The following is a 57,671-nucleotide window of genomic DNA, read 5'->3' on the forward strand; positions in this document are numbered from 1 at the left end:
GGTAACAAGCCATGCATGTCTTGCCAATCGTGTAGTTCTATTGGAGCATTCAGGATTGCCAGCCGATGTTTTGGATGGTGTGATATCCGGCGTCATTTTTGACGCGCCTTCGGGTCTCATTCACGGACAGAATAGTGACAAGGCAGCAATTGCCAGCAAAAATGCATTTATCGCTTGGGATTCAAGTAAACATTGTGCCGCAGCAATTAAAAGCGCCTTGCCGTTGTTTGGCAGCGATGCTGAAATCACTATCGGTGTATTTGACCCTGTAAAACGTGAGGCAGAAGATGGAGAAGAACCTGGCGCTGATTTAGCCAGCTGGCTGTCACGTCACGGTCTTAAAGTAACCGTTGAGCAATATCCATCTGGTGGAGAAGAAATTGCTGATTGCATTTTAAAGCGTGCAAAAGAAAAAGGTGCGGATTTGATTGTTATGGGTGGCTACGGTCATATGAAAATTCGCCAACAATTGTTTGGAGGCACAACAGAAACAATGCTCGAACAGAAAGAACTGCCGATTTTAATTGCGCATAAATAGCCAAATGGTGGGTGCAATTTTTGCGCCCACTTACCTATTCATAACAGATATTTCTGGCAATTCACGATCCGCTGTTTTTCGGATTAAGTTTGCAATCTCGTTAAACAGCTTTCCGTGGACGGAGCGTTTGCGCCAGGTCAGACCAATTTGCCGATAAAGATTAATAGCGTTGAGGTTTAACACTGCGATCTCATTGCGGCTTCCGATTTCAGATTTGACATAAAGGGCGGGTAAAAACGCCAAGCCAACATCCATTCCAACCATCAATCGTAAAGTATCTAAACTCGTGCCCTCATAGTCGCGCAATGGATTAGCGCCAAGGTCCTCGCATAGCTGGCTAATCTGGTCATGCATATGGTGCCCCCGTTCAATCACCAATACATTTTGGTCTTTAAGGTCAATTTTCTCAATTGAAGATCTGCTTGCAAGTTCATGATCAGGTGAAGACACGACTAAAAATGGTTCCCGGAATAATTGCTCGACAACAAGGTCGGAGTGTTTAATGGGTAGAGGAGAAATCACAACATCATGGATGCCTTCTTTGAGTTCCAGTTGAAGGTCCTGAGGTTTACCCTCTTTGACATATAATTTCAGATTTGGATAGTTTTGGTGCATCTCCGGAACAATGTATGGCAGTAAGTAGGGTCCCAAAGTAGGGGGAACACCGATGCGAATTGTTCCCTCAAAACCATGTTGAGACGCTGCCGCAAGATTTTTAATTTCTTCAACTTCTGACAAAATACTGCGTGCTCGGTCAGATATTTCTCTACCCAAAGGCGTGAGCATCACTTTACCTGTGTCGCGTTCGACCAAACGCGCTTTTAACTGCTTTTCTAATTCCTGGATCTGGGTGCTGAGCGTTGGTTGTGTCACATTCATGCGTTCCGCAGCTCTGCGGAAGTGAAGTTCTTGTGAAAGTGCTACGAGATAATTGAGCTGTCTGAGGGTTGTCATTGCGGTTTTACCAGAGAGTTGGATAAATGAGTTATAGATAAAAATAAACGATATTGCTGGTTTTGATAGTTTCAATCTATCACACTTAACTTAAATATCAATTGGAAAAAATCGGGCGTAACCAATACATCAGTGAAGTAGAAACACGAAAACGGATGCATATTATGAATAGTTTCGATTTGATATTTATGGCGCTGGCCAGTCCATTGATTGGCATCTTGCTCTATGGATTTTATGTCTTCCATTTTGATCCTTCGGGGAAAACCACAAAACAATTGACCCGATTGATCAAATTCCAATAATACCCCGCAGAGCATCAGCACTAACTCCCCTTCCAAATCCAAGTGCTGGTGCTCGACTTTTATAAATCCCTAGTTTAGTAAGTCTCACATGGAAAATCTGCTGTCACCCGTTATTCTATTCTTCATCTTAGGAGGGTTAGCGGCGTTTGCACGTTCTGACCTAACGATTCCCGAAACTCTTTCAAAAACGCTCTCATTGTATTTGATGGCTGCCATCGGTCTCAAAGGTGGTGTTCTTATCGCGAGCAACGGCTTTACCATAGACTTGCTGTTCGCCGGAACGGCAGGTCTATTGTTAAGTTTCCTCCTTCCGATATTGGCATTTGCGATACTTCGAAGTTTTGGAAAGCTCGACACCACCAATGCAGCGGCAGTGTCAGCGCATTATGGTTCAGTGAGTGTTGTCACATTCATTACCGCAAACCAGGTCTTAACCGATAAAGGCATGGCGCCCGCGGGTTACATGATTGCGGTTCTTGCATTGATGGAAACACCGGCGATTATTTCCGGTTTGTTTTTAGCAAAACGCGGATCAACGTTAAGCTTTCAACCCAATAGCGATCTCATGCGCGAGACATTGCTCAATGGATCCATTGTTCTACTAACGGGTAGTTTCATCATCGGTATTATCATCGGCAAGGATGGTTTTGAGCCCATCGCACCGGTGTTTGAAACAGGATTTACGGGTCTGTTATGTCTATTCCTGCTTGATATGGGATTGCTTGCAGTACGTCGTTTGCGAAATGCGAGAAGCTTAACATTACGCTTGGTAATTTTAGGTATTGCGTTCCCAATCATCAATGGTCTCATTGGTACAATTATTGGCGCTGCTGTTGGGCTTGACGAAGGTACAACAACCGCACTTGCTATCCTTGCTGCCAGTGCGTCCTACATCGCGGTTCCTGCCGCCATGAGATTGGCTCTTCCAAAGGCCGATGCCGGCCTTTATCTTGCAATGTCGCTGGCAATCACATTCCCGTTTAATGTGATCATCGGTATTCCACTCTTTAATCAAATCTCAATTTACATGGTGCAGCTATGGTCGTAACAACCCAAAGAAAAAAGATCGAGATATTAATCGACAGGCCGTTGATGAAACGCCTGCGCCAAATAACCAAAGATATCGAGCTGTCCGGCTATACAGTTTTCGACGCGATCGGGGGTGAAGGCGGGCAGGGGCGCTGGCGTGATGACCAAGTCACGGGCGGAGCCGGAAGCAAAGTGCTTTTTGTGTCGATCTTAAACGAAGAAAAAGCCACAGAATTCTTAACGGCCATTGAGCCATTGTTGGATGATTATGGATTACTTGTAACAGTCTCATTGGTTGAAGTAATCCGTGCAGATCGGTTCTAGCGTTCTTACATCAACCATACGTCAAAATTAAAAAATTGTAATTTTGAGATGATTGAAACTTGGCAATTCATTTCCCACATCTGGACTAACGAATTAGGAGACGGAGATAAAAATGAGCTTGAACCAATTGTTTGACCAGTTTTTGGGTAGTCAGCAGAATAATGCAAATGCAGCGCAAAACAACAATGCGCAAGGTGGCGGCGGCATTGCCGATTTGGCCAATAATATTCCAGGTGGCTTGGTTGGTGGCCTTGCTGCTGGCGGGTTGCTTGGTGTTTTAATGGGCAATAAGAAAGCCCGAAAAACGGTTGGCAAAGTCGCAGGTGGTGCAGTGGGTCTTGGCGGCGCTGCCGTGCTTGGTGCAGTTGCATTCAATGCCTATAAAAATTGGCAATCTGGTAAAGCGGCACCACAGGGAGCTGCACCGACTGCATCTGCAAGCTCTGCGCCATCCTCTGTACCTCAAGTTCCGCACACTCCGGCTGCATCTGTGCCGAGCGCACCAGCAAATGCCGCTGATTTCGATCCGGTTAAAACAATTGCAGCAGATGGTAGCCCGTTTCAGCTGGCGCTTGTTAAAGCTATGATTGCTGCAGCTAATGCAGACGGTCATATTGATGCTAAAGAGCAGGCGGCGATCTTTGATTCTGTTAACAAGCTGGAATTGGAAGCAGAAGATAAAGCTGTGATTTTTGACACGCTTCAAAACCCACCCGAGATTGGTGAAATCGCAGCGCTTGCCAACGGTTTAGAGCAGGCAAGTGAGATATATCTTGTGTCCAGAATGGCGATTGATCCTGACCGTCCAAGCGAGAAAGCTTATCTATATGATTTGGCGGTTATGATGAATTTACCACAGGATTTGGTCGCGCATCTGGAACATCAAATTAGTCAACAACAAGGTTGAGAAATTTAATCAGTTTTCAGGGATTTATTGATTGTCGCAATGGGCTCAAACTGCTAGAGAAAATAGCATAAATTTTATCTTCCAGATTGAGCCCAAAGATGACCAAAGCACCCTATAAAATTGGCGTGGTTGGTGTTGGTGAGATTGCCAAAAACCAGCATATCCCTTCCATCAATAGGAACCCGGATTTTGAATTTTCAGCGGCTGTTAGCCGTCATCAAAAAACCGAAGGCGTTGATAATTTTACTGCCGTTGAGCATATGATCTCAGCACGCCCTGATATTGATGTGGTTTCACTTTGTGTGCCGCCGCAGGTGCGCTACGGGATTGCATGGGCAGCGCTTGAAGCTGGCAAGCATGTGATGCTCGAAAAACCGCCCGGAATTTCCGTTGTCGAAGTGGAAAGCTTGGCGCGTTTTGCTGAGCAGCAGGGCGTTACTTTATTTGCCACTTGGCATTCGCGCTATGCAGCTGCAGTTGAGACTGCAAAAAACTGGTTAGCTGATAAAAAAATCACCGCTGTCAAAATCATCTGGAAAGAAGATGTGAAGCATTGGCACCCTGGTCAGACTTGGATCTGGCAAGCCGGTGGTATGGGCGTGTTTGATCCCGGTATCAACGCATTATCAATTTTAACGCATATTATGAATGTGCCGTTTCATTTGCAGGAAGCGGATCTATCTTTCCCAAGCAATTGCGAAACACCAATTGCAGCGCAGCTCAAATTTATGGGCAATGATGAGCTTTCGCTAACTGCAGATTTTGATTGGCGTCAAACAGGGCCGCAGCATTGGGATATCTACGTTGAAACCACAGAAGGTCAGGTTCATCTCGCCAATGGCGGTAATGATATGCTGATCGATGACAAGGCACATTTTAGTGCGGATAATGCTGAGTACGATAATATCTACGCAAGATTTGCCGAGCTATTGAAATCAAATCAATCTGACATTGATCTTATGCCGCTTAAACATGTGGCTGACGCCTTTATGTTAGGCAAAAGATCTGTTGTTGAAGCGTTTGAAGAATAGCTTTAGGTCAAAAATTTTAGCGCAATCCAGAGACCAATTGTGCCCCAAAAGCACATATTTATGAAGGAGCGCATCACACCACCATCTTCTTCGATGCTTACGCCTAAGCGGTTCAACACAAGTGTTCCTGGCATTAAAAATAGTTTGAGCAATAGATTGAGTATCAACATTGTTCGTTCCTTAGTTTATCAGCCATTTCGGGGGAGCGCGAAATGGGTCCTTGTTTCTGGCAAGCCATAAGCTTGAAGCGATCCGCTTTGCCGTCTCATTGACATGCATTGCCGTTGTCTCATCAAAAATTTTCTTGGTGGTTTTGCTGAAGAGCTCAAGCCATTGAAGAAAATCTTCGGTTTCCAAGCCATCGATTTGATTATGTTTGGGAACAGGCTGCCCTTTATACTCGCCGGTTTTGAGCAATACCGAGCGCCAAAATGCTTTCATCTTTTCAAGATGGGGCTCCCAATTGCCATCAATCACCCGTTCAAAAATTGGAGCCAATTGCGCATCATTTCGAATGCTTAGATAAAATTCATCTACCAAAAGTGAGATTTGGTCATGGGTGATTTCCAAGTTGCTTTCTGAGCGAATGGGGGTTGGTTTATCTAACATTTCAAGCGATCAATAATACATTCATTTAATTTGCATCTTTTATATCTCACATCATTATGATAAATGCAACATATAAAATGAATGTATTAGAGAATTGATATGCGCCTTAACCAAGCCAGTGATTTTGCCCTGCGAATTTTGATGCTTCTAGCCGATCAAAAAGATCCGCTTACGGTGGATGAGATTGCAACGCGATTAGATATCGCAAAATCTCATACGATGAAAATCGTGGCAAAATTGGTGAAGGCCCAGATCTTGTTATCCCTACGAGGGCGCACAGGCGGTGTACGTCTTGGTAAAAAAGCAGATGAAATAATCATCGGGGATGTCGTGCGCATTGTCGAAGCAGACTTTGCAATTGTCGAATGCATGCAACCAGGCAATCAGACATGTCTATTTTTGCCCAGCTGTAAACTCAAAGGCCTAATGCATCAGGCGCGATCTGCGTTTCTGAAAGTATTGGATGAGCAAAATCTGGAGATGATTACCTCCAGATCATAAGCTTATTCGCCGTATGGCACCCAGACGTTTTTAATCTGTGTTGCTTGGCGTAAAAACTCTTCACTCGCACCTTGGTCTTCATCAAACCAATCAATGGCTAATCCATTATTACACCAAGTCCGCTTCATATTGTGTGCGGATGCTTCTTCAACCATCTTGCAACCAGCTTTATCGCCTTGATACCAAATCGCTTCAACACCTGCATGTTCAGCAAGTGTTTTAGACAATGAATTGCGATCACCCGTTACAATGTTGATGACACCAGCTGGCAGGTCCGAAGTTTCTAAAACTTGATAAAAGTCTGTCGCTGATAATGGGTTTTGCATCGATGGAACTGCAACAACTGTATTGCCCATAGCAATTGCCGGGGCGACCATTGACGTTAATGCTAAAAGCGGAGCCGCGTCTGGGCAGATCACACCCATCACACCATTGGCTTCCTTCATGGCCAAAGCGACACCACGGATTGGCACTGAATGCACATTGCCATCATATTTATCAGCCCATGCGGCATAGGTGAACCATCTGTTTATCGCGATATCAACTTCATTGGCCGCAACTTTTGCGCTGACGCCACCAACTTGCTGAAGCCGATCGGCAAATTCATCTGCGCGAGCAGATAGATTTTCGCCAATATAATAAAGGATCTGCGCGCGTAGATGCCCGGTTGAATTTACCCAAGATTTCGCAGCGGTTGCGGCTTCAACAGCGTTGCGAATATCCTTGCGGTTTCCATCGCCCACATGGCCAATTAGCTTGCCCTTTTGATTGTACATAGCGCGCGCGTAGCCACTATCAGGACGTGCTTGTTTGCCGCCAATATAAAGCTTGGCTGTGCGATCAACTGGAGATGTAATGACATCTCCATTTGCCAATGGTGCAGAAGCTTCGGCAATTGGTTTTAGGTCTTTAAGATAGGTTGGTTTTACATATTCATATAAACCTTCACGGCCGCCTTCACGACCAAATCCACTTTCACGCATACCACCAAATCCAGCGGCGGCATCTAATTGATTTGTACAATTTACCCAGACAACGCCGGCTTTAACTTTCGGTGCAATATCCATTGCGAGATTGATGTTTTCTGTCCAAACGCTCGCGGCTAAGCCATAGCGCGTATTATTGGCTAGTTGCACAGCTTCCGACGGAGTACGGAAGGTCATGGAGACAAGTACAGGACCAAAAATTTCCTCCTGGGCCACATGCGATGCCGTATCAACATTGGCAAGTAGCGTCGGTGGATAGAAATAGCCTTCCGATGGTAATTCGCCATCTGGCTGAATAAGTTCAGCACCTTCATCCAAACCACGTTGGACGAGGGATTTAATTGTGTTGAGTTGGTTTTCGTCAATGATCGCGCCAATGTCAGTTGACTTATCAAGCGGATCACCAACGCGAAGATTTTTAATACGAAGGCGAAGCTTATCGATAAATTTCTGCGCAATCGGCTCCTGCACAAGAAGACGAGATCCAGCGCAACATACTTGGCCTTGGTTAAACCAAATCGCGTCGACTATGCCTTCAACGGCGCTATCTAAATCCGCATCATCAAAAACGATAAAGGGTGATTTGCCACCAAGTTCAAGAGTTAGCTTTTTGCCAGATCCAGCAGTGCGTGCACGAATAAGGCGACCAACTTCTGTTGATCCGGTGAAGGCAACTTTATCAATGTCTTTATGTTCGGTCAGTGCCGCGCCAATTGAACCATCGCCGGTTACGATATTTACAACACCCTTTGGCAAGCCCGCTTCTTTACAGATTTCAGCAAATAAATTCGCTGATACAGATGTGAGCTCCGCAGGTTTTAAGACCACAGTGTTCCCCATTGCGAGTGCCGGTGCAATTTTCCATGCGAGCATTAAAAGCGGGAAGTTCCAGGGGATGACTTGCCCCACGACACCGACAGGCTCCATATCCGGTAATTCGCGTTCCATAAGTTGCGCCCAACCTGCATGGTGATAAAAATGACGAGCAACCAACGGGATATCAATATCGCGAGATTCGCGAATAGGCTTCCCGTTATCAAGGCTTTCAAGTACAGCGAAAAGTCGTGAATGTTTTTGTATCAATCGCGCGATCGCATATAAATATTTTGCGCGCTCATGACCTTTGAGCTTTGACCAAGGGCCTTGCGCTTTGCGCGCAGTTTTTACCGCATTATCAACATCGCTTTCGGTTGCTGTTTGAATTTGCGCTAAGCGTTCACCGGTCGCTGGATTTATCGTGTCAAAATAAACAGGTGCATCATGATCGACAAACTCGCCATTGATAAAAGGTTTGATTGTCCATTCGCGCGCGTCCAACCATTTAAGGGCAGGGGATCTATCTTCCGGTGCAGTGCCATAGTCCATGGTGTTTAAAATCTCTTCAATGTTCATGTGTCGTCCTGCTAACCAATTGGATGGCGATTTGCGGCGGAATAACGCCCGGTTATATGATGTTCGAGTTGGCGTTCGATATCGCCCAATAGCGAAGATGCACCAAATCTGAATAGTTCTGGCTCGAGCCAGTTGCGGCCAAGTTCTTCTTTCATCAATGTTAGATAAGTCAAAGAATCTTTTGCTTTTGAGATCCCGCCTGCAGGCTTATAGCCAACAGCAAATCCAGTGCGCGCACCATATTCGCGGATCGCCCGAGCCATGGTGAGGCTCACGGGCAGTGTTGCATTGACGCTCTCTTTGCCGGTTGACGTTTTAATGAAATCCGCCCCTGCCATCATGCAAATAAGAGAGGCGCGCGCCACATTGCGCAAAGTTCCAAGCTCGCCTGTTGCCAAAATCGCTTTCACATGCGCGTCTCCGCAGGCCTGACGAAATTCCTGCATTTCTGTGTAAAGCGCCTGCCAATTGCCTTCGAGCACATGGCGGCGGGAAATCACAATATCGATCTCTTTAGCACCAGCTGCGACAGACATTTCAATTTCTTTGAGCTTTAGAATGTGCGGCGTTAATCCCGCAGGGAAACCTGTCGAAACCGCTGCAACGGGAATGTTAGTGCCTTCTAACGCATTGACGGCGGTTTCAATCATTTCATGATAAACACAAACCGCACCTGTCGTAATATTGCGCTTTTCTAAACCCAGTGCTTCGATAATTTCAGCGCGGATGGGTTGGCGCGCTTTTGCGCATAATCTGCGAACACGATTGGCTGTATCGTCACCCGACAAAGTAGTTAGATCCATACATTCAACGGCTTTGATAAGCCATGCGGCTTGGAAATTTTTCTTTATGCTCCGGCGCGCAGGAAAACTTGCAGCGCGTCGTTCGATTGCGGATTTGTTCGCTTGAACAGCTTCGACCCAATCTAAATCAAGCGGCATGCCCTCGTTTCGTTTCAGCGTCGCTGAATCTTCTTCCAGCAGATGAACGGTACTTTGATACGTCATAAAAAGGCTCTCATTTTTGGCGGTAATATCAAGGAAAATTGATTTGATGTCCCGCCGAATAACTTTACGTTCCGCGTTGGTATTTTCCAAGTTTTATATTTAAACTTAGAAAAGCGAGCTTCATACTCGGCAACGAAGGGGAATTCTTAGATCAAATGGTAAAAAATGTCGACAGTCTTTTAACGCAAATACGCTCCTGCCAGATTTGTGATGGATTACCGCTTGGTCCCAGGCCGATTTTGCAGATAGGTGCATCGGCTAAAATTTTGATTGCTGGACAAGCGCCCGGACGAATTACCCATCACAAAGGTATTCCATTTGATGATCCATCGGGCAATCGCTTGCGTGATTGGTTGGGAATATCACGTGACGAATTTTATGATGCGTCCAAAATTGCATTGGCACCGATGGGGTTTTGTTTCCCCGGCGCCGGTAAAGGTGGAGATTTACCGCCTCGCAAAGAATGCGCCGAAGCCTGGCGAAAACCTGTGTTAGAACAACTTGAAAATATCGAACTCACATTGGTGATCGGTCAATATGCGCTTGATTGGCACATCGCTGATGGCAAAAAAATGACGCTTACAGATCGCGTCGCAAGTTGGCAAAGCTATATGCCAGACGTGCTGCCACTGCCACATCCAAGCCCGCGGAATAACCGCTGGCTCAAACGCAATCCGTGGTTTGAAGAAGAGGTTTTACCAGCTCTGAAAACCCGTGTCTCAGAGCTGATTTAGTATTTATTTCTTGATCCAGATGACATCTGTTGAAGCGATCGTTTGTCCGCGATACTCTCGAGGCTGCGCTGAATAGTTCCACACAAATGTATGCTCTTTCGTCTCGCGTTTTCTCAAACCGCGCGGCATCTCTTCAAATGAGACATCAACGCTTTTTAAAAGTGACGATAGAATTCGCTTATATGCAGTTTCATCAAGCCAAGAACCCAAATAGTACCAATTATCTTTTTGTATAATCACGGGGTTACTATCGATAGTTTTTTCAACGATCGTTTCGCTTGTCTCAAGTTCTTCAATCCATGAATGCGCGTAACCACCATTTTCAAGATCACGGTGAATACCTTCGCGCAAAGTCTCCAAACGAGATACTTTTAAATCTAAATGATCAATATCTGGAGCTAGATTAGTTGGGATCTGAAAGTCTGCAGTTTTGGAATTAAAACGCGGGCCCGCAAGAACCAAACCATCAAATTTATCTAAACGCGCTTTAAATTCGCTATCAAGCGTAAAGAGGCTTGGAACGATTGCGATTTTATAGCCATCTAAACTTTGGTTTTTAGAAATGACATCAACATCGACACCCAAGCTGCGGAGAACTTGATAGGCCTGATACACCACATTGAAGTAATAAAAATTGGCGCCTTGTGGCTGCGTATCCGTTGCCCATTGAGATGGGTAATCAAAGATAAGCGCGACGGGTGCCTGAACTTGAGTAACCTCGCCAATCTCTGCTAAATCAGCTTTGACCTGACGAGCTTCAATCATCCCACGTGCTTCTGCGCTATCTGGCCGCAATAGGCCAGCATGCATTTGCTCTTGTGCAAATGGTGCTTGACGCCAGCGGAAATAATTCACGCTTTCAGCCCCATGCGCGATAGCCTCTAAGCTCCACAAGCGCACCATCCCATCCAACGGAGATGGGTTATAAGATGCCCAGTTCACCGGACCTGGTTGTTGCTCCATAACCCATAAACGCCCATTGCCAACCGAGCGATAAAGATCATGATGGAAGGCTTGGAAATCAGGATCACCCTGTTGCAAATATTCCGCTTTAAACGCATCATCTTCAGATGAGATCATTTCCAAAAAGCCAATTGGATAACTATCCCAGCTGGCGATATCGAGATCAGCACCGACATCAAAATGATCAAACTCCGTGGTTTTACCCATATAATTATGAACCAACGGCGCATCGGTATATTTGCGAATGACATCGCTTTGCAGCTTGTTAAAGCTGGCCACTTGATCTGATAAAAAACGTCTAAAATCCATTACGTGAGATGGATTTGGCTCGGTTACAGTCAGATTTGGCAAATTCACATCGGAAAAGTCGGAATATTCCATCGACCAAAACACATTACCCCAAGCTTTGTTGAGCGCATCAGGGGATTGGTACTTTTGTGAAAGCCAATTGCGAAATTCTTCGCGCGCTGATTGGCTGTAAGAAACCGTCGTATCATGGCAGCCATATTCGTTATCCGTCTGCCAAGATTGAACGGCTGGATGGGCGCCATATCGCTCTGCCATTTTTTCAACAATGCGAACGCATTCTTTGCGATAGCCCTGATGAGAAAAACAATAATGACGGCGTGAACCAAACCCACGCGGGTTGCCATTTTCATCCAAAGCTATCATGTCTGGATGCTTGTTCAAAATCCACTTTGGCGGCGTCGCTGTTGGCGTGCCCATGATGATTTTAAGTCCGGCAGCTGCGAGCACTTCCACCGCACGATCAAGCCATTCCCAATCAAATTTACCTTCGCTTGGTTCAATCCGGCTCCAAGCAAATTCACCAATACGCACCCAAGTGAGACCCAACTCCGCCATGCGGCGTGCATCATCAACCCAAATCGCTTCGGGCCAATGTTCGGGATAATAACATGTTCCTAAAACGGGCTTCATGATAAATGCTGTCCTTCAATCACCCACATTGTTGCAGGGAATGCTGATGGTAGACGGAAACCTTGTTGCATCAAGCTTTTTCCACTCATCTCGAGTGAGCGATGGCTTAATGCGGTTTTGCCCCGGCTTGTCGTCGCTGCGTCTTCTGGATTGCGCAAAGTAATTTTGTATCTGGCGTCTGGATTAAGACCTGTTAGTCGCGTCGGCTTTGCCAAAATAGCTTCCGCAGGGGTCATTTGTGCAACAAAGGCAACAAAACGATCCTTATCCTGGGCGACACAAATTTCACCCAATTGAGAAGGGTCAGCAATATCCAATCTATGCGTAAATCCAGCATGCATCCATTCACGGTTATCTTTATACCACTGCGTGATGTCTTTGAGCGTTGTAAACTCTTCTTCGGTCAGCTCACGCGGGTCCATTTCAAAACCCATATGACGGCTGGCGGCAACATAGCCGCGGAACGACATGGAAAGCACACGACCCGATGTATGACATTTGCGCGGACCAACATGTGAACCTACAACATCAGATGGCAACCAAAGCGCAGCATTATGTTGTATCAAAAAGCGCTCGATCGCATCGTTGCTGTCAGACAACCAAACACGTTGGCAATGCTCAAGCACACCAAAATCAATACGCCCGCCACCGGATGCGCAGGATTCAAATTCGACTTCCGGATTTGCGTCCCGCAAGCGTTTGATCAATTCATAAAAACCAAATGTCTGCGCGGTTAGCTGGAACGGCAACACCCGGTTATGGTCCCACTTCACATACGTGATCGGATGGTTTGATAAGATGTCATTGACGGCGTTAAACAAGTAATCGCGTACTTCGGGAAGTGTGAGATTGAGCAGCATTTGATGACGCCCAAGCAATTGATCAGGTGCTCCCAATGCCCAATCGGGATGCGCGCGATATAAATCACTATCCGGATTGACCATTTCGGGTTCAAACCAAATGCCAAATTCCAAGCCTAGATCGTTGACATGTTCAATCAGCGGCGAAAGACCATCGGGGAACTTGCGTTCATCGATTGTCCAGTCACCTAAGCTTGAATGGTCATCATCTCTTTGTCCAAACCAGCCGTCATCAAGCACAAAACGTTCGGCACCTAATGCGGCTGCGCGGTCGGCAATTTCTTTAAGTTCACCAAGCTCGTGATTGAAATAAACCGCTTCCCAGCAATTATAATGCACCGGGCGTGGGCGCTCAGATGCTTTAAATGGCAGGACATGCGCACGCGCATGATGCTGGAAGTTTTTTGCTAACCCGTTAAAGCCCTGATCGGAATAGGTGACAAACAAAGATGCCGTTTCTTTTTCTGACACCAATTCGCTATGCGCATCATTGGCATGACCAAATTGAACCTGACGGCGACCATCAGGCAATTGCTCGGTGATCATTTTGCGACCGCCAGACCAGCCATAATGGAAGCCAAAACAAGCGCCCATACTATTTGTTGTACCCACTTCTGGAATGATAAGACCGGGGAAAGATTCATGCCCTGTGCGGCCAGATGCGGTATCGCGCAACCTTGAACCTGCACTCCATGGATGATGATTGTGCTGAAACTCACCGCACCAACGACCTGTTATTTCAATGGTTTCAACTGAGTTTTGCGTTGCTGGCAAAACAGGTGTCGAGAGCCATTCGATAAACATCGGTGTTGCGCATTTGGCCGTTGTTTTCAGCTCAAACATATCGCTTTCAATATGCGCAATGAGATCAAAAATTAGCGTAATGCCGGTTTTTGGATCCTTGCATGTGAACTTGATCGCATTGGTTTGCACATCCGCTTTGCGTTCGGTGAAACGTGGAAAGACGTTCTTTCCATCGGTTCCACGGAAGATACTTCCCAATTGCCCTTGATAAGTGGCGCTAATTTGCGGGCTTAAAGATGTCAGCGGCAGATCATCAAGCATGCCACCCAATATATCGCCCTCATTGCTCAGAGCGATTTGTTCTAGATCTTCATAAATAGGTAAGGCCGAGTCCCAATAGCAAACAAAGGGGAGACTATCTCCCCTTTGAACCAACACTATTGTCTGACTAGGCGTATCCAAACGCCATGTCTTCATTTTACTTAACTGCTCCAAGAGTAAGGCCGGCAATAAAGTGCTTCTGCATTAGGAAGAACATTAGCACAGGAGGTGCCGCTGCGAGAAGCGATGCCGCCGAAATTAATTGCCATTGTTGTACAAATTCACCGTTTAAAGAGCGAACACCCACGGTGATGGGAAGGCTGGATTCATCCTGGATCATAACAGTGGCCCAGAAGAAGTCGTTCCAGATAAATGTGAAAATCAGCACCGCAAGCGCAGCAATCGCCGGCTTAACAAGTGGAAGAACAACGTGCCAGAAGATACGGAATTCGCCAACGCCTTCAATGCGCGCAGATTCAATCAGATCATATGGCAGTGCTTTCATAAAGTTACGCATGAACAAGGTACAAAAACCTGTTTGGAAAGCTGCATGGAAGAGCACAAGGCCTGGAACTGTATTATAGATCTCAAGCGTATTTGAAAGATCGATAACCGGCAGCATTAGGATCTGGAATGGTACGAAGTTACCCGCAACAAACACAAAGAATAAAGGCAGTGCCCAGCGGAACTTATAGATCGCCAAAGCGTAACCAGTAAGGCACGCAAGACCAACCGACACAATCACAGTCGGGATCGTGATCACAAATGTGTTGAGCAAGAAGGTCAAAGCATCTGGATGGGTTAGAACCTGCGTATAGTTTTCAATAAAATTGAACTCTGTTGGAATACCAAACACATTACCCGTGTTGATGTCTTTAGACGATCTGATCGATGTCATAAAGATGGCAAGCAGCGGAAGTAGCCAAATGAACAGAGATAAAGGTAGCGCTGTCTTATAAGCAATTTGAAGCTTTGGAGACGATTTTTCAATAGGAGATGGAAACATCTATCTGCCCTCCTTTTCATCTTGATACATTCGGAATAGGAAATAGCTGATATAGATCAGCATGATTGCAAACAATACGGTCGCAATCGCTGAGCCGTAGCCATATCGACCCACACCCTCACCAACAGCTTGGTCGAACATGTAGTAGGCCAATACGTTCGTGGAACCGAACGGACCACCTTGCGTCATGGTCGCAACCATATCAAATGAGCGAAGCGCGCCGATGACCGTCACAACAACTGCAATAAATGTCGCTGGCTTTAGTTGCGGCAAGATCACAAAGCGAAGCATGTTCCAACCCTTGGCATTATCCAAGCGAGCAGCTTCAATTTGGTCATGTGCAACATTGTTAAGCCCGGTTAGATACAAGATCATGCAATAGGCAATTTGTGGCCACAGACCCGCAGCGATAATACCGTAAGTCGCATAATCCTCATCACCTAAGATCGATGGTGGATCAATCGAACATTTTGTCGTCAGGTTACCAACGATATTGACCGATTGCTCACAGAAGAAGAAACCCCATGCTTCAGCAACCAATCCAAAATCAGGATTGTAAGCCCAAGCAAAGATAAGGCCCACAACAACTTGTGAAATCACAAATGGAAAGAAGAACAAAGACTTGTAAATCCGGATCCCGCGAACCGTTTGGTTAAGGAAGAGCGCAAGACCCAGCCCGATCGGAACAGCCAACATAAACAGGATCAACCATAAAATGTTGTTCCACAAAGATGTCCAGAATTTTGGGTCGTCCCAAAGCACAATGTAGTTGTGAAAACCAATCCATTCACCGGTCCAGACGCCGTTAACATCGTAAAGCCCATCCCAACGTGTGAAGGAATAGGAGATTGATTGAAAGATTGGAATGATGACGTAAATTGCAAAGAATACGAGACCAATGGATAAGAATATCCAAGGCGAAAACGCGATCTTATTCTTCTTGTAAAGACCAGTATTGATGATTGCGATAAATCCGGCAATCAATGCAATAATTAGAAGACTAATTCTGATCATGAAGGCAGGTACGCGCGCTTCAGTTCTCTTCTCAAACTCAAATGTCGACATCACACTATCGACATTGATGTTGACCATTATACCAATCGCGACCAGTGCTACGAGTAAGCATACCGCGACCAATGGTACATTTGAGCTTGTTCTGTTTAGTTGCAACGAAGCGTTTGACGCCATGGTTCCCTCCCAAAAGACCTAAAGAACGGTCCTAAACTTAATCCGTTGATCAAATTTTATATCGCTAGGTGCATTGCGCTAACGATATAAAATGTGACCTGAGGTGAGGAAGGGCCGGCTAATGCCGACCCTCTTTATTGGAATATAAAGCTTACTTGTAAACTTCAGCCTGAACTTTATCCAAGTCAGCCAAGATTTCATCAACCTTGCTTGGATCAAGCATGAACTTCTGGAAGCCTTCCATGCCTGCTTTAGCCATTGCAGCTGGCGCGTCACGGTCAAAGAACTGAGCTAGACCTGAAGCAGTTGACACAGTCTCAAAACCTTCAACGATGAATTTGTCATCTTTGTTGATTGCTGCGTCAGAGTTTGGCGGCAATTGACCAAGTGTTTTGTTCCATTCGCCTTGGATGTCTGGCTGCGCGATGAATGCCAAGAATTTTTTAGCATCTTCTTTGTTCTTCGCATTCGCTGGAATAAAGAACGCATCAGCAGGAGCTTCTTCAGCACGTGCTAGACCAGGTGTGATTTCTGGGAATTGGAAGAAATCGATTTGGTCGTCTGTTAGGCCAGCATCTTTGTAAGCTGATACTGAGAAATTACCCATGACGTACATTGCAGCATCGCCGTTAGCAAATGGAGCAATCGCATCCTGCCAAGACATTGTTGCGTGGTTTTTCACAGGTGTACATTTATCGATTTTCTCAGCCCAGTTCGCAAATGTCGCTTTAATGCGATCATCTGTGTACTTGATTTCACCAGCTGTTAGCGCGTTGTGCACTTCGTAGCCGTTTGTACGTAGGTTGATGTAGTCAAACACACCAGCAGCAGTCCAAAGGAACTTTGTACCGATAGTAAACGGTGTCACACCAGCGTCTTTCAAAGTACCACAAGCTGCTAGTAGCTCATCCCAAGTTTTTGGTTCAGCAATATTTAGTTTATCGAAGATGTCTTTACGGTAGTAAACACCCCACTGGTAATATGAGTACGGAACACCCCATTGCTTACCATCGCGTGACATTGTTGGCTTAATTGCGTTGAACTTGCTTGAAAGATTAGCATCAGACGCCCAAAGGTCTGAGATGTCTTCAAACAGACCAGCATCAACAAATGGAGCCATGCGGTTGCCCGGGTACCAAGATGTGATGTCAGGTGCATCATTTGTCAAAAAGTTGCGGATTGCAGATTTGTGAGCTTCGCGGTCTGTGTTGTTCACAGTCACATTGATGTCTGGGTTTGCAGCTTTAAATGCTTCGACAGCAGCTTCAAACGCAGCTTTTGGAGCTGGATTCAAGTCATCATAATTGATGACAAGATCACCAGCCATTGCCGCTGAAGACAACAATGATGTTGCGAACAAACCAGCAAAACCTGATTTTAAAATTGAATTCATTTCTCTCTCCCTTTGTTCCAAATAATGAAACTTAATTTTGAATATTGAAAACTTAAATCGTTTGCGCTACAGTTGTCAACATCATTTGTTAAATGCGGGTGAAAAAGGGGAGGGTAATTCGCATGACTCAAGCGACCGTAGGAGACGGTACAGTAGGCAAAGCATTAGATGCACTTGATCAGGTTGCATCTATGGGTCGGCCTGTGCGCTTTGCGGAGTTGCTTGAAGAGAGCGCTTATCCAAAAGCCACGCTCTATCGTTTTCTGCAAACACTCACTAATCAAGGCATGTTGTCTTACGATGATCGCACGCAAACCTATAGTTTGGGGGTGCGTTTGGTTAGACTTGCCCACGCGGCTTGGCGTCAGAGTTCACTTGCACCAATAGCGCGCCCATATGTGGAAGAGTTGGCGCGAGAAGCGCAGGCAACCGTTCATCTGGCCCAGCTTGATGGCGGGCAGGTTCTTTATGTCGACAAACAAAATCCATCTAATCCCATCAATATGTATTCTGAATCAGGCAAAGTTGGACCGGGTTATTGCACGGGTGTTGGTAAGGCAATGCTTGCGTTTGTTGATGAGACCACGCTTGAGCGTGCTCTAACGCAACAAACCTATCACAGGCATACGGAAAACACGTTGTGCAGTCCTGATGAATTGATGGCGGAGTTGCAAGAGATCCGAAAGACAGGAATTTCTTACGATCGAGAAGAGCACGAGTTGAGCATCATCTGCATTGCAGTACCCATATTGAGCGCTCAAGACCGGGTGCTTGGCGCAGTCTCCGTTACAAATTCAACCCACAGAACATCAATAGATGAGATGACAAAGTTCGCACCACTTTTAAAAAAATGCGCAAAAAATATCGCGGATACCGCAGAATCGTGGCGTTTTCCCGAACATGATAAACTAGCAAAGTAAGGGTAGGACAATGGCAGGTTTACAGCTCTCTGATATCAAGAAAGCATACGGAAAAGTGGAGGTTATTCATGGGGTCAACCTCGATATAGCCGATGGGGAGTTCGTTGTTTTCGTAGGCCCGTCTGGCTGTGGTAAATCAACTTTATTGCGTATGATCGCAGGTTTGGAAGAAACAACGTCAGGTCAAATCGATATCGGTGAAAGGGACGTAACACATGTCGATCCTGCAGAGCGTGGCATTGCGATGGTGTTCCAAACTTACGCGCTTTATCCTCATATGACGGTGCGTGAAAATATTAGTTTTGGCTTGCGGATGAACAAAGTTCCGCAAGATGAAATTGATCAAAAAGTTGCAAAAGCATCTGAAATCCTAAAGCTTGACCAATATTTAGATCGCAAACCAAAAGCATTGTCCGGCGGTCAGCGTCAGCGTGTGGCGATTGGTCGTTCTATTGTTCGCGGACCAGAAGTGTTCTTGTTTGATGAGCCATTATCAAACCTTGATGCTGAGTTGCGTTTGGAAATGCGTGTGGAAATCGCGCGCTTACATAAAGAACTTGGAACCACAATGATCTATGTGACGCACGATCAGGTAGAAGCCATGACACTGGCTGATAAGATCGTAGTTTTGCGCGATGGTTTGATCGAACAGGTCGGTGCACCACTTGAGCTTTACGAAAATCCTGGCAATAAATTTGTTGCTGGATTTATCGGTTCACCCGCAATGAATTTCTTATCAGGACAATATAAGGGCGGTGACATCACAGTTAGTGGTCTTCCAAATCGCACTTTTAATTTTGATTTTAAAGACTTGCCAAATGACGGTGCGATCGAGCTTGGTTTGCGTCCAGAACATATTGAAACACTTGCAGAACCGGGGAATTTCTCAGTAGATCTTGTTGAGGAATTGGGTGGTGTTTCTTACATTTATTTATCAACAGATTCAGGTGAGAAGATCATTTCTGAGAAGAGTGGTCGTGCCAATGTGAAGACAGGCGACCGGGTTAGTATTCAATTTGACGCTTCAGATGTTCTTTATTTTAATGCCGAATCAGGTCAACGTTTATATGGGAAGTAAAATTTAGCGTAGCTTAATCTTGATTTAAGGGGCGATCTTCGTGTCGAACAACAACAACAAAATTTGGATCGCTGTTGATTGGGGAACCAGTAATCTAAGAGTATGGCTCATGTCGGATGTAAACATCCTTGCAATGAAGTCATCTCCACAAGGTATGTCTGGTTTAGCACAGGTTGAATATGAACCTGTGCTTATGGAATTGATATCTGAGTGGCTTGATAAATATTCCAAAGGGAATGTTTTGCAAATCATCGCTTGCGGTATGGTTGGCTCTCAGCAAGGATGGCGAGAAGCGGGATATACCGCCATTCCATCGTCACCGTCAGATGTCGCCATCACCAAGCCGCGTGTCGGCGACCCTCGAATAGATGTTTCGATATTAGCTGGTTTAAGCCAAGCTGAACCCGCTGATGTGATGCGTGGTGAAGAAACACAAATTGCAGGGTTTTTTGCAAAAAATGCTGAATTTTCTGGTCTGATCTGTATGCCTGGAACCCATTCAAAATGGGCTTTTTTAGAAAATTGTGAAGTTGTTAAGTTTAAAACAGTTATGACCGGTGAGATGTATTCAATCATCTGTGATCATTCTGTACTACGTCAGTTGGTCAATAAAAACGCCAGCGATAACGAAGCTTTCCAAAAAGGTGTTTTAGAAGGTGCTGGAAATCCAGAATTGCTATTGAGTAAACTATTTTCAATCAGAGCCCGCTCAGTTTTGGAAAATGTGAACTCTAATGCATCGGCTGCCCATCTGTCCGGCCTTTTGATCGGAACAGAAATTGCAACGATGAGAAAATTAATGCCATCCGATACGATTAAGCTTTTGGGCTCCGGCATTTTAGCCGAGCTGTATGCAGAAGCCTTTGCTGTATTGGGGCAATCCGTCACCCCGATGGATGTGACTGAGCTAACTGTGCTGGGATTGCATAAGGCTTGGCAAAATTTGACGAAAGAAAAATACTTAAATGTCTCGTAATCTGATAGCAATTCTTCGCGGTGTTAAACCAGAAGAAGTCTTAGAAATTTGCCGTAGCCTGGTGGAAATTGGTTTTACAAAAATTGAAGTGCCGCTGAATTCACCAAATGCCTATGAGAGCATTTCAATTCTCGCAAAAAACTTGCCCGATAGCATTATGATTGGTGCTGGCACCGTGTTAACGGCAGAGCAGGTTGATGAGGTAAAAGCCGCTGGAGGTCGCTTGATTGTTTCACCTGATTGCAACACATCGGTCATTGATCGCACGGTTGAGCATGGCATGGAAAGCTGGCCTGGTGTTGCGACAGCCACGGAAGCATTTACCGCTTTGCGCCATGGTGCGACAGGTCTTAAATTGTTTCCAGGTATTGCGTTAAAGCCAGAAGGTTTAGGCGCGCTCAAAGCAGTGTTGCCAAAAGAAGTTCCGGTTTATCCAGTTGGTGGTGCCGGACCTTCAAATTTTGCCGAATGGGTGAAAGCTGGCGCTGAAGGTTTCGGCATTGGTTCTGCGCTTTACAAACCGGGCTTAACGGCTGAAGAGGTCAAGACACGTGGGCAAGATATCATCAATGCTTATGATGCAGTATTGTAGCATCTAATCATATCTCGAAAAAAGGCGCTCTGTTTTTCAATGACAGAGCGCCTTTTTATTTGTTTATATGTATTTGCATCTGGCGGGTGGTTTCTTTGTCAGTCCACCCGAACAGACGTTTGATCTAGATTATCAGCCGCTCATCCAGGCTGGTAACCAAAGTACCAATTGCGGGAAGATCAGTAGTAAGATCAGACCGGTTAGCTGCACCAGCATGAACTGCATCATACCCAAATAGATGTCTTTCAGATCCCAGTTCGGCACCACCCCTTTGAGGAAGTAAGCCGATAGAGCCACCGGCGGACTGAGCCACGCCGTCTGCAGGTTCACCGCCACAAGAATACCGAACCAAACCATCAGATCATAGCGATCCAGACCATGCAGATCGAGCGCTTGCACCACAGGCAACAGGATTGGGACAACGATAAGAACAATCGGAACCCATTCCAGAGGCCAGCCAAGCAAGAAGATCAGTGCCATCACCAAGATCAGCATGAAATAAGGCGACAGCTCTGTACCTAACAGCAATTCAGTCAGCAATTGCGGTGTGCCAAGTGAGCTGAACTGCGCACCAAAGAAGTTGGATGCCGCCACAAGGAACATAATTAATACAGTTAATTCCAGTGTCTTGATTAAACTATCAAAGAAGCTTGGGATAGAGAACTTTCTATACCCGATCGATAGTAAGATCGCACCGAAGGCACCCATTGCGGCCGCTTCTGCAGGTGTTGCAAAACCGAGCAAAATGGAACCAAGCGCGAAGGAAATCAGGATCGTTGGTGGCATGAGACCGGCAAAGAATTCATCCCATAAAGGGGCAAAGTAGAAATCCTTATCTGCGTCTGATGAGTAGATCGGGCGCGCCAGATATGCCAGCAATATTGTAAATGCTGCAAAGGCGATTGATACCATTGGTAATCCACCATCTGCGCCCATATTCGCAAAGATCATGTACACGTGGAACAAGATCGTGAGAGGGAGCACAATGCGCAACACATTTAATTTGCGATAGGCTTGATGCGCAATTGCGAGCACGATCAATAGTGCAAACAATCCACCAAATGGAATGATCCCGCCGAATGTACCATCAAGACCTAAACCGAAGACACGGCAAATGGTCAAAATACCCAAACATATAAGCGCAACCTCCGCGCCATAGAATTTGGACGTGTCTGGCTGATCTTCTTCAGAAAGAATAGGACCCAAGCTCGGGTTTAACCAACAGCGCCCCAATGTGTAGAGCAAATAAAGTGATGCCAAGATCACACCCGGGATAAACGCTGCTCGGAAGAGATCAAGCGTTGAGACTTCAAGCACCGGGCCCATAACAATCAGCATAATGGACGGCGGGATCAAAATGCCCAATGTGCCACCAGCTGTGATCGTACCAGCCGCCAGTTTTACATCATATCCGGCACGGCTCATCGTGGCACCTGCCATAATACCCAGCATGGTCACGGACGCACCCACAATACCTGTTGCAGCTGCAAAGATCGTGGACACGATCAACACGGCAATGAACAAAGCACCGCGCACACGAGACATGATCATTTGAATGGACGAGAACAGACGCTCCATGAGGCCCGCACTTTCCATGACAATCCCCATTAATACGAATAACGGCACAGCCATCAGCTGGTCATTGAGCATTGATGAGTTTGTTTGGAGTGTGAAGATAAATGTCGTTTTCAAGAAGCTATCGCCCCAGATTCCGAATACAAATGCCAAGAAGACAAGCGTAAACGCGATAGGGAAGCCAATGAAGATAACAAATAACATGGCGCCAAGCATGATAAGACCGATGATAGGTTTATCGATGTTTGGTTTGGCCTTCATCAAGTCATTGAACCATTCGCCACCAGGCACCAATTGTGGTTCAAATACTGCAAGAACAAGCCATACCAAGCCGATCACATAAATCGGTAAAAGTCGTACAAAGATACGTTCGCGCTCTTTGCCCATTTTGTGGAATGCGCGGAAGATCTCAGGCAAACCTTGCAAGAGAAGCAGTGCACCACCTACAGGCATCGCTAAACGGGCAGGCCATAAGAGCGGTCCCCAAGCACTATCCACCTGGTTCGTTTCTCCGTTCACAAAGGCTTTCCACCAAAACTCAGACGCCACCCACGTGAAAAAGATCATGGAAGGAATAAAGAACATCAAATACAGAGCAGCATCGACTGTGGCTTGAGTTTTGTCCGACCAATTTCGGTAAAGGAAATCGGCACGAATATGGACACCGCGCATGAGGCCGTAGCCTGCACCAGCCATCCAAAGGACACCGGCGATCATTCGGCTCATATCATAGGATATCAACGTTGGTCCCAAGCCAAGGGCTTTAGAAAGGTCGCCCAATCCCGCATTTGTCAAAATTGAATCACCGTTACGAGAAATAACCTCCCATACCACAATGGCAATAAGAGGGATCATCATAAGGGCTATTGCTTGGCCTGCGCGATGATTGATAACATCAATAACTGCTGTGATGGGACGTTGCCATGGTGTCATGTCTTCAGGCGTTTCCCCTGGCGCCTCGGCTCGACGTTCCGCAATCAACTCATCAGCAATTTCAAGATCTTCTGGATTCGGTTCCTCTGCAGCCATATCCACTTTCCCTCCCATGGTAAGTATACGATATAAAGATTCTCTTTCGAAAAGGATCCCCGTTATCCCTTACGAAAAAGAAACACGAGGCCCCCGAAAACAGGGGCCTCGCACATCAAAGATAAATTACTTCAATGTATCAGCGTGGGCTTTACCCAAGTTCGCATTTGATGCTTGCGCACCTGCCCAGAATGGCACAGCGATATCAGCAAAGTCTTTTTGTGACTGCCATACTTCAGCGAAGAATTCATTTTCGTCAGCAGCTGCTTGAAGAGCATTCTTAGCAGCAGCCATGTATTCTGTGAAGTAATCAGCTGGTGTATCTTCAAGGATAACACCGTGGTTGTCAGTTAGGTCTTTCAAAGCTTTACCGTTTTCGAAGATGCGGTAAGACATTGATTTTGACAATGAAGCATTTGCAGCAACTTCAAGTGCTTTCTTTTCAATGTCTGTTAGACCATCATAGAAGTCACCGTTGACGTACAAGTCAGCGTTAACAACAACTTGGTGTAGACCTTGTAGGTAGTAGTGCTTCAGAACCTTCTGGAAACCAAATACGCTATCAGGCTTCGGGCAGCACCATTCAGCTGCATCGATTGTGCCTTTTTCAAGAGCAGGTAGAATGTCACCACCGCCCATAGCAACTGCAGGAACACCAACGTCAGCATAAGCTGCGCCAACCATGCCTGGAGGTGCGCGGAAACGCATTTTACGGAAGTCATCCATAGATTTGATTGGCTCTGGGAACCAACCCAATGCTTCCGGACCAACTGGCTGCAGCATGAAGCCTTTTACGTTTACGCCCATTTCATCCCATAGACGGTCGTAAAGCTCTTTACCACCACCGAACTGGAACCAAGACAAGAACGCAATGTTATCAAGACCAACACCAGCACCAGCAACAGGTGCACCAAATAGGTTGGCTGCAACGTGCTTACCGCCCCAATAGTGTGTCCATGCAAAACCACCTTCAACAAGACCAGCGTCAACAGCATCCATGATGTCACGTGGGCCAACAACAGCACCAGCTGGCAATACTTCGATTGTTAGTGAGCCGTTTGTAAGTGAAGCAACGTCATCGCCAAATGCTTTCAACATAACAACTTCGTCAGCTGTTGTTGGTAGCACTGATTGTACGCGGATAACTTTCTCAGCCAAAGCTGTAGAGGCCATCATTGAAAGACCAAGAGCTGTGGCTGCAACGCCTGTTAAAATTTTAGATAAATTCATATTTATCTCCTCCCTAAGTTATGCCTTCTCACGATGACGGCTAAGATACGAAGGCATCCTTCTTAGCCCTTTATACGAATGTAACTATGACTAAGTTACACCGCAATTCCAAACGATTTTCGTACGTAAATGACGTACGTTTTTCAACAAAACCTAAAAGATTCCAAGCAGATGGCCGACGCCATTTGGTGCCTCAAAGATCCCGCGATACATCATCTCCCCTGCGACATACACAAGTACAAACAGACCCAACCAAGATATCCATGGATAGCGCGTTAAAAGCTTCATAATAAGCGTCGCAGCAAAAGCCATGAGTACAATCGCAAGACCTAGTCCGAAGACCAGCATTGTAGTGTCGCCATCAGCGATCGCAGCAACTGCAAGCACGTTATCAAGCGACATTGAAACATCTGCGATCGTGATGGAAACCAGCGCAGAGAACATCGTTCTACGCGGTGCCCCGGTATAACCTTCCTCCAGGTTTTCGGCCGTTTCCATAGCATGCTCGGCTTGTTCGTCGACATTGTCCTTGATCTCTGCATATAAACGCCAGCACACCCAGAACAATAGGAGTGCACCGATGAACAAGATCCCTGGAACTTCCAAAAGGCTTGTTGCAATGATCGCGAACACGATGCGCAGCACCGCTGCAATCACCATACCGTATAAAATAGCTTTTTTACGCAATTCCGGTGATAGGCCCGCTGCGGCCATACCGATGATAAGCGCATTGTCTCCTGACAAAATGAGATCGGCAATAATAATCTTGCCGAAGTCAAGGACATCCGCCCATCCAAGAGTTGAAATCCATTCCATCATTAGCCCGCATCCTCTAAAATCATGTCTGATACTTTTTCACCAATCATTATGCATGGGGCATTTGTGTTCCCAGACATAATCTGTGGCATGATTGATGCATCCGCCACGCGTAAACCTTCAACGCCCTTTACGCGCAATCTTGCATCAACGACCGACATCTTGTCGCTATCCGGACCCATTTTGCATGTTCCGGTTGGATGATAGATCGTTACCGAAGTTTCTCTCGCCCAATCCAATGTTCCTTCGTAATCATCAAAGTCAACTTCACGACCTGGCGCAAATTCTTCGATGATGTGTGACTTTAAGGGTTCAAACTGCGCAATTTTTCGCGCGATTTGTATCCCTTTAACAATCGTGTTCTGATCAAGCTCGGTCGCAAGATAATTCGGATGAATTTCCGGATGATCGCGATAATCACCTGACTTGAGTTGTAAATGTCCCGCACTCTCAGGACGCATTTGCAATACGGATGCCGTAAAGGCAGAAAATTTATGCGGTCCATCTGCAGGTTTCGTGGCACTAAATGGTTGGATATGAAACTGAATATCCGGTGTTTCCAGTTTTGGATCGGTTTTCAAGAAACCTGTACCGAGACTTGCCGCCATCGCCATAGGGCCCGAGCGTTTTAGAGCATATTCCAGTGCAATCATGCCCTGCTTGAAGATGTTATTAATCTCAACATTAATTGTTGAAAGATCTGTTTTGAAAACAGGACGAGCCTGTAAGTGATCCTGCAGATTTTTACCCACACCTTGAAGATCGACTTTTGTCTCAATACCAACCTTTGAAAGTTCATCGCCCGCACCGATACCCGATAGCATCAAAATTTGCGGCGAACCAATTGCACCGGCAGATAAAACAACTTCTTTGCGTGCTTTAATGATGACATGTTTGTCACCAACAAATGTGCTAACGCCGGTGGCTATGCCATCTTCAATGATGACTTTTTCCACTTGGTGTTTGGTAATGATTTCAAGATTTGCTCGGCTGCGTGCAGGTTTAAGATACGCAACAGCAGACGAGCATCTTTTGCCATCAATCATCGTAAGTTGGAAATATCCAACACCTTCTTGGTCACCAGAATTATAGTCTGTGTTTTTTTTATATCCTGCAGCAACAGCTGCATCTATCCACTTTTCAACAACATCGCGTTTCAAACGAGTAGGGGATACAGATAATGGACCGCCATCGCCGCGATCTTCACTTTTATTGTCTCCACCCCAAGTTTCAGCGCGTTTGAAATAAGGAAGCACATCTTTCCACGCCCAGCCCTCATTACCAAGCTGGCGCCAATGTTCGTAATCTTCTGCTTGCCCACGCACATATAATAGCCCGTTGATCGAGCTTGAACCACCAAGAACTTTACCGCGTGGCCAAGGGATCGACCGGCCGTTAATGCCCGGGTCATTCTCTGTTTTATAACGCCAGTCCGTGTTCGGGTTGTCCATCGTTTTGAAATATCCCACGGGGATATGGATCCAAGGATTGTTATCCTTGCCTCCCGCTTCAATCACCGCAACCTGGTACTTCCCATTTTCAGAAAGTCGGTTCGCGACAGCGCAACCCGCAGAGCCTGCACCCACAACAACATAATCAAATTCCAAAAAAAACGCTCCCAATACAAGAAATGAGACTTTTTGTCTTGTTTTTTCCTCATTTTCACTCTATATCCATTTTCAGGTGGATGTAAAGAGGGAGATTGAAAAGTGAGTGAGGAAAGCCGGATTCCAACAAATTTAAGGACACTTTTGATTTTGGAGATTTTGGGGCGCAGCGATAGCGCAATGACCCCAACCCAGATAAACGCTGAGCTGGGTTTGCCAAAACAAACAGTACATCGCCTTTGTACAACTTTAGAAGCTGAGGGCTTTTTAATCCGAGAAACAGATGGCAAACGTTTACGCCCCAGCCGTAGATTGCGCCTGATTGCAAACGGCTTGTTGCATGCTTCGCGTTTTCACATAACACGACATCAAATATTGCTGGATATCGCACGTGATGTGAATGAAACCGTTAATATGGTTGTGCCGGAGGAGACTGGCATGAACTATATTGACCGTGTTGAAGCTGATTGGCCATTTCGCATTCAATTGCCGATTGGTTCGAATGTTCCTTTTCACTGTACAGCAAGTGGGAAAACGTTCATGGCCAGCATGCCAAAAGGGAAACGCGAACAGTTTGTTGCCGGTTTAAAGCTTGAAAAACTAACTGATAAAACACACACAACGGCTGAAAGCTTGCTAGAAGATTTGAAGCTATGTCGCAAACGCGGTTATGCAATTGATTTAGAGGAATTCATGAACGACATGGTGGCAATATCAGTCCCTGTTACTGATTCTCATGGCCGCTTTGTTGCAGCACTCGCTTTCCATGGCCCAATCCAACGTTTGTCTTTGGCCGATTTAGAAGGTCGCAAGCAATATTTGCTTGAGGGTGCTGAAGCTTTGAAAAACGCCCTCTTTGATGGTTAGGCAAGTGCTAAGGTTAAGGCTTTAAAACAATTTTAGGTGCAGCAACTTGCCCGGCTAAGATGTCTTCAAATGCCTTTTGTCCATCTGATAATGGTCGTTGCTCGATCCAGGATAGATCACCCAATCGCCCATCAAATATCGCTTCTGCGGTATCGATGAAATCTTGGTGTGTATAAGTATAAGAACCGATAAATGTAATTTCCTGTAACGTCATTCTGCGAATATCTAAACCATCGCGCGCGTCGCCCAAGCCAATATGTACAATGGTACCACCAGGTTTAATTTGAGCTGAGGCAGATTTGCGTGTCGCATTTATCCCAACACCATCAATAATGACGTCAAAATTTGAATCACCATTTAGTTCTTCTGGCGCAATCGCGTTCAAACCGGTTTTTTCAATAACGAAGTTTCTGCGAACCTCATTGGCTTCAACAATGGTAACATCGTCACATCCGGCAGCTTTAAGGCAAAGTGCAGCCCCAAGACCAATCGCGCCGCCACCAATTGCCATTGCTTTGCATTCATTTATTGGCTTGTGACTGTTTTGTTTTGCCAACTGAACTGCGTGCCAGCCACAGCCAAGCGGTTCGGCAAGTGCGGCTTTATCGAGAGGGACATGATCTGGAACATGAACAAGATTACCCACTGGCATCGCGATCATTTGAGCAAAGGCGCCTTCACGTGGCGGCATTGAAATGATCTGGCGATTAATACAGATATTGTTGCGACCCTGCTGACAAAATTCACATTTACCGCAGCTAACAAGTGGGTTGATGGTCACGCGTTGGCCTTTTTCAGGTCCAGACATAATGGTGCCAGCAGCCTCATGACCTAAAATAAGCGGGGCGGGACGGCGCTCATCATGCCCCAAAAATGCATGCATATCTGACCCACAAATGCCAACGCTTTCAATCTGGATCAGAACTTCACCATCCCCTGGATTAGGGTCAGCGAAATCCAAATATTCAAGTGTCTTTTCAGCTGTATAAACCAATGCCTTCATTTTGCGGTAAATCCTCCATCAACCATCAAAACCTGTCCGGTGACATATGCTGACGCATCCGAACACAAAAATAACAACGGTCCATCCATATCCGCCATCTCGCCATTGCGCCCAATACATGTTTGCATAGCGTTACGTTTGGCTCTTTCAGGGTCATCAAATACAGCGGCGGTAAGCTCTGTTTTGAAAAAGCCCGGCCCAATGGCATTGGCATTAATGCCGTGTTTGGACCAGCACTCAGCCATGGCACGTGTCATTTGCCCAACACCAGCTTTAGCGGTGCCATATGCTATGCCACCAGGAAAGGCTCGAAACGTTTGAAGGCTCGCAAAATTGACAATTCGACCCCAATTTTTCTCCTTCATTGAAGGGACAAATTGTTGGCTTAAGAAAAACGGTGCCGTCAGGTTAATCGACATCGTAATATCCCAACCTTCTGGCGTGACATCATCAGCTGTTTCGCGTGTGTTAATGCCAGCCGCGTGAACGAGAATATCTGGCGCGCCAAATGGCTTTGCAATTACATCGGCAAGTGCAGGTATTTGCTCGCGGTTAGAGATATCCCATGCGACAGCTGAGGTTTGGCCAGATGTTTCACGGCGCCAAACATTCAAGTGCTCTTCGCGCCTAGCGACCCCGACAACTTGAGCACCTTGTTCGGCCAAAAATTTGGCGGCATAGCGTCCCAGTCCAGAGCTTGCACCTGTAACGCAAGCTACTTTCCCTGAAAGATTAAAAAGATCCGAAGATGCCATGGATTATTCTTCAGCTGTTAAATCGAATGTTTCGTCAGGGAAGTATTTTGCAAGGCGAATGTCGGCGGTTCGTGCATGGCCTTCCATACCTTCAAGACGAGAAATGCGAGCTGTTGCTTCAGCAACAGGTTTTGCACCTTCGCGTGTTGCTTGCTGCCAAGTTACAATTTTCATATATTTATGAACAGACAATCCACCTGTGTAACTTGCTGCTCCCGATGTAGGCAGAACGTGGTTTGTACCTGATGCTTTGTCACCAAAGGCAACAGTTGTTTCTTCACCCAAGAATAATGAGCCGTAACATTTTAAACGATCAAGCCACCAAGGAAGATCTTGAGCTTGTACGGTAAGATGTTCTGGAGCGTATTCATCGCTGGTTGCAGCCATTTCTTCACGGTCATCACACACAATAACTTCAGCATAATCACGCCATGCAGCTTCAGCATTTTTTGAATTAAGTTCAGGCAAGTCAGCAATGAGAGGTGGCACAAGTTCCATCACTTTTTCAGCTAAAGCCTGATCATCAGTTACCAGCCATACCGGTGAATTATATCCGTGTTCAGCCTGACCAACTAAGTCGCTAGCAACAATGGCAGGGTCTGCAGTTTTATCAGCTAAGATTAAGCTGTCTGTGGGGCCTGCAAACATATCAATTCCAACGCGCCCGAACAAAATACGTTTAGCTTCAGCAACGAACTGGTTGCCTGGCCCGACAAGAATATCTGCCTTCGGCAAGCCGAACAAACCAAATGTCATAGAGGCAATGGCTTGAATACCACCCATGGCCAAGATTGTGTCAGCACCACACAGCTTGGCTGCATATATAATGGCAGGTGCAATACCGACGCCAGGGCGAGGTGGGGAACATGCAACAATATGATCAACACCGGCAACCTTCGCAGTTGTGACAGTCATAATCGCAGATGCGATATGGCTGTAACGACCGCCAGGAATGTAACAGCCTGCAGCCTGAACTGGAATGCTCTTCTGGCCGGCAGTCAATCCAGGGATCACCTCAACCTCAATATCCATTAATGTCTCTTTTTGCGCTTCGGCAAATTTTTTGACATTCGCATGTGCAAACTGAATATCGCGTTTTAATTTTTCCGGCACAAGCGCAGAAGCTGCTTCGATATCTGCTTCAGACAGCACCAGAGTGCCTTCGTATTTATCAAACTTGGCCGCATATTCCAGCGCAACCTTATCGCCGCCAGCTTCGATATCATCAAGTACCTGTTGAACCGTTGCCCTGACGTCTGAAACATCTGATGATGAAGTTAAGTCTGCTTTTTTAGGTAGTTGCGTGCCATGTCAGTCTCGCTATACTAAAGGAATTGAAAAAAATGCTGAGCGGCAATGTAAGCGCTTACATTTGCATTTGCAATAGTTATTTGCTTGTAAGCAGATGAATTTGTGTGGAGAATCGCAGGATGAGTAAACAACCACTGCCGAAACTGGAAGATGTCGCGCGATTAGCCGGCGTTTCCACAGCCACAGTCTCACGCTGTTTAAATCAACCAAATCAGGTGGTTGAGGCAACTCGCAAGCGTGTTCAGAAAGCGGTTGATGAGTTAGGTTATATGCCAAACTTTAATGCACGATCGCTTGCCGCAAAACGTTCAAAAATCATTGGCGCGGTGATTCCGACGATGGAAAATGCCATCTTTGCGCGTGCATTGCAGGTTTTTCAAGAGCGCTTAAGCGAAGAGGATTTTGACTTGTTGGTTGCCTCCTCATCCTACAAAAAAGATGTCGAGGAAAAACAAATTCGCTCCTTGGTATCCCGCGGAATTGATGGATTGTTATTGATTGGGATACAGCGTGATCCAAAAATTTATGAGTTTTTGAATGAGAGGGAAATTCCTTTCGTTATCGCTTGGAGTTTTCATGATCAAATGGAAGCACCAAATTCTGGTCAGCAAGTCGGGTTTGACAATAACAAGGCAATGGCGTCAATCGTGCAGCTTGTGATCGATAAGGGGCATAAAAAGATCACTATGCTAGCGGGTGTAGCCAAAAATAATGATAGGGCTGCTGCACGTATCGCAGGGTTCAAAGCCAAAATGGCAGAGCAGGGAATAAAAGACCCAACAGTCATTGAGTGTGAATATGATATTGATAAAGCTCGCAAAGCTTTTGCGCGGATGCGACAATCCTTTGGGACGCCCACCGCTCTCATCTGCGCTAATGATGTGCTCGCGGTTGGTGCGGTGCTTGAAGCGCAATCCCAAGGACTAAAAGTCCCAGATGATATTTCCATAACAGGGTTTGATGATATCGAAATCGCTTCGATTATCTCTCCATCTTTAACAACGGTGCATGTTCCACATAAAATGCTTGGACTGCATTCTGCCAACATTCTTTTAGCCAATATTAATGAAGGGCGTTTGATTTCTGATATGGAGTTGGAAACGAGCATTGTTGAACGCCAATCCCTCAGTGTTCCTAAGGTTTAGTTCCGTTTTGGGTGATTTTAGCCGGTAAACTTTGGTTTATTTTAGCATTTTCCACTTTAAGACCTTAAAAACAGGGTTTGCATATAGCTACTAATCCGTTAACTAAACAAATAAAAACAGATCGAGATTACCGCGTATTTACGGTATGTTGCTGTTCGGTAATCAGGGTGGGCCAAATCGTGTTTGTTTCAAATAGTCAGTATACGGTGCTGAAAAAGCGTACGGCCTCGTTGATGGTAGCAACCGCTACGATGTCACTCATCATAGGACCTGCTGCGTATTCTGCAGACAAGACAATATCATCTGGTTCAACTGTTGGGCAGCAATCGGTTGGTAACGGTGACACTTTGTTTGTTGAAAACGGCGCGACCATTGATGGTGCAACACCGGGTGTCGTAGACGCTGTGAACGGTTCAACCGTGACAGTTCAAAATGATGGAACCATTACGTCAACTGGCGACACGGCAATTGATACAGCAGATTCAACCCTCAATCTAACCAACAACGGATCGATTTCAGGTAATAATTTTGGTGTCAGCGCATTAAATATTGGAACATTGAATAATAGTGCGGATATTGTCGGTACAAATGTCGGTGTCTTCGTGTTGGGTGATACTACAGAATTTATAAATAGTGGTTCGATCACTGGGGTAAACGGTATAGGCTTGATTGGAGGCGGCAAGCTTTCAAGTTTTACCAACTCTGGCTTGATTACAGGAAATACCGCCGCGGTTGGATATTTCTCTATCGGAACGGCAACGAATACGGGCACAATTTCCAGCAATTTACATGGCTTGTTAAGTACAAAGCTCGTTTCGCTTACAAACCAAGGATTGATTACCGGGGTTAATGGAACCGGAGTGTCGATTTCTGGTAATCTTGGAACACTTGTCAATTCAGGAACTATTTCTGGTGGTGATGATGGCATTTTCACAACAGGAAAATTGAACTCCTTAACCAATACCGGATTGATCACTGGTGGAATGGATGCAGGCGTCGATACTGATGGGTTGTTTGGATATCTCTTCAATGCTGGGACTATTTCTGGTGACGTCTCTGGCGTAGATGCGGGAGACTTGGGAACGGTTATCAATTCTGGGCTTATCACAGGTGGCGATGGTTTGTTCTCAAACAACAATCTGGTCAGCTTAGTTAATGCCGGAACCATATCAGGAACAGGTACAACGTGTTTTTGTTCAACAGGTGCAGGCGTGTTTGTTGCAAATACGGCGAACTCAATTATCAACCTCGGTGCAATCACAGGTGAAGGCATTGGTATCGATGTAACTGATCTTAACAGTCTCATTAATGCAGGCTCCATCACCGGTAAGAATGAGGAAGGTATTTACCTTGATGGTGGCACATTAGGTGAATTGATCAATATTGGGTCTATCACCGGTGCAAGTGACGCTGTTTCAGCGCAATTTATCACCTCTTTGACCAATATGGGGTCAATAACTGGTGGTTTTGACGGTGTATTTGCACAGTCCATCACAAGTCTATTAAATACAGGTGCGATTACCGCGACAAATAACGACGGTATCGCTGCGCAAAGTTTGGGTTCCCTAACCAATGATGGATCTATCACTGGTGGCGATGATGGTATTGATGTTCAATACATTACAAATCTGACGAATAATGGCTCAATTACTGGTCAAGATGAAGGTGTAAAGGCCCGCGAGATTAGTTTGCTCACCAATAATGGTACGATCACCGGTGGCAGCGCTTCTGACGAATCTGGCATTGATGCTGATTTCGGAACAATCGTGAACAATGGATTAATCCAAGGCGGTATCGGTATTGAGTTTGACCGGGAAAATACAGGTGGCGTTAATCTCGGCAATTCAGACGTCACCAACAACGGGATGATTAAATCACTTCGCGGTCCTTCAGGTATCGCGATTGATTTTCAAAGAACAGGAGCAGATACGCTCACCCTTGGTACCAATTCTATTCTTGTCGGATCTGTTAACTGGGATGGCATTGATGATACATTAAATCTCGGACCAACCGTTAGCACCTTCACAACATTTTCTAACTTGCCTGACACGATCAACACGAGTTCAAATTTCGTCAAAATCGATGGAACGACTGTCATACAAGTTGATACGAGCTTTTTGGCATCAGTGGATGACGTTGTCTTCACTGGTTCTAGCGGAGTGAACAACGCCGTATTTAACCAACTTGATAATGGCGCATTTGGTAATTCTTCACCAAACGGACAGGCTTATAATAGCCTAAGCGGTGCCGGGACAAAAAGCGTTTGGAACAGCAATTGGTTAAGCTACAATCAATTGGATACAGCCAATACAATTTCGAGCGATTATACAATGTCAGCGGGGAGCGTCTTTGGCGTTGATCATACAAACCAATTTGGAACACGGCTGGGTGCCTATGCGGGTGTTGGATTAAGCCATACAAAGATTGGCTCAAATCTTCCCCACGAAATAGACAGTAACGATTATTTTGCTGGCATATACTCGCATTTTACAACGCATGATGTAAATGTTGACGTTGATATTCAAATTGGCCGGATGCAATTTCAAAGCGCACGAACAATTTCAAATAACAATGTGGCAAGCGGCATTGAAACGGCATTAGCAAATTTTGATAGCCTTTACTTTGCACCAAATATTCAATTCTCAAAAGAGATAATCAGAGATCAGGGTTTTAGTTTAATTCCTTCATTGTCCTTTGGATACAATGGCATATTTGTTGATGGTTATTCAGAAACAGGTTCATCAGCAAATGCAGCCATCACATCGAGAACCATTCACCAAATTCAGGGCAGGGCCAAGCTTGGTGCGCGTTTTGATTGGACGGCCGACAATGATGTGGAATATGCGTTTGTACCCTATTTGGGTCTTGAAGGACGCGCAGCATTTGGCGATGTTGACCAAGTTACTGGATCCATAACAGGCACAAGTGTGACTTTTAATCCAGGTGGTGACAAAAATGTTGGCGCAGCTTTTGCAGGATTAAATATACACGCAGAAGTATCTGAAAACGTAAATTTTGAAAGTGTGATGGAAGCTAAATTTGATAGCGCAGGACAATTGGGTATGTTCACCAATTGGGGCGTGAAGTTTAAATTCTAATCTGGCCGATAATCACGTAGTCAAACCGAGTTCAGTTGCGATCTTCGTCAGCATGACTGCATTTCCGCCACCAGTTTTTTCTCGAATAGACATTCTATGGCTTTCAACTGTACGAACAGAAATATTCATTGTTTCTGCAATTTCTTTGTTCGGCATGCCGCGTGATATCGCCGCCAAGACCTGCTTTTCGCGATTGGTAAGTCCATAATCTTGTGCCGTTAGCGGGCGCGACGGTGCGGTTGCCGCCAGTGATTTGCTTAATCTTGGCCCGATATACGTTGCGCCACTTGAAGCAAGCCGAATAGCGTTAAGCATCTCTGGCTTTGAAACGTCTTTGAGTACGAAGCCATTGGCCCCAATACGAAGTGATTCTTGCACATATTCATCATTATCATAGACGGATAAAAACAGGATTTTGGTCTCAGGCAATTCTTCTTTGATTACGCTTGCCGCTTCTAAGCCATTAAGCTCTGGCATGGAGATATCAAGCAAAACTAAATCTGGTTTATGCGCTCTGCAAAGATCAACCGCTTCTCGACCATTTTTCGCCTCACCAACCAAATCAATGTAGGATTCACTGGCTAATCTGACATGTATCCCTTCTCGTACAAGGTCATGGTCATCTGCAATCACCATTCTGATTACATTAGTTTGCATTGCGTGCCTCCTCCAAAGCCAGCCATTAAACAACTGTTATAGCGCATGTTTATTCTTGTTCATCAATATTGGCCAATTTTTTGTCAATTGGAATACCGATCTTGATAATTAGCCCGGTTGGGCGTGCGTTTTCAAACTTTATTGTCCCACCAATCGCATCAATGCGCTCCTGCATATTTCGAATACCCAGGCCCGCATGTTTAGGCGGCCATTGGGCATGATTATAAATCCCGACGCCATTGTCTTCCAGCTTGAGTACAAACCTTGATTTCTCGCGTTTGAGCGAAATGGTGACTTTATCAGCACCGGCATGACGCGAAATATTGGTGAGCGCTTCCTGAATAACGCGATAGGCGGCAATGCGTGCTTCGTCAGTGATTTGTTTTTTGGGTTGATTAGCATTGACGATGACTTCGATGCCGGTTTGGTTTGAAAATTCTGAACTCAAACTCTTTACTGCCGAGACCAGTCCCATGTCATCTAGAACCGATGGACGCAAAGCCATCGAAATCCGGCGCACTTCATTGATGGTGTTATCAATAGTACTGATGGATTTCTCAATGGGTTGCTGGACATCTTTGCCTTTTGCTGCAGACATTGCAGCCTCTAAACCGTACCTTGCCGAAACAAGTAACTGGCTGATCCCGTCGTGTAATTCATGAGCAACGCGTTTGCGTTCTTCTTCCTGCACATCAACAATGCGCGCCGTCAGTTTTTTAAGTTTCTCGTCTGCAAATCTTTGTTCACTAATCCGGGCAAATGTTAAAATAGCGGCTGTGAGCAGAAGAGAACCAAGTGCTAAGAGCAAAATGACCAATCGTGTTTCACCAATACGGATTTCAGTTTGGCTTTGCACTGTTTGAATTTGGTCTGAAACATCATCAAGATAAATCCCAGTTCCCAAAACCCAATCCCATTTGGGCAGATAAACGGAATAACCGAGTTTATCGACATAAGCACCGCTCGAGGGCTTTTTCCACTTATATGAGTAAAAACCATCATCCATTTTAGCATGTTCAATAAGGTCTTTAACGACGGTGCGACCATTTTCATCGCGGATACCAATCCAATTGCTGCCGATGAAATGTGTGTGGCGCGGATTGACTATATTCGTCCCAGCGCCATCATAAATGTAAAAATAATTATCTTCACCAAAACTCATCTTGCGCACAATTTCGCGTGCTTCTCGCTGCGCTTTACGGGTCGTTTTAAGATACGATTTGTAAGATGGTTCAAGAGCGTTTTGAGCAATCGCGACGTAATTGAGCAATTCACGCTCTTTTTGCGCAAGATATAGATCCTCGATGGCTTTCGCTTGCGAATCGATGAGTCGTTTTGCCTGAAGATCAATAATGATCGTCGATGTTATGGCGATCAATATCGTCGGCAGCAACGTGATTATCAGAAGCTTAGTTTTGAAATTCATGTTCGTATCATTCGTTTGTCACTTTTACCCAGCACACTTGCATATCCGTACCAAAACTTCAAAAAATCAGTAGTAATACCGATGCTAAACGGTAGTAACACGTGTTGTTGTTAGTTTCTTACTTCGGTAAGTGATGTTTAAGGCACACATAGAGTGTGCTGATTTTTTGTTCTTGGGAGGACCTAATGGAACGACGTAAATTTTTGAAGGGCGCAGCACTCGCTGGCGCCGCTACTACTCTTGCAGCACCTGCTGTAGCACAAGGCAAAACGGAAATGGTTATCGTTTCCACTTGGCCACGAGATTTCCCAGGTTTGGGACTACCAGCGCAGCGTTTGGCTGCTCGTATCACTGAACTAACAGACGGCCGCATCGATGTGCAGTATTTCGCAGCTGGTGAACGCGTTGGCGCGTTTGACTCCTTCGATGAAGTTGCTTCAGGCAACGCACAAGCATACATCGCTGCTGACTACTACTGGAAAGGTAAGCACCCAGGTTGGGCACCGTTTACTGCAGTACCATTTGGTATGACATATACTGAAATGGACGCTTGGATTAAATATGGTGGCGGTCAAGAGCTTTGGGATGAGCTTGCTGGTGAGTTTGGTCTTAAAAACTTTGCCATGGGTAACACAGGCGTTCAAATGGGCGGTTGGTTCAACAAAGAAATCAACTCAGCTGACGACCTTAAAGGTCTGAAAATGCGTATCCCGGGTCTCGGTGGCGACGTTATGTCAAAACTAGGTGCTTCTCCTGTTTCTGTTCCTGGTGGTCAGATCTATGAGAACCTTGTATCAGGCGCAATCGACGCGACTGAGTGGGTTGGTCCATACAACGATTACTTCATGAAGTTCTACGAAGCAGCTAAATACTACTACTGGCCTGGTATGCACGAGCCAGGTTCACAGCTCGCACTTGGTATGAACGCATCATTCTGGAGCTCATTGTCAGCAAACGATCAGGCAATCATCCAGGCTGCATGTAATGAAGAAAATGCACGCACAATGGCTGAAACAAACGCGAACAACGGTGAATACCTCAACCGTTTGATCAATGATCACGGCGTTCAGTTGCGTGAGTTCAACGATGACGTTTACGAAGCATTCGGTGAAGCTGCTGCAGAAGTTATCGAAGAAGCTCGTGATCACTCACCGCTTTCAGCGAAAATCTACGACCAGTTTATTGCAAAACGTGATGAGCTTGGCGCTTGGACATCATTGTCCGACATGGCTTACGTGCAAAAGCGTAACGCTGTTCTAAACCAATAGGTTTTCAATTAAATTTTAAATCATGTGAAGGGGCATTTCTTGCCCCTTCACTTTATGAGCGATGTACTTACAAGTAAGCCTCTAGGGATCAGACTATGTCAGAAATAGCAAACACAGATCTTTCAACGCGAAATTCCATTTTAATCCGCATGTTTGGTTGGTCGATGCTTGCCATAATGGTCGCATTTCTTATCAATAATTTTCTTTCAAATGGAATGGGGTTGCCGGGCGCGAGTTTTAATTTCGCAACCGATCATGGGATGATCAGTGCAGCCGCTGTTCAATCATTACTTTATCCATTTTTAATCGGTATTGCAGTTGCTTATGTTGCAGCATGTTCGCAAACTTCACTGCGCAAAGATAGCTATACCGTGTCATCAATGAATACATTTTTCATTCGCGCAGCTTTTTGGGCTGTGCTTTTGATCGGTCTTGCAGATGCTGCGATTTCTTTCATGCGTATTGAAGGCTTTTTGGAAGTGTTTGTCAGCGAACAAACTGCAAAGGATTTAGGTCGTGCGCAATTTCGTGGACCTTATGTACATATGCCGCTGGTTTTAGCGGGCATCATTTTAGCCATGGTCACTAGGACACTGGGTTTTCATTGGCTTGCATTGCTAATTGTTGTCGCCGAGTTACTGATCGTGTTCTCACGCTTCATCTTTTCCTATGAACAAGCATTTATGTCTGATTTGGTTCGCTTCTGGTATGGCGCACTCTTCTTGTTTGCCAGTGCTTATACACTGCTAGAAGAAGGGCATGTTCGCGTTGATGTGTTCTATGCAGGTTTTAAACCAAAGACCAAAGGCTATGTGAATGCAATTGGGACCGTGCTTATGGGCATGGCACTGTGTTGGGTGATTTTAATTATGGGGATGGGTAACAAAGCGTCCATCATCAATTCACCGCTCTTTAACTTTGAAGTTTCGCAATCAGGCTTTGGTCTTTACGTGAAATATCTCATGGCGGCCTTTTTGGGTGTGTTTGCCATATCAATGATGATCCAGTTTGTCTCATATTTATTTGGCGCGGTTGCCGATATTCGCGGTGAACCTGGCAAACACCAACCCCAAGCCGCAGGCGCGCATTAAAGTGCATGCGAAATCAAAATTTCTAAAAGCTGATCGATAAAGGCTCACGAAAATGGAACTGTTTTTTCTTCTTCTACTCGTTGTTTTGATGGCATTTGCGCTTGGGTCCGGTTATCCGGTTGCATTCGCATTGCCAGGTTCATCGATCATTACAATTTTATTAGCAGCTGGTGCTGGATATTTAATGTTCGGCGATACGGATATCTTCTTTGCACAAGGAGGGCCAAGCCAGTGGTTAAGTGCTGGTGTAACCAACTTGCGCGGGGTCTATTGGGAACCCGAACGAGATACACTAATCGCTATTCCGCTGTTTATTTTCATGGGCATCATGCTTCAGCGTTCTAAGATTGCTGAAGATCTGTTGATCACAATGGCGCGTTTGTTCGGTCCGGTGCCAGGTGGTTTAGGTATCTCAGTTGTCTTTGTAGGTGCGTTGCTTGCCGCAACAACAGGTATTGTGGGCGCGACCGTGGTTGCCATGGGTCTCATTTCGCTGCCAGCGATGTTGCGTAATAATTATTCGCAGAGTTTAGCAACCGGTACGATCTCAGCGTCAGGTACCTTGGGTCAGATTATTCCGCCATCAATTGTTCTCATTATTCTTGCTGACCAATTATCAAGCGCTGCCGATCAAGCGGGATCTGCACGTAAAGCGCTTTATAAAGATGCAACTGGTGAACTTTCCATGCCGTCCATCTTTGACGTCGGTTCAACAAGTGCCGGTGAGATGTTCTTAGGTGCGTTTGTTCCGGGGCTCGTATTGGTTGGCCTCTACATGGTCTATATTTTGGTCTATGCCTTTATCAATCCAAAGGCTGCACCTCCGGTGAAATCTGATGATGCGATTGATCGTAAGTTCATCGTAAAAGTGATTATCACTTTGGTTCCGCCACTTCTTTTGATTTTTCTTGTTTTAGGTTCGATCATCGGTGGTGTTGCCACTGTGAACCAGGCAGGTGCGATCGGTGCTGGTGGGGCCTTGATCATGGCGGGTTACCGCTTGAAGGAAAATGCGCGCGATACGTATTACCCCGCTATTCTCGCAATCCTATCTTTGGGTGTGATCGCATTCACTTTGTCGATGTTTAACACCAATGTGAAGTCTATTCAGTCAACGGACGACGTCATCGGTATTACTCTTGGCGCTATCGGTGCAGGCGGGTTAATCGTGGCCCTTTGCTGGAGTGGATGGCGTGCAATTAAAATCGATGAGACGCTTCATGGCGTGATGATTGAAACAGCAAAGACAACTTCGCTGGTGTTCATCATCCTCTTAGGTGCTGCGATTTTGACAGCTGCATTCCGCGCATTTGGCGGTGAGCATTTGGTGAAGGAATTCCTCGAGGGGCTTCCAGGTGGTTTCTGGACCAAGTTCCTAATTGTGATGTTGGTGATATTTGTTCTGGGCTTCTTCCTAGACTTCATTGAAATTGCCGTTGTGGTGGTTCCAATTGTTGCACCAATTCTTCTAGCTGACCCGCAAGCAAACGTAACAGCTGTGTGGCTTGGCGTGATGATCGGTTTGAATATTCAAACATCCTTCTTGACCCCGCCATTTGGTTTCGCACTCTTCTATCTAAGGGGGTGGCACCGGCGGTGGTGAAAACCATCAATATGTATAAAGGTGTTATTCCGTTCATCGCACTGCAATTGTCTGCATTGGCAATTGTCGGCTTTGCTCCGCAATTGGTGAACTATCTGCCAAATCGCGTATCGCTATTGTCGGAAAATTCCCCACCACCTCGCAACCCAAAATTATCCTATTGTGTTGATCAGTATTTGATTGAAGAATTGGGTAGCAATAAACAGGCGTTGTTGGCGCAAATTGGTAATGCAAAAGAGATTGATATTTCTATGTTGCCGAAAAAGATGCAAAGCAATCTGACAAAAAGCTTCGATAGTGCCCAATCAACATTTGAATTGTTGGATAGTGCAGAAACTGCACATGATGAAGTGGTTAATGCATCACCTGCATATAGACCTGTTCATGACGAAGTCCGCATGATTGAACGCGATATTCGAAAATTAGAGGCTCACAAGGCTGAAATTGAAACGACCTTAAGCCGTCTACCGGATGGTGAAGAGCGTCAGGCAGCGCAAATTCGTGCTGAGATTGATGAGATCAATGCTGAAGTGCTCGAACTTCAATCTGAGATTCCAAATAGCTGGGAGGCAACTTATGAAGCTTACAATGCGTTGAATAAAGCTGAAACCGCTGAGCGTCGTAAGTTCTATCAGGCAAGCCAAGCGGCATATGATCCAATCGTAGAAACAATGTCGATCCTTCAATCAACTGATGCCTTTAATGAGGTTAAGGATGAGCTTTATGGATTGGCAGCACAAATTGAGGCAAATGAGCCAGCCGACATGGTGGACCCGTTGTCCGATTTTGCTAAGAAATTTGATGCGATTGCAGGCGCAAGTGATGTAAAGTCAGGTGTTTCCAAAGCACGTCGTGCTCTACGCAACAAAAATCCTGACAAAGAAAAAGCTTTAAAAGAGCTGGCAAAGTCTATTGAAGAATATGAAGCGCAAGTGGAATGGCGCGAAAAAGCAACGGCATCGGTGCTTCCTGGCCTGGTGACATACCATGATGCGATCAAAGGAAATATCGGTATCCGCGGACAAGCGAAACTAACTGAAGAGCAAGCATTGTTTGTGGCTTCATGTCAGTCGGGTCATCGCGATATTTCCCTGAGTTTCTAAATGATTAAAAAATAGCCATTTATATTTTAAGTGTTAAAATTTAGGCAGAATGTGAAAGTGATTTCCGTTCTGCCTTTTTTTAAACAGTAGAAACCCTGTAAATTAAGGATTCCTTAAGATCTCCAAAAGTTGGCACGGTGTTTGCGTAGTGGATAGCGCAATATCAATTCCTTAGGAGACATCATGAACGGAATTTCAAAAAAACTACTAACAACAGCTATGGCATCTTTGATTGCGACGGGCGCTTTGACAATCAGCGCATCCGCAGATGATGAGACCATCAAAGTTGGTATTCTTCATTCACTATCTGGAACTATGGCTATTTCAGAAACAACATTGAAAGATACAATGTTGCTTTTGATTGATGAGCAAAACAAAAAAGGCGGCGTTTTGGGCAAGCAGCTTGAAGCTGTCGTTGTTGACCCTGCTTCTGACTGGCCACTATTTGCTGAAAAAGCACGTGAGCTTCTAACAGTTCACGAAACAGATGTTATCTTTGGTAACTGGACATCTGTATCACGTAAATCAGTTCTTCCAGTGATTGAAGAGCTAAACGGTCTACTGTTCTACCCAGTTCAGTACGAAGGTGAAGAATCTTCAAAGAACGTTTTCTACACAGGTGCTGCACCTAACCAGCAAGCAATCCCAGCAACAGACTATTATCTTGAAGAGCTAGGCGTTGAGAAGTTTGCGCTATTGGGTACTGACTATGTTTACCCACGTACAACAAACAAAATTCTTGAGCAGTATCTAAAAGACAAAGGCATTGCAGAAAGCGATATCTTCGTAAACTACACACCATTTGGTCACTCTGACTGGTCAAAAATCGTAGCTGACGTTGTTGCACTTGGTGCTGATGGTAAAAAAGTTGGCGTGATCTCAACAATTAACGGTGACGCAAACATCGGCTTCTACAAAGAGCTAGCAGCTGCTGGCGTTTCTGCTGACGATATCCCAGTTGTTGCATTCTCTGTGGGTGAAGAAGAACTATCTGGCCTAGACACAGCAAACCTTGTTGGTCACTTGGCTGCATGGAACTACTTCCAGTCTGCAGAATCTGATGCAAACGCATCATTCATTGAAGCTTGGAAAGCTAAAATGGGTGAAGAGCGTGTAACGAACGATCCAATGGAAGCTCACTATATCGGTTTCAACATGTGGGTTAACGCTGTTGAAGCTGCTGGCACAACAGACGTTGATGCAGTTCGTACAGCAATGTACGGCCAAGAGTTCCCGAACCTAACTGGCGGTACAGCAGTTATGTTGCCAAACCACCACTTGTCTAAGCCAGTTCTTATTGGCGAAATCCAAGAAGATGGTCAGTTTGACATCATCTCACAAACTTCAGAAGTTCCTGGCGATGCTTGGACTGACTTCCTTCCAGAATCAGCTGTTCTAAAGTCAGACTGGAAAGATCTAGAATGTGGTATGTTCAACACATCTACAAACACATGTGTTCAGATCAAATCTAACTACTAAGAGTTAGTTGAATACGAGTTGGGGTGGGTTTAGGCTCGCCCCAACATTTTTTTAAAAAAGGACTTGGGAAGCCTTTTTTGTCAGAGGATCATTCGTTGCGATTTTTACTCACAATATTTATGAGCATGATGCTTGCTGTCTTGAGCTTAGCACCCTCATCAGCACAAGAAGCAGATGTGTTTCGCCAGGTACTGGCTGATAATTACAAGCTCATTCAAAGAAGTTCGACCAAAACCGTTTCACCAGTTTTGGAAGCCATCCAGAATAGCAATTTTGAAGGGGCCGCTGAGTTCCTCGCCAAGTGGCAAAACAAGGAACTTTGGTTCCGCAAATCAGACAATGTTTTTGTCTATGTTGAGACAGAAGATAAAAAACTATACCGCCTAACTGATGTTGTTGATGCGCAGATTTTAGGTGAAGTCGATAAAAAAGAGATCAAGCAGATTAAACCCAATAGCGGTGTGCGCGGCCTACTCGCAGCACGTCTGGTTCAATTTCAACTTACAGATCCAAACGTGGATGTGCGTCGGAAAAGCTTAGAGAGTATCAATCGGGATCCAAAAGCTGAGCATCTTGATGCATTGCGCATTGCGATTGAAAAAGAAAACGACACTGAATTATTGGCTGAGTTTTCCCGCATAGAGCGTCTACTTACGATTAAGTTTGATGAGGATCCAAAGGCTCGCATTGACGCTTTGAATTCGTTTTCAGGATCTTTGTCAATTGATGTGCGCGCGAGCTTAAATCAATTGCTCACTTCAAGAGTGTCAGTTGCAAAAACATTACCAGAAGATTTGAATATTGCTCGGGTTATTGTGCCCGACAAAACTGGGATCAATCCAGATGGCTCAGCATTCCGCCTACATGGATTGCTCGATATGGGTGGGGATCAAACAGAGCTGACCCATAATGCAGCTTATGATATGTTGGTACAAGCAAATCTCGCCCCTGCCACAATTGATCGTGCGGCACGCAAAGAGATATTGATTGCTAATATTATCGACGGAAAAGTTGGCAAGCTTGATGTATCGGAACTCAATAGCGATGAAGCACGTGACAATGCTTATTCAGACCTCGTGTTACTTGGTAAAGCTGACGCGTTTTTAACAGAAGACGAACAGGGCCAACTGATCAACGAACATGTGTTTTATGCAAGCTATGTTGAGACCAATAAAGAGGTAACGGATGCTGCACGTGAAGTATTAAACGATATCAACGCATCTGTGACGCTTAATCAGTTCTTTGATTTGGCGCTCGACGGGATTAGCCTTGCCTCAATTTATTTCCTTGCAGCGATTGGTCTTGCCATTACCTTTGGTGTGATGCGTGTGATCAATATGGCTCATGGTGAGTTTATTATGATGGGTGCGTATTCTGGCTATGTAGTCCAGCAGATCGTGCCGAATTATACGATCTCAATCATTATCGCTATTCCTGTTGCGTTTATGGTGACATTTGCAGCTGGGGTTCTCATGGAGCGATTGGTCATTCGCCATTTATACAACCGCCCACTTGAGACACTGCTGGCGACATTTGGGATTTCTATCGCCCTTCAACAATTGGCGAAAAACATTTTCGGCACGCAAGCGCGTCCTCTCACTGCACCCGGCTGGTTGGATGGTGCTTGGGTGATCAATGATGTTGTGAGCATTAGTTGGATTAGAATTGCAATCTTTGTGCTGGGCATCTTGTTCTTCTGCATGATCTTGTTTGTTTTGAACAAAACTCGCCTTGGTTTGGAAACACGTGCTGTAACGCAAAATCCGCGTATGGCCGCTTCCATGGGTATTGATCCTGATAAGATCAACATGCTGACCTTCGGTTTGGGCTGTGGGATTGCGGGTATTGCTGGCGTTGCTATCGGCCTCTTTGCGAAAGTAACATCCGAGCTTGGCAATGATTATATTGTGCAAAGCTTCATGACAGTTGTTGTGGGTGGTGTAGGTAATATTTGGGGAACACTTGCGGGCGCGACCATGATTGGTTTCCTTCAGAAAATTATCGAATATTTCAATCCATCCAACACGTTGGCCGCACAGACTTATATGATCATCTTTATTATTATTTTCATTCAGTTCAGACCTCGAGGGCTTATAGCGCTCAAAGGTCGAGCGGCCGAAGCGTAAGGGAGCAAAAATATGCAAGACGCAGTATTGACTAAATTTTTGCTCCGCCATCCATCAGTTTTAGTTTTTCTGGGCATGTTGGCGATCTTTACGATCGGTGTGACTGTCTTAAGTGAAGGCTTTGGCATTGGCTTAGTTTCAACCAGCTTGGTGAAAACGCTTGGTAAAACATTGTGTTTGGCGCTTGCAGCCATCGCGATGGATCTGGTCTGGGGTTATTGTGGAATTTTGTCCTTGGGTCATTTTGCCTTTTTCGGACTGGGTGGATATATGATCGGCATGTGGCTGATGTATGCCAGAACTGAACTGATTGTGCTAAAGGCAAATGCAGCAGCGGCCCTTCCGCTCACCCCGCAAGAACTATCTGATGCGATTGGCGTCCAGATTTTTGGTGTGGTAGGTGGTTCAGAATTTCCTGCCATTTGGGCGTTTTCTGATAGCTTTATCCTGCAATTATTGTTGGTGGTTTTGGTCCCGGGAATATTAGCACTCGTATTCGGCTGGCTAGCATTTCGTTCGCGTGTGACCGGTGTTTATCTGTCTATTTTAACGCAAGCCATGACACTCGCTTTGGCGCTATATCTATTCCAAAATGATAGTGGATTGCGGGGTAACAACGGCCTTTCTGGATTGCAAAATCTGCCCGGGCTTGAAGCCACTCCGCAAGCAGATGTATCGCTCTGGTTCTTCTGGGGTTCAGCCTTTGCATTAGGGGTTTGCTATATCATTGCTAAACTGATCGTTGAATCTAAACTAGGCAATGTTATCCGAGCAATTCGTGATGATGAAAGTCGTGTTCGTTTTTTAGGTTACAACGTTGAAGGCTATAAGCTGTTCGTCTTTGTGATCACAGCAATCATGGCAGCCATTGCGGGTGCGATATACTATCCGCAGGCTGGTATTATTAACCCAGCTGAACTTGCACCAATTGCGTCTATCTATTTAGCGGTTTGGGTCGCTATCGGTGGGCGGGGGCGTCTGTATGGTGCTGTGATTGGCGCGATCTTCGTATCGCTCTTATCATCATTTTTCACCGGTGGGCAAATCCCGAATATACCGCTCGGGTTTTACACGATCCAATGGGTAGATTGGTGGCTTGTATTGCTAGGTCTGAGCTTCGTTTTGGCAACACTATATGCACCTAAAGGCCTAGGTGGTCTTGTCGATAAGTTTAAGAGGGTGTGATGATGAGTAGTCTATTAAATGTAAATGGTATCTCGGTCTCATTTGACGGATTTAAGGCTATTAATGATCTAAGCTTTGAAATTGGTGAGAACGAACTTCGCGCCATTATCGGTCCAAATGGTGCAGGGAAGTCGACCTTTATGGATATCGTCACCGGTAAAACACGCCCAGACATGGGTGATGTTGTTTGGGGTGAAAAGAACGTCTCGCTGATCAAGAAAAGTGAATCCGATATCGCGCGACTTGGCATTGGCCGTAAGTTCCAGCGGCCAACCGTGTTTGAAGATCAAACAGTTGAAGACAATCTAATGATGGCACTGCGCAATGATCGCGCACCTTTTTCTGTGTTGTTTTATAAATTCTCTAACGACGACAAACAAAAAGTCGTCGAACTTGCTGACAGCATTGGTCTAAGTGAAGAAATCAACCGCATTGCGGGTGAGCTTTCACACGGGCAAAAACAATGGCTTGAAATCGGTATGTTACTTGCCCAAGAGCCTCGGCTTTTGCTGGTGGATGAACCCGCTGCTGGGATGACCAAGCAAGAGCGCAACAAAACGGTCGATCTGCTCAAGAAAATGGCGCAAAACCACGCTGTTGTCGTGGTTGAGCATGACATGGAATTTATCCGTGACCTCGATTGTAAAGTGACTGTTCTGCATGAAGGCTCAGTCCTTGCGGAAGGAAGCCTTGAACAGGTTATCGAAAATCAAGACGTCATTGATGTCTATCTTGGAAGGTAAATATCACTTATGGCTGTTCTAGAAATTGATAAAATCGACCTCCATTATGGCGCGGCGCAAATTTTGCACCAGGTATCGGTCAGCGCAGATGAGGCATCAATCACCTGCATTATGGGTCGCAATGGCGTCGGCAAAACATCATTGTTAAAAGCAATCACTGGCCATCACCCAATCTCCAATGGAGATATCACGTTAAATGGTAATAAATTTGGAAAAGCAGCACCACATATGCGCGCCTCCAAAGGTATTGCTTATGTGCCGCAAGGTCGGGATGTTTTCCCAATGCTCACGGTGCAGGAAAATTTGGAAACAGGGTTTTCACTTCTGCCAAAAGGCGAGCGCCATGTTCCGGATTACATTTTCGAATTATTCCCCGTTTTAAAGCAGATGTTATCACGGCGGGGGGAGATCTTTCAGGTGGTCAACAACAGCAATTGGCGATTGGTCGCGCGCTGGTTACTAAACCAAAAGTCTTGGTATTAGACGAACCAACTGAAGGCATTCAGCCATCAGTCATCAAAGACATTGGTCGTGCGATCGAGTTCTTACGTGATGAGCAAGGTCTTGCGATTGTTCTGGTCGAGCAATATTTGCAATTCTGCCGCCAAGTTGCGAGTAAGGTTTATATCATGGACCGCGGTGCGGTGGTGCATGAAGGCCCGGCAGATAGCTTAGATCAATCAGAAGTGCGCGCACACTTAACGGTTTAAAGACTTAGTCTACGTCTGCCACATCACCGAGCAAATATCTCGGGCCGTCGCCCTTGCGTGCGGCCCTATCTTCTTTGTTATATAGCCGGCATGCATCTAGTGAGAGACAACCGCAACCAATACAGCCGTCGAGTTTGTCGCGCAGGTCTTCTAAACGCTCGATACGATGGTTCAATTCCTTACGAAAATGTTTGCTCATTTTACCCCAGTCACGTTTGGTCGGCGCGCGTTTGTCTGGCAGTTGTTCGAGCTGGGTTCTGATTTCGTTTAAACTGAAACCCAATTCCTGTGCGATTAGGATGAATGAGATCCTACGTATTTCGGAACGCAGAAATCTACGCTGACCAGCATTGTTGCGCTCCGCTTGAATAAGCCCTTCATCTTCATAATACCGAATAGCCGATACAGCAGACCCAGTGCGTTTCGCAACTTCGCCAATGGATAATGTCGTTTCAATTCTAGCCATTAAATTCCCTTGAAAAAAGTTCTTGACCTCAAGTTAACTTGAGCAATTAGGTTTGCAGAAATTCGTAAGATTTACAAGCAAGCAAATGATAAAGGACTAGTTATGACCCAAGCATTTTTAGAACATATAAACGTAACAGTGAGCAATCCGGAGGCGACCGCCAATCGATTATGCGAGCTATTTGGCTGGAAAATTAGATGGAATGGTGAAGCCATAGATGGGGGCGAGACCTATCATGTTGGCGGCGATGAGAGCTATCTAGCAATTTATAAGAAACCGGGTGAGGTCAAGCCAAACGGAAATACATATCAGGTTTTAGGCGGGCTCAATCATGTGGGTATTGTGGTTGATGACATTGAAAAGATTGAACAGCGTGTCATGACAATGGGCTATGAGCCTCATAGCCACGGCGATTATGAACCAGGGCGCCGTTTTTATTTTCATGATGAGGACAATATCGATTTTGAAATCGTAAGTTATTCCTAGAAAAACCTGCATTTTTCAACACAATAAATATTCCCCTTTTATGGGGAATATTGCCGATTTTGATCAAAAATGGTCAAAAAAGGCTATTTTGGTAATAAAACCTAGTAAAAGCACCATAGTGAAAAATACTTTCAGATAATATCTCGTATCTTATATATTTTTCTAATATCAAGACGTGCTGGTTATATTTGGTTTGAAAATTAATCTTCTTTTTACACATTTCCCCCATCTTCAGCACTATATAAGTCGCTGAATTTATGCAGAAATTTGAGTAAATACGTCCTTGTCTAAAATACCGATCGAGAAAAAACGTAAACGTGTTCTGGTTGTCGGCGGATCAACGCTTGATCAAGACCTTTACCTCGAGCAACTCTGCAGTTGGGGCATGGATGCCTGCGCTACATCTTCTTTCGTTGAAGCTGAAAAAGTCATTGAAACCACTCGGAAAATGAGTTCGCCAGTTGAGTTGGTAGTTGTCGATCAGGACCGATCAACGCGTGAGTTGGAATCTCTTATTAGAGTTATTCGCAATGTATCCTCAGTTGAGGAATTACCAATCCTAGCTATTGGTCCAAACCGTTTTATCCGCTCGGAAATCTCACCATATGCGAAGGATATTTCTGCCAAGTTGTTAAAACCTTGCGCGCCGTCGAAACTAGAGGATGAAGTTCTCAAACTTTTGAAGATGTCACCTGACATGCTTGAGCATGTATCCAAGCGTGACAATTCCTCTGCTGATGATTTTAAAATCGATGTCCTTATCGCTGAAGACAATGAAGTAAATCAGATTGTCTTTAAACAAATCTTGCTGGATCTAGGCGTTGAATTCAAAATCGCAAATAATGGCCAGGAAGCAGTCCAATTATGGAAAGAGTTTAAACCAGCTGTCGTATTGATGGATGTTTCAATGCCGATCATGAATGGCCATGAGGCAACACGTGAAATTCGCCGATTGGAAAAATCAGATGATTATCGAACGCCAATCTGCGCGATTACAGCTCATGCTTTGCGTGGTGATAAAGAAGACTGCATTGCTGCGGGCATGGATGATTATATTTCCAAACCTGTAAGCCCTGATGTGATGATTTCAAAGGTAAAATCCATGCTGCCGGGTTATCATAAACTAAGTACGCGCTCTAAATCTCAAGGCACCTCCTAAGTTACCTCTATAGGTTTCTTATATCCGCAAATCATATCGCGTTTTCCTGCATAACCGTTTGTTTTGCGCACTTCAAACCCTGCTTCCATTAAGTTTCGGCGCACCCATCCAGCTGCTGTGTAGCTCGAAAATGTACCCTGATCTTGTGTGTGTTTGACAATCTCGTGCATGAGTTCTAGCGACCACATGCTTTCATTCCGAGCTGGCGCAAATCCATCCAGATACCAAGCATCAGCGAAGAAATTTTGCTGCGGTAGCGTTTCATTCACATCACCGATATGCAAATGAAGCGATACATTTTCCTTTATCGTCAAAGAGTTTTTGCATGCAAAACTATTGGGCCAAACGGAGAGTAGTCGTACAAGCTCGTTTTCGATTTCCGGCCAAGGAGCAAGCGCTTTTTTAATGCTGTTCTTGTCCAGTGGGTTGATTTCAAAACTATGAAAACTAAGCTTTGCATCGCTAGTTGCATAATGCTCGAACTGACGAAGTGTTTCCAAGAAATTTAATCCTGTGCCAAAACCTAGCTCGGCAATTGTAAAGTCTTGCGCATTTTTAAACCTGGTTTTTAAATCATTGCCATTGATAAACACGTGGTCACATTCCAATCGACCATCGGATTTTGAATAATAATAGTCGCCAAACCCAGTTGAATAGGGCATATCACCTTCACGCCATTCAAGTGTATTGGATGACAGATCGATATCGTTTTTTACTTCAGGGTTTTTATTCATGGCATCAGCCGATAATCCAGCTTTCGCAAACAGTCAATTGCCACGAACGAACAATGATGCATATGACGTGCTCGTTGTCGGCGCTGGTGTGATTGGCGCTTGGACGGCGTATAAAGCGGGCAAAGCAGGTTTGAAGACCCTTTTAATAGATGCGCAAAAACTCGGATTCGGTGCAAGTGGCGGATTACTTGGTGCGCTTATGCCGCATATGCCTGAACGTTGGGATGGCAAAAAACAGTTCCAGTTTGAAGCGCTTGAAGACCTACCTAAAGAGATCGCACGGCTTGAAAGCGAGACCGATATCGATTGCGGATACAATCGATGTGGCAGGCTAGCCCCAATTATGAATGACACTAAGCGCGGCCAAATGCAGGGACATGGTGCAAATGTCGATGAATTTTGGCATGGCAGATATCAATGGAAGATTATCGATAATCCATTTGAAAATAACTGGCCGATTGCCAGCAAAGCCAGTTGTGGACTTGTCTATGATACACTGTCCGCCCGTATAAATCCTCGTGGATTGCTAAGCGCATTAAAAGCAGCAATTTTAAAGGATGATCGCATCACATTAATTGAAGGAATTGCGTTAAAGGATTTTGATGCTGATAAAGGCCAAGCAGTTTTATCAAATAACGAGACGTTAGCTTTTTCACACATAGTCTTATCTGCAGGTGTCGAAACTTTTGATTTTGTGGCGCCAGAATTGGAAGTGCCAACGCTTGCTTTGGGTAAGCCAATTAAAGGGCAGGCGGCAATGCTATCGGCGGATATTAATCCAAATTGGCCGATTGTTTTCGATAATGGGATCTATGTTATTTCTCACGGGAACGGCAAAGTCGCCGTGGGCAGTACAAGCGAATTGGAATATTCAGATCCGTTTGCAACAGATAATAAAATTGACGATGCGATTATGCGCGCAAGAGCATTGTGTCCGCTCATCAAAGATGCACCGGTTATTGAAAAATGGGCTGGGCTTCGTCCGCGTGCTGCTGGTCGTGATCCGTTGATAGATGTCATGCCAGATCATCAGAACGTTATTGTTTCAACAAGCGGGTTTAAAATAACCTTTGGTGTGGCGCATAAAATGGCCGATGTCACGATTGAACATATTCTTGGAGATTTGAAAACCGTCGTGCCAGACAGTTTCAAGATTGCCGCCCATCTTGCCAAGGCAAGACGAGCAGAAAAACAAGACAATTTATCTTGAAAAAATTAGCCGCGCGGCAGTACATCCGTGCTCGCGCAGCCCTGCATAGGTATATAAAACCTATGCTTTGAGTATGTAGCAGATATAGTTAACAGTTTCTTAACAATCAAGATGTTGGGAGCTAAGTATCTGAAAAATATGAATTAAAATCATATTATTCTGAAATATTAGAGATGTTTAAGAACTCTTCATCCAGATTTACCGTTGAAGATTTACCCACTTTGTCAAAGTTTTGGTCAATCCATTCACCTGCAACTTTACGCCCGCGATCGCGCAGATCGGTCAAGAATGACCAACTGACATCAAATTTTGATGCAACGCTTAAATCCTGCAATGCTTCATCTGATCGAATGGAATGGACGAAAACATCCCGGATTTTATTGTGATATTCGTCCTTCAGCCAATTTTCCTGCACAAGCTTACTGGCAAATTTAATCGCGCGTAACTCAGCAATGAGCGAGCTGTTAAACGAGATCTCATTAATCCGGTTCATAATTTCAGGCGCGGTTTTTGGCACATTGTCCCGTAGCATGGGATTGATATGCACGATCATCACATCTTGGCTGTCGCATTTATAAAAGAATGGGAAGACAGCCGGATTTCCGATAAATCCGCCATCCCAATAATGTTCACCTTCAATCTCAACGGCTTTGTAAAGATAAGGCAAACAAGCTGATGCCATGATGACATCGAGCGTAATCTCTTTGGTTTCAAAAATTCGAGCTTTGCCAGTTTTCACATTGGTAGCGTTGATGAAAAGTTTCACATCATTGCAGTGAGCGAGTTTTTCAAAATCTATGCATTTTTCTAAAATATCGCGCAGCGGATTGATGTCAAAAGGATTGAACTCGTATGGCGATACAGTACGGGTGAGGGTGTCAAAAGCGTTGTAAGTGGCAGAAACCATCGGACCAATGCCACCAAATGCTGCGCCAAACATCGCATCAAATGGTGTTGATCGCACGGGTGAGAAAACCGCACCCGCTTGGCTTGAAGCGCGCCAAAATTCTTCCAGCTTTTCTCGTGCACCATCAATGCCGCCAGTTTGTAATCCATATGCGAGGAGTGCTGAATTCACCGCACCTGCACTTGTGCCTGATAGACCTTCAAGTTCAATTCTGCCATCTTCAAGCAAACGATCCAAAACACCCCAAGTGAAGGCACCATGAGCACCACCACCTTGTAAGGCGAGATTGATAATCCGTTTGTCTGAAGATTCAGATGCCATTATTGCGCTGTCCAACCGCCATCAATAGGCAATGCTGCGCCGGTGATTTGTGCCGCGGCATCGGAGGCAAGATACAGTGCCAAAGATGCAACTTGATCAGTTTGCACAAATTGTTTTGTCGGTTGAGCTTTCAAAATAACATTGCTGATCACTTCTTCTTCAGAGATGCCGCGCGCTTTGGCAGTGTCAGCAATTTGGCCGGTTACAAGCGGTGTTTCAACATAGCCGGGGCAAATAGAATTGGCAGTAACACCAAATTCAGCACCTTCAAGCGCGATCGTTTTGGTAAATCCTAATACGCCATGTTTGGCCGTGACATATGCAGATTTATAAGGTGAGGCGACCAAGCCATGTGCGGATGCGACATTGATGATACGGCCAAATCCACGTTCCTTCATGCCTGCAAAAGCTGCACGTGTTGTATGAAACGTACTCGACATGTTGATGGCAATAATCGCATCCCACTTACTCGTCGGGAAATCTTCAACTTTCTCGACAAACTGAATGCCCGCATTGTTGACGATAATATCAACACTACCAAATTTTGCTTCGGTAGACGTTACCAGATCTTCAATCTGATCAGGTTCCATCATATTTGCACCGTGAAAAAGCGTTTCGCCTTTACCTAACGCATCAACGTCTGCCCGCACTGCTTCATTGTCTTCAGCGCTTCCAAGCCCGTTGATCACGACGTTCATGTCAGCCTTTGCAAATGCCTTGGCAATGCCCAGTCCGATACCGCTTGTTGAGCCGGTAATAATCGCAGTTTTTGTCATCTCTCATCCCCTGAATTCAGTTAAGCAGTATAGGCTTTGATATATAATTATGTTGCAATGCAGCATTTACAAGGTTTTTGTGTAAAAGAAAAGGTTCCGTCTTTCAACTTTACGTCAATGGTCATACGGGATAAATCACGTAATTGTGGCTTGTTGTAACAGTCGCAAGGCTTTATAAATCAACGATAAAGCAAAATGAATCACGCTGTGGTGACAATTCTGGCACCCCCGTCAATAAAAAGGCTTGAATATTGTTTAGATCGTTTTTCCCTGACCCCAAACTCTTTTTTTGGTCCGCACTCATCTGGACAATTATCGCTATTGGAATTTGGTTTGGGGTTTTTGAGGGAAATGAAGGCATGCTGGAAGCAATGTCGGCATATACCCCAGTTGCTGTAGAGGGTGAGCGTCCACCATTTTTAACACCAGATAAACTGCTTATTTACATTTACATGGCCGTAGCCGGCTTTAGTTTTGCAATTGTTTGGATGTTTTTGGATAAAAATAAGTGGTCTCGTTGGTCAGTGTTGGGCTCCACCATCATTATGCTTGTGACCTATTACAATGTTCAGATCTCAGTGTTCCTCAATGATTGGTATGGCGGTTTTTATGATTTGTTGCAAAAAGCACTATCTGAGAAAAATTCCGTAACCTTGGATGAGTTCTATGGCGAATTGATCACAGTTGCACCGATTTTGCTAGTGAACATTACAGCGCTTGTATTGCTTGATTTCTTTGTATCGCACTACGTCTTCCGCTGGCGCACGGCGATGAATAATTATTTCATGGATTATTGGCCGAAGCTGCGCCACATCGAAGGTGCCGCACAGCGTGTTCAAGAAGATACCATGCGCTTTGCACGTATCGTTGAAGGCTTGGGTGTCTCATTTGTGCGTTCAATGATGACGTTGGTCGCCTTCTTGCCTTTGCTGTATACTCTCTCTGCCAATATCACCGAATTACCGCTGATTGGTAAGGTCGATGGCTCTATGGTGTTTGTGGCAATCTTCTCTGCTTTCTTGGGAACTTTTATTCTTGCGGCCGTCGGCATTAAGCTACCGGGTCTTGAGTTTAATAATCAGAAAGTTGAAGCGGCCTATCGTAAAGAGCTCGTTTATGGTGAGGATAATGCTGACCGTGCGCAGCCTCCAAAAGTGAGTGAGCTATATGATGGTGTGCGCAAAAACTATTTCCGCCTATATTTCCATTATCTTTATTTCAACATTGCGCGCTTTGGATATCTGCAGGGTTCAAACTTTATTCCGTTAATTGCGCTTGGTCCAACCATTGTGTCCGGCACAATCACGCTTGGCGTATTCACGCAGATTAACAACGCATTTGAGCGTGTTGAAGAGAGCTTTAAATTCTTCGCCAATGTCTGGACGACAATTATCGATTTGATTTCGATTTATAAACGTCTGATCTCATTTGAAAAAATCATCTATCAAGATGAAAGCACACAAGGTGATATTTCAGCTGCACCGGCTGAATAAATAAAGATATTTATTGATTAGCTATTGTTGGCGCGCTTTTGATGAAGGCGCGCTAATGCTTCTTGATAGGTGATGCAATCCACATCTGGCATTGAACAGGTTTCAAATGCAAAACGTTCCAGCGCACGCCAATAAGCGCCCGCATTCATCTCAACGAAATGAAATCCCATCTGCAGCGGAATGCGCGTACCATTGTATTCTTTATCAAAAGCGGATTTGAAAGCCTGATAAGTGCGTTCTTCAAAAACTTGCGACAACTCAGGATTATCTTTCGCCTTCGAATGTCGCACATAAAGATTATAATCCATCGCGATGATTTTTCGAGACGATGGGCCTTCCGGTATCAGCGGCAAAGCAAACTTGGTCAATTCTTCCAGTCTTGGCTGCGCTGGCCCATTGGACACGGTGCTTGCATCATAGGTAAAATTATTCGCCTCAAGAGATGAAAACAGGTTCTTGCTATGCGATAGATATGGCGCGCGGAAGCCTTTGATCTCGTTCACCGCAAAATCTTGCCAGCCTTCGGGTTCTTGGTCAGCAAAACCATTGCGCATCCATGCAGAACTCAGGATATCGCGAAACTGATCAAATTCAGCATTCCATTCTGCAACTGACCACGCTTTACCATCAAAATGCCCGCAGCCATGATTGCCCATTTCATGACCCTCAGCACGTGCCTGCCAAATGTGACTAAGCCGAGTATTAATCTCTGCTTTTGTTTGCGCAAATCCAACATTGGATAATCCCAAACTATTTTTGGGAGAACGGTAAAACCCGCGCGCGTCATCTTTAGTGATTAAAAATGCGCAGGATAGAAAATAGGTAAATTTCGCATCCACGCGTTTGGCCATTTGCCTGCTCTTATCCCAAAGCGCGTTGTCATGTGCGCCATCAAAGGAAATCAGTACAATCTGTGGGTCTTTTTTCTGCGCAAAAGAAGTATGCGATGCCATTATAAAACAGCAGCTGGTCAAGAGTAATTTTGTGAACCCACGCAC

General features: G+C 45.2%; 50 protein-coding genes and 1 pseudogene (1 of these 51 cut by a window edge). 27 read left to right on the plus strand and 24 right to left on the minus strand.

Annotation, left to right across the window (positions count from 1 at the left end):
- Nucleotides 1-538 carry the 3' portion of a universal stress protein gene (locus ACZ1GZ_RS06630; RefSeq protein ID WP_472667682.1) on the plus strand. 317 nt of this gene lie to the left of the window's left edge, so only the last 538 of its 855 coding nucleotides appear in the window; its start codon lies off the left edge, out of view; it ends in the stop codon at nucleotides 536-538.
- Between the two features lie 30 nt (nucleotides 539-568).
- On the opposite strand, the gene ACZ1GZ_RS06635 is transcribed toward ACZ1GZ_RS06630, so the two are convergent.
- Nucleotides 569-1,492 (minus strand): hydrogen peroxide-inducible genes activator, encoded by a 924-nt coding sequence (locus ACZ1GZ_RS06635; protein ID WP_472667683.1) that lies wholly within the window; start codon nucleotides 1,490-1,492, stop codon nucleotides 569-571.
- A gap of 390 nt (nucleotides 1,493-1,882) precedes the next feature.
- On the opposite strand from ACZ1GZ_RS06635, the gene ACZ1GZ_RS06640 reads away from it, so the two are divergent.
- The 4 genes from ACZ1GZ_RS06640 (at nucleotide 1,883) to ACZ1GZ_RS06655 (ending at nucleotide 5,085) form a co-directional block, all read left to right on the plus strand.
- Complete coding sequence (locus ACZ1GZ_RS06640; protein WP_472667684.1) at nucleotides 1,883-2,842, plus strand: sodium-dependent bicarbonate transport family permease; 960 nt, start codon at nucleotides 1,883-1,885, stop codon at nucleotides 2,840-2,842.
- Complete coding sequence (locus ACZ1GZ_RS06645; RefSeq protein WP_472667685.1) at nucleotides 2,833-3,147, plus strand: DUF190 domain-containing protein; 315 nt, start codon at nucleotides 2,833-2,835, stop codon at nucleotides 3,145-3,147. The genes ACZ1GZ_RS06640 and ACZ1GZ_RS06645 overlap by 10 nt, the downstream gene beginning before the upstream one ends.
- Before the next feature lie 112 nt (nucleotides 3,148-3,259).
- Nucleotides 3,260-4,054: a tellurite resistance TerB family protein gene (locus ACZ1GZ_RS06650; protein ID WP_472667686.1), complete on the plus strand. Its 795-nt coding sequence runs from the start codon at nucleotides 3,260-3,262 to the stop codon at nucleotides 4,052-4,054.
- A gap of 98 nt (nucleotides 4,055-4,152) precedes the next feature.
- Nucleotides 4,153-5,085, plus strand: a complete 933-nt coding sequence (locus ACZ1GZ_RS06655) for a Gfo/Idh/MocA family protein (protein WP_472667687.1) — start codon at nucleotides 4,153-4,155, stop codon at nucleotides 5,083-5,085.
- A gap of 2 nt (nucleotides 5,086-5,087) precedes the next feature.
- Here the strand turns inward: ACZ1GZ_RS06655 and ACZ1GZ_RS06660 are convergent, their stop codons facing one another.
- Both ACZ1GZ_RS06660 and ACZ1GZ_RS06665 read right to left on the minus strand, forming a co-directional pair.
- Nucleotides 5,088-5,255: a hypothetical protein gene (locus ACZ1GZ_RS06660; protein ID WP_472667688.1), complete on the minus strand. Its 168-nt coding sequence runs from the start codon at nucleotides 5,253-5,255 to the stop codon at nucleotides 5,088-5,090.
- A gap of 10 nt (nucleotides 5,256-5,265) precedes the next feature.
- Nucleotides 5,266-5,694, minus strand: a complete 429-nt coding sequence (locus ACZ1GZ_RS06665; protein ID WP_472667689.1) for a group III truncated hemoglobin — start codon at nucleotides 5,692-5,694, stop codon at nucleotides 5,266-5,268.
- 99 nt (nucleotides 5,695-5,793) lie between these two features.
- Between ACZ1GZ_RS06665 and ACZ1GZ_RS06670 the strand changes: the two genes are divergently transcribed.
- Nucleotides 5,794-6,195, plus strand: coding sequence for an RrF2 family transcriptional regulator (locus tag ACZ1GZ_RS06670; RefSeq protein ID WP_472667690.1), 402 nt, complete (start codon nucleotides 5,794-5,796; stop codon nucleotides 6,193-6,195).
- 2 nt (nucleotides 6,196-6,197) lie between these two features.
- On the opposite strand, the gene ACZ1GZ_RS06675 is transcribed toward ACZ1GZ_RS06670, so the two are convergent.
- Together ACZ1GZ_RS06675 and deoC are read right to left on the minus strand one after the other, a co-directional pair.
- The gene (locus ACZ1GZ_RS06675) at nucleotides 6,198-8,573 is read right to left on the minus strand and encodes an aldehyde dehydrogenase family protein (RefSeq protein ID WP_472667691.1); all 2,376 of its coding nucleotides are present in this window, start codon (nucleotides 8,571-8,573) and stop codon (nucleotides 6,198-6,200) included.
- A gap of 11 nt (nucleotides 8,574-8,584) precedes the next feature.
- Entirely contained in the window at nucleotides 8,585-9,580 is a 996-nt protein-coding gene (gene deoC, locus ACZ1GZ_RS06680; RefSeq protein WP_472667692.1) for a deoxyribose-phosphate aldolase, read from the minus strand.
- Nucleotides 9,581-9,735: 155 nt separating this feature from the next.
- On the opposite strand from deoC, the gene ACZ1GZ_RS06685 reads away from it, so the two are divergent.
- The gene (locus tag ACZ1GZ_RS06685; RefSeq protein ID WP_472667693.1) at nucleotides 9,736-10,314 is read left to right on the plus strand and encodes a uracil-DNA glycosylase family protein; all 579 of its coding nucleotides are present in this window, start codon (nucleotides 9,736-9,738) and stop codon (nucleotides 10,312-10,314) included.
- Between the two features lie 3 nt (nucleotides 10,315-10,317).
- Here the strand turns inward: ACZ1GZ_RS06685 and ACZ1GZ_RS06690 are convergent, their stop codons facing one another.
- From ACZ1GZ_RS06690 to ACZ1GZ_RS06710, 5 genes are all read right to left on the minus strand, one after another.
- Nucleotides 10,318-12,216, minus strand: coding sequence for a beta-galactosidase (locus tag ACZ1GZ_RS06690; RefSeq protein WP_472667694.1), 1,899 nt, complete (start codon nucleotides 12,214-12,216; stop codon nucleotides 10,318-10,320).
- Complete coding sequence (locus ACZ1GZ_RS06695) at nucleotides 12,213-14,297, minus strand: alpha-galactosidase (RefSeq protein WP_472667695.1); 2,085 nt, start codon at nucleotides 14,295-14,297, stop codon at nucleotides 12,213-12,215. Before ACZ1GZ_RS06695 ends, ACZ1GZ_RS06690 begins: the two co-directional genes overlap by 4 nt.
- Nucleotide 14,298: 1 nt before the next feature.
- Nucleotides 14,299-15,147, minus strand: coding sequence for a carbohydrate ABC transporter permease (locus ACZ1GZ_RS06700; RefSeq protein WP_472667696.1), 849 nt, complete (start codon nucleotides 15,145-15,147; stop codon nucleotides 14,299-14,301).
- Entirely contained in the window at nucleotides 15,148-16,161 is a 1,014-nt protein-coding gene (locus tag ACZ1GZ_RS06705) for a carbohydrate ABC transporter permease (RefSeq protein WP_472668249.1), read from the minus strand.
- 325 nt (nucleotides 16,162-16,486) lie between these two features.
- Complete coding sequence (locus tag ACZ1GZ_RS06710) at nucleotides 16,487-17,728, minus strand: ABC transporter substrate-binding protein (protein WP_472667697.1); 1,242 nt, start codon at nucleotides 17,726-17,728, stop codon at nucleotides 16,487-16,489.
- Between the two features lie 122 nt (nucleotides 17,729-17,850).
- Between ACZ1GZ_RS06710 and ACZ1GZ_RS06715 the strand changes: the two genes are divergently transcribed.
- From ACZ1GZ_RS06715 to ACZ1GZ_RS06730, 4 genes are read left to right on the plus strand one after another with little or no spacing between them, the layout of a single operon-like run.
- Nucleotides 17,851-18,648 carry an IclR family transcriptional regulator gene (locus ACZ1GZ_RS06715; protein ID WP_472667698.1) on the plus strand — a complete coding sequence of 266 codons (798 nt, stop codon included), beginning with the start codon at nucleotides 17,851-17,853 and terminating at the stop codon, nucleotides 18,646-18,648.
- A 10-nt stretch (nucleotides 18,649-18,658) separates the two neighbouring features.
- Nucleotides 18,659-19,726, plus strand: coding sequence for an ABC transporter ATP-binding protein (locus ACZ1GZ_RS06720; protein WP_472667699.1), 1,068 nt, complete (start codon nucleotides 18,659-18,661; stop codon nucleotides 19,724-19,726).
- A 40-nt stretch (nucleotides 19,727-19,766) separates the two neighbouring features.
- Entirely contained in the window at nucleotides 19,767-20,702 is a 936-nt protein-coding gene (locus tag ACZ1GZ_RS06725; protein ID WP_472667700.1) for a 2-dehydro-3-deoxygalactonokinase, read from the plus strand.
- Nucleotides 20,692-21,294 carry a 2-dehydro-3-deoxy-6-phosphogalactonate aldolase gene (locus ACZ1GZ_RS06730; protein WP_472667701.1) on the plus strand — a complete coding sequence of 201 codons (603 nt, stop codon included), beginning with the start codon at nucleotides 20,692-20,694 and terminating at the stop codon, nucleotides 21,292-21,294. Before ACZ1GZ_RS06725 ends, ACZ1GZ_RS06730 begins: the two co-directional genes overlap by 11 nt.
- 132 nt (nucleotides 21,295-21,426) lie before the next feature.
- On the opposite strand, the gene ACZ1GZ_RS06735 is transcribed toward ACZ1GZ_RS06730, so the two are convergent.
- The 4 genes from ACZ1GZ_RS06735 to ACZ1GZ_RS06750 all read right to left on the minus strand — a co-directional run bounded on the left by ACZ1GZ_RS06735 (nucleotide 21,427) and on the right by ACZ1GZ_RS06750 (nucleotide 27,551).
- Nucleotides 21,427-23,898, minus strand: a complete 2,472-nt coding sequence (locus tag ACZ1GZ_RS06735) for a TRAP transporter large permease subunit (protein ID WP_472667702.1) — start codon at nucleotides 23,896-23,898, stop codon at nucleotides 21,427-21,429.
- A gap of 126 nt (nucleotides 23,899-24,024) precedes the next feature.
- Complete coding sequence (locus tag ACZ1GZ_RS06740) at nucleotides 24,025-25,128, minus strand: TRAP transporter substrate-binding protein (protein ID WP_472667703.1); 1,104 nt, start codon at nucleotides 25,126-25,128, stop codon at nucleotides 24,025-24,027.
- Between the two features lie 153 nt (nucleotides 25,129-25,281).
- Nucleotides 25,282-25,947 carry a TerC family protein gene (locus ACZ1GZ_RS06745; protein WP_472667704.1) on the minus strand — a complete coding sequence of 222 codons (666 nt, stop codon included), beginning with the start codon at nucleotides 25,945-25,947 and terminating at the stop codon, nucleotides 25,282-25,284.
- Nucleotides 25,947-27,551, minus strand: a complete 1,605-nt coding sequence (locus ACZ1GZ_RS06750) for a GMC family oxidoreductase (RefSeq protein WP_472667705.1) — start codon at nucleotides 27,549-27,551, stop codon at nucleotides 25,947-25,949. Before ACZ1GZ_RS06750 ends, ACZ1GZ_RS06745 begins: the two co-directional genes overlap by 1 nt.
- A gap of 102 nt (nucleotides 27,552-27,653) precedes the next feature.
- Between ACZ1GZ_RS06750 and ACZ1GZ_RS06755 the strand changes: the two genes are divergently transcribed.
- Nucleotides 27,654-28,418, plus strand: coding sequence for an IclR family transcriptional regulator (locus ACZ1GZ_RS06755; protein ID WP_472667706.1), 765 nt, complete (start codon nucleotides 27,654-27,656; stop codon nucleotides 28,416-28,418).
- A 13-nt stretch (nucleotides 28,419-28,431) separates the two neighbouring features.
- Here ACZ1GZ_RS06755 and ACZ1GZ_RS06760 read toward each other — a convergent pair whose 3' ends face one another.
- From ACZ1GZ_RS06760 to hisD, 3 genes are read right to left on the minus strand one after another with little or no spacing between them, the layout of a single operon-like run.
- Complete coding sequence (locus ACZ1GZ_RS06760; protein ID WP_472667707.1) at nucleotides 28,432-29,421, minus strand: alcohol dehydrogenase catalytic domain-containing protein; 990 nt, start codon at nucleotides 29,419-29,421, stop codon at nucleotides 28,432-28,434.
- Nucleotides 29,418-30,176 carry an SDR family NAD(P)-dependent oxidoreductase gene (locus tag ACZ1GZ_RS06765; RefSeq protein ID WP_472667708.1) on the minus strand — a complete coding sequence of 253 codons (759 nt, stop codon included), beginning with the start codon at nucleotides 30,174-30,176 and terminating at the stop codon, nucleotides 29,418-29,420. The genes ACZ1GZ_RS06760 and ACZ1GZ_RS06765 overlap by 4 nt, the downstream gene beginning before the upstream one ends.
- Nucleotides 30,177-30,179: 3 nt before the next feature.
- The gene (gene hisD, locus ACZ1GZ_RS06770; protein WP_472668250.1) at nucleotides 30,180-31,397 is read right to left on the minus strand and encodes a histidinol dehydrogenase; all 1,218 of its coding nucleotides are present in this window, start codon (nucleotides 31,395-31,397) and stop codon (nucleotides 30,180-30,182) included.
- A gap of 209 nt (nucleotides 31,398-31,606) precedes the next feature.
- On the opposite strand from hisD, the gene ACZ1GZ_RS06775 reads away from it, so the two are divergent.
- Nucleotides 31,607-32,632: a LacI family DNA-binding transcriptional regulator gene (locus tag ACZ1GZ_RS06775; protein WP_472667709.1), complete on the plus strand. Its 1,026-nt coding sequence runs from the start codon at nucleotides 31,607-31,609 to the stop codon at nucleotides 32,630-32,632.
- Nucleotides 32,633-32,883: 251 nt separating this feature from the next.
- Complete coding sequence (locus ACZ1GZ_RS06780) at nucleotides 32,884-35,730, plus strand: beta strand repeat-containing protein (protein ID WP_472667710.1); 2,847 nt, start codon at nucleotides 32,884-32,886, stop codon at nucleotides 35,728-35,730.
- A gap of 12 nt (nucleotides 35,731-35,742) precedes the next feature.
- Here the strand turns inward: ACZ1GZ_RS06780 and ACZ1GZ_RS06785 are convergent, their stop codons facing one another.
- A complete protein-coding gene (locus ACZ1GZ_RS06785; RefSeq protein WP_472667711.1) occupies nucleotides 35,743-36,387 on the minus strand; it encodes a response regulator in 645 nt (214 codons plus the stop codon).
- Between the two features lie 49 nt (nucleotides 36,388-36,436).
- On the minus strand, nucleotides 36,437-37,813 hold the full coding sequence (locus tag ACZ1GZ_RS06790; RefSeq protein ID WP_472667712.1) for a cache domain-containing protein: 1,377 nt from the start codon (nucleotides 37,811-37,813) through the stop codon (nucleotides 36,437-36,439).
- A 185-nt stretch (nucleotides 37,814-37,998) separates the two neighbouring features.
- Here ACZ1GZ_RS06790 and ACZ1GZ_RS06795 point away from each other — a divergent pair, with 185 nt between their 5' ends.
- The 9 genes and pseudogenes from ACZ1GZ_RS06795 (at nucleotide 37,999) to urtE (ending at nucleotide 49,121) form a co-directional block, all read left to right on the plus strand.
- Nucleotides 37,999-39,081 carry a TRAP transporter substrate-binding protein gene (locus tag ACZ1GZ_RS06795; RefSeq protein ID WP_472667713.1) on the plus strand — a complete coding sequence of 361 codons (1,083 nt, stop codon included), beginning with the start codon at nucleotides 37,999-38,001 and terminating at the stop codon, nucleotides 39,079-39,081.
- A gap of 95 nt (nucleotides 39,082-39,176) precedes the next feature.
- Nucleotides 39,177-40,172: a TRAP transporter small permease subunit gene (locus ACZ1GZ_RS06800; protein WP_472667714.1), complete on the plus strand. Its 996-nt coding sequence runs from the start codon at nucleotides 39,177-39,179 to the stop codon at nucleotides 40,170-40,172.
- Between the two features lie 52 nt (nucleotides 40,173-40,224).
- Entirely contained in the window at nucleotides 40,225-41,775 is a 1,551-nt protein-coding gene (locus ACZ1GZ_RS06805; protein WP_472667715.1) for a TRAP transporter large permease, read from the plus strand.
- Nucleotides 41,769-42,878 (plus strand): hypothetical protein, encoded by a 1,110-nt coding sequence (locus ACZ1GZ_RS06810; protein ID WP_472667716.1) that lies wholly within the window; start codon nucleotides 41,769-41,771, stop codon nucleotides 42,876-42,878. Before ACZ1GZ_RS06805 ends, ACZ1GZ_RS06810 begins: the two co-directional genes overlap by 7 nt.
- Nucleotides 42,879-43,061: 183 nt before the next feature.
- Nucleotides 43,062-44,357, plus strand: a complete 1,296-nt coding sequence (gene urtA, locus ACZ1GZ_RS06815; RefSeq protein ID WP_472667717.1) for an urea ABC transporter substrate-binding protein — start codon at nucleotides 43,062-43,064, stop codon at nucleotides 44,355-44,357.
- 95 nt (nucleotides 44,358-44,452) lie between these two features.
- The gene (urtB, locus tag ACZ1GZ_RS06820; protein WP_472667718.1) at nucleotides 44,453-46,483 is read left to right on the plus strand and encodes an urea ABC transporter permease subunit UrtB; all 2,031 of its coding nucleotides are present in this window, start codon (nucleotides 44,453-44,455) and stop codon (nucleotides 46,481-46,483) included.
- 12 nt (nucleotides 46,484-46,495) lie between these two features.
- Nucleotides 46,496-47,668, plus strand: coding sequence for an urea ABC transporter permease subunit UrtC (gene urtC, locus ACZ1GZ_RS06825; RefSeq protein WP_472667719.1), 1,173 nt, complete (start codon nucleotides 46,496-46,498; stop codon nucleotides 47,666-47,668).
- A gap of 2 nt (nucleotides 47,669-47,670) precedes the next feature.
- A complete protein-coding gene (gene urtD, locus ACZ1GZ_RS06830) occupies nucleotides 47,671-48,411 on the plus strand; it encodes an urea ABC transporter ATP-binding protein UrtD (RefSeq protein ID WP_472667720.1) in 741 nt (246 codons plus the stop codon).
- A 9-nt stretch (nucleotides 48,412-48,420) separates the two neighbouring features.
- Nucleotides 48,421-49,121: pseudogene (gene urtE / locus ACZ1GZ_RS06835) on the plus strand (urea ABC transporter ATP-binding subunit UrtE).
- Nucleotides 49,122-49,125: 4 nt separating this feature from the next.
- On the opposite strand, the gene soxR reads toward urtE, so the two are convergent.
- On the minus strand, nucleotides 49,126-49,587 hold the full coding sequence (gene soxR, locus ACZ1GZ_RS06840; protein ID WP_472667721.1) for a redox-sensitive transcriptional activator SoxR: 462 nt from the start codon (nucleotides 49,585-49,587) through the stop codon (nucleotides 49,126-49,128).
- 102 nt (nucleotides 49,588-49,689) lie between these two features.
- Here soxR and ACZ1GZ_RS06845 point away from each other — a divergent pair, with 102 nt between their 5' ends.
- Together ACZ1GZ_RS06845 and ACZ1GZ_RS06850 are read left to right on the plus strand one after the other, a co-directional pair.
- The gene (locus ACZ1GZ_RS06845; protein ID WP_472667722.1) at nucleotides 49,690-50,073 is read left to right on the plus strand and encodes a VOC family protein; all 384 of its coding nucleotides are present in this window, start codon (nucleotides 49,690-49,692) and stop codon (nucleotides 50,071-50,073) included.
- Between the two features lie 283 nt (nucleotides 50,074-50,356).
- Nucleotides 50,357-51,232 carry a response regulator gene (locus ACZ1GZ_RS06850; RefSeq protein ID WP_472667723.1) on the plus strand — a complete coding sequence of 292 codons (876 nt, stop codon included), beginning with the start codon at nucleotides 50,357-50,359 and terminating at the stop codon, nucleotides 51,230-51,232.
- Here the strand turns inward: ACZ1GZ_RS06850 and mnmC2 are convergent.
- Nucleotides 51,229-51,966, minus strand: a complete 738-nt coding sequence (gene mnmC2 / locus ACZ1GZ_RS06855) for a tRNA (5-methylaminomethyl-2-thiouridine)(34)-methyltransferase MnmC2 (protein WP_472667724.1) — start codon at nucleotides 51,964-51,966, stop codon at nucleotides 51,229-51,231. The genes ACZ1GZ_RS06850 and mnmC2 overlap by 4 nt on opposite strands.
- Between mnmC2 and ACZ1GZ_RS06860 the strand changes: the two genes are divergently transcribed.
- Complete coding sequence (locus tag ACZ1GZ_RS06860) at nucleotides 51,965-53,176, plus strand: NAD(P)/FAD-dependent oxidoreductase (protein ID WP_472667725.1); 1,212 nt, start codon at nucleotides 51,965-51,967, stop codon at nucleotides 53,174-53,176. The two genes, mnmC2 and ACZ1GZ_RS06860, sit on opposite strands and share 2 nt — an antisense overlap.
- A 154-nt stretch (nucleotides 53,177-53,330) precedes the next feature.
- On the opposite strand, the gene ACZ1GZ_RS06865 is transcribed toward ACZ1GZ_RS06860, so the two are convergent.
- Together ACZ1GZ_RS06865 and ACZ1GZ_RS06870 are read right to left on the minus strand one after the other, a co-directional pair.
- Nucleotides 53,331-54,404: a patatin-like phospholipase family protein gene (locus ACZ1GZ_RS06865; RefSeq protein ID WP_472667726.1), complete on the minus strand. Its 1,074-nt coding sequence runs from the start codon at nucleotides 54,402-54,404 to the stop codon at nucleotides 53,331-53,333.
- On the minus strand, nucleotides 54,404-55,180 hold the full coding sequence (locus ACZ1GZ_RS06870) for a 3-hydroxybutyrate dehydrogenase (protein WP_472667727.1): 777 nt from the start codon (nucleotides 55,178-55,180) through the stop codon (nucleotides 54,404-54,406). Before ACZ1GZ_RS06870 ends, ACZ1GZ_RS06865 begins: the two co-directional genes overlap by 1 nt.
- 251 nt (nucleotides 55,181-55,431) lie before the next feature.
- Between ACZ1GZ_RS06870 and sbmA the strand changes: the two genes are divergently transcribed.
- A complete protein-coding gene (gene sbmA, locus ACZ1GZ_RS06875; protein WP_472667728.1) occupies nucleotides 55,432-56,673 on the plus strand; it encodes a peptide antibiotic transporter SbmA in 1,242 nt (413 codons plus the stop codon).
- A gap of 17 nt (nucleotides 56,674-56,690) precedes the next feature.
- Here sbmA and ACZ1GZ_RS06880 read toward each other — a convergent pair whose 3' ends face one another.
- Nucleotides 56,691-57,626, minus strand: a complete 936-nt coding sequence (locus tag ACZ1GZ_RS06880) for a polysaccharide deacetylase family protein (RefSeq protein WP_472667729.1) — start codon at nucleotides 57,624-57,626, stop codon at nucleotides 56,691-56,693.
- Nucleotides 57,627-57,671: the final 45 nt, after the last annotated feature.

This window comes from Lentilitoribacter sp. JB5-8 (genome assembly GCF_055693385.1).

Coding starts and splice junctions, on each gene's coding strand:
- ACZ1GZ_RS06635 (WP_472667683.1), bottom strand. CDS start 1,492: ATGACAACCCTCAGACAGCTCAATTATCTCGTAGCACTTTCACAAGAA.
- ACZ1GZ_RS06640 (WP_472667684.1), top strand. CDS start 1,883: ATGGAAAATCTGCTGTCACCCGTTATTCTATTCTTCATCTTAGGAGGG.
- ACZ1GZ_RS06645 (WP_472667685.1), top strand. CDS start 2,833: ATGGTCGTAACAACCCAAAGAAAAAAGATCGAGATATTAATCGACAGG.
- ACZ1GZ_RS06650 (WP_472667686.1), top strand. CDS start 3,260: ATGAGCTTGAACCAATTGTTTGACCAGTTTTTGGGTAGTCAGCAGAAT.
- ACZ1GZ_RS06655 (WP_472667687.1), top strand. CDS start 4,153: ATGACCAAAGCACCCTATAAAATTGGCGTGGTTGGTGTTGGTGAGATT.
- ACZ1GZ_RS06660 (WP_472667688.1), bottom strand. CDS start 5,255: ATGTTGATACTCAATCTATTGCTCAAACTATTTTTAATGCCAGGAACA.
- ACZ1GZ_RS06665 (WP_472667689.1), bottom strand. CDS start 5,694: ATGTTAGATAAACCAACCCCCATTCGCTCAGAAAGCAACTTGGAAATC.
- ACZ1GZ_RS06670 (WP_472667690.1), top strand. CDS start 5,794: ATGCGCCTTAACCAAGCCAGTGATTTTGCCCTGCGAATTTTGATGCTT.
- ACZ1GZ_RS06675 (WP_472667691.1), bottom strand. CDS start 8,573: ATGAACATTGAAGAGATTTTAAACACCATGGACTATGGCACTGCACCG.
- deoC (WP_472667692.1), bottom strand. CDS start 9,580: ATGACGTATCAAAGTACCGTTCATCTGCTGGAAGAAGATTCAGCGACG.
- ACZ1GZ_RS06685 (WP_472667693.1), top strand. CDS start 9,736: ATGGTAAAAAATGTCGACAGTCTTTTAACGCAAATACGCTCCTGCCAG.
- ACZ1GZ_RS06690 (WP_472667694.1), bottom strand. CDS start 12,216: ATGAAGCCCGTTTTAGGAACATGTTATTATCCCGAACATTGGCCCGAA.
- ACZ1GZ_RS06695 (WP_472667695.1), bottom strand. CDS start 14,297: ATGAAGACATGGCGTTTGGATACGCCTAGTCAGACAATAGTGTTGGTT.
- ACZ1GZ_RS06700 (WP_472667696.1), bottom strand. CDS start 15,147: ATGTTTCCATCTCCTATTGAAAAATCGTCTCCAAAGCTTCAAATTGCT.
- ACZ1GZ_RS06705 (WP_472668249.1), bottom strand. CDS start 16,161: ATGATCAGAATTAGTCTTCTAATTATTGCATTGATTGCCGGATTTATC.
- ACZ1GZ_RS06710 (WP_472667697.1), bottom strand. CDS start 17,728: ATGAATTCAATTTTAAAATCAGGTTTTGCTGGTTTGTTCGCAACATCA.
- ACZ1GZ_RS06715 (WP_472667698.1), top strand. CDS start 17,851: ATGACTCAAGCGACCGTAGGAGACGGTACAGTAGGCAAAGCATTAGAT.
- ACZ1GZ_RS06720 (WP_472667699.1), top strand. CDS start 18,659: ATGGCAGGTTTACAGCTCTCTGATATCAAGAAAGCATACGGAAAAGTG.
- ACZ1GZ_RS06730 (WP_472667701.1), top strand. CDS start 20,692: ATGTCTCGTAATCTGATAGCAATTCTTCGCGGTGTTAAACCAGAAGAA.
- ACZ1GZ_RS06735 (WP_472667702.1), bottom strand. CDS start 23,898: ATGGCTGCAGAGGAACCGAATCCAGAAGATCTTGAAATTGCTGATGAG.
- ACZ1GZ_RS06740 (WP_472667703.1), bottom strand. CDS start 25,128: ATGAATTTATCTAAAATTTTAACAGGCGTTGCAGCCACAGCTCTTGGT.
- ACZ1GZ_RS06745 (WP_472667704.1), bottom strand. CDS start 25,947: ATGATGGAATGGATTTCAACTCTTGGATGGGCGGATGTCCTTGACTTC.
- ACZ1GZ_RS06760 (WP_472667707.1), bottom strand. CDS start 29,421: ATGAAGGCATTGGTTTATACAGCTGAAAAGACACTTGAATATTTGGAT.
- ACZ1GZ_RS06765 (WP_472667708.1), bottom strand. CDS start 30,176: ATGGCATCTTCGGATCTTTTTAATCTTTCAGGGAAAGTAGCTTGCGTT.
- ACZ1GZ_RS06775 (WP_472667709.1), top strand. CDS start 31,607: ATGAGTAAACAACCACTGCCGAAACTGGAAGATGTCGCGCGATTAGCC.
- ACZ1GZ_RS06780 (WP_472667710.1), top strand. CDS start 32,884: ATGTCACTCATCATAGGACCTGCTGCGTATTCTGCAGACAAGACAATA.
- ACZ1GZ_RS06785 (WP_472667711.1), bottom strand. CDS start 36,387: ATGCAAACTAATGTAATCAGAATGGTGATTGCAGATGACCATGACCTT.
- ACZ1GZ_RS06790 (WP_472667712.1), bottom strand. CDS start 37,813: ATGAATTTCAAAACTAAGCTTCTGATAATCACGTTGCTGCCGACGATA.
- ACZ1GZ_RS06795 (WP_472667713.1), top strand. CDS start 37,999: ATGGAACGACGTAAATTTTTGAAGGGCGCAGCACTCGCTGGCGCCGCT.
- ACZ1GZ_RS06800 (WP_472667714.1), top strand. CDS start 39,177: ATGTCAGAAATAGCAAACACAGATCTTTCAACGCGAAATTCCATTTTA.
- ACZ1GZ_RS06805 (WP_472667715.1), top strand. CDS start 40,225: ATGGAACTGTTTTTTCTTCTTCTACTCGTTGTTTTGATGGCATTTGCG.
- urtA (WP_472667717.1), top strand. CDS start 43,062: ATGAACGGAATTTCAAAAAAACTACTAACAACAGCTATGGCATCTTTG.
- urtC (WP_472667719.1), top strand. CDS start 46,496: ATGCAAGACGCAGTATTGACTAAATTTTTGCTCCGCCATCCATCAGTT.
- urtD (WP_472667720.1), top strand. CDS start 47,671: ATGAGTAGTCTATTAAATGTAAATGGTATCTCGGTCTCATTTGACGGA.
- soxR (WP_472667721.1), bottom strand. CDS start 49,587: ATGGCTAGAATTGAAACGACATTATCCATTGGCGAAGTTGCGAAACGC.
- ACZ1GZ_RS06845 (WP_472667722.1), top strand. CDS start 49,690: ATGACCCAAGCATTTTTAGAACATATAAACGTAACAGTGAGCAATCCG.
- ACZ1GZ_RS06860 (WP_472667725.1), top strand. CDS start 51,965: ATGGCATCAGCCGATAATCCAGCTTTCGCAAACAGTCAATTGCCACGA.
- mnmC2 (WP_472667724.1), bottom strand. CDS start 51,966: ATGAATAAAAACCCTGAAGTAAAAAACGATATCGATCTGTCATCCAAT.
- ACZ1GZ_RS06865 (WP_472667726.1), bottom strand. CDS start 54,404: ATGGCATCTGAATCTTCAGACAAACGGATTATCAATCTCGCCTTACAA.
- ACZ1GZ_RS06870 (WP_472667727.1), bottom strand. CDS start 55,180: ATGACAAAAACTGCGATTATTACCGGCTCAACAAGCGGTATCGGACTG.
- ACZ1GZ_RS06880 (WP_472667729.1), bottom strand. CDS start 57,626: ATGGCATCGCATACTTCTTTTGCGCAGAAAAAAGACCCACAGATTGTA.